Annotated in this window: 46 protein-coding genes (1 of these 46 only partly in view); 30 read left to right on the top strand and 16 right to left on the bottom strand. The window is 36.1% G+C overall.

Annotated elements, in window-relative coordinates:
- On the top strand, positions 1–527 hold the 3' portion of the coding sequence (locus AB9K26_RS13240) for a response regulator transcription factor (RefSeq protein WP_369973033.1). 88 nt of this gene lie to the left of the window's left edge; 527 of the gene's 615 nt are visible here — the last part of the coding sequence; the start codon falls outside the window, past its left edge; it ends in the stop codon at positions 525–527.
- Here AB9K26_RS13240 and AB9K26_RS13235 read toward each other — a convergent pair.
- A complete protein-coding gene (locus tag AB9K26_RS13235) occupies positions 524–2,458 on the bottom strand; it encodes a histidine kinase dimerization/phosphoacceptor domain -containing protein (RefSeq protein WP_369973032.1) in 1,935 nt (644 codons plus the stop codon). The two genes, AB9K26_RS13240 and AB9K26_RS13235, sit on opposite strands and share 4 nt — an antisense overlap.
- 124 nt (positions 2,459–2,582) lie before the next feature.
- Between AB9K26_RS13235 and AB9K26_RS13230 the strand changes: the two genes are divergently transcribed.
- A complete protein-coding gene (locus AB9K26_RS13230; protein WP_369973031.1) occupies positions 2,583–7,340 on the top strand; it encodes a tail fiber domain-containing protein in 4,758 nt (1,585 codons plus the stop codon).
- A gap of 139 nt (positions 7,341–7,479) precedes the next feature.
- On the opposite strand, the gene AB9K26_RS13225 is transcribed toward AB9K26_RS13230, so the two are convergent.
- Positions 7,480–8,892 (bottom strand): aldehyde dehydrogenase family protein, encoded by a 1,413-nt coding sequence (locus tag AB9K26_RS13225; RefSeq protein WP_369973030.1) that lies wholly within the window; start codon positions 8,890–8,892, stop codon positions 7,480–7,482.
- A 173-nt stretch (positions 8,893–9,065) separates the two neighbouring features.
- On the opposite strand from AB9K26_RS13225, the gene AB9K26_RS13220 reads away from it, so the two are divergent.
- Entirely contained in the window at positions 9,066–9,344 is a 279-nt protein-coding gene (locus tag AB9K26_RS13220) for a hypothetical protein (protein ID WP_369973029.1), read from the top strand.
- 80 nt (positions 9,345–9,424) lie between these two features.
- Here AB9K26_RS13220 and cphA read toward each other — a convergent pair whose 3' ends face one another.
- Positions 9,425–12,064 carry a cyanophycin synthetase gene (gene cphA / locus AB9K26_RS13215; RefSeq protein ID WP_369973028.1) on the bottom strand — a complete coding sequence of 880 codons (2,640 nt, stop codon included), beginning with the start codon at positions 12,062–12,064 and terminating at the stop codon, positions 9,425–9,427.
- A 105-nt stretch (positions 12,065–12,169) separates the two neighbouring features.
- Between cphA and AB9K26_RS13210 the strand changes: the two genes are divergently transcribed.
- From AB9K26_RS13210 to AB9K26_RS13200, 3 genes are read left to right on the top strand one after another with little or no spacing between them, the layout of a single operon-like run.
- On the top strand, positions 12,170–13,033 hold the full coding sequence (locus AB9K26_RS13210; RefSeq protein WP_369973027.1) for a cyanophycinase: 864 nt from the start codon (positions 12,170–12,172) through the stop codon (positions 13,031–13,033).
- Between the two features lie 41 nt (positions 13,034–13,074).
- On the top strand, positions 13,075–13,416 hold the full coding sequence (locus tag AB9K26_RS13205) for a hypothetical protein (RefSeq protein WP_369973026.1): 342 nt from the start codon (positions 13,075–13,077) through the stop codon (positions 13,414–13,416).
- Positions 13,413–14,504 carry an HTTM domain-containing protein gene (locus AB9K26_RS13200; protein WP_369973025.1) on the top strand — a complete coding sequence of 364 codons (1,092 nt, stop codon included), beginning with the start codon at positions 13,413–13,415 and terminating at the stop codon, positions 14,502–14,504. The genes AB9K26_RS13205 and AB9K26_RS13200 overlap by 4 nt, the downstream gene beginning before the upstream one ends.
- Here AB9K26_RS13200 and AB9K26_RS13195 read toward each other — a convergent pair.
- Positions 14,501–15,430, bottom strand: coding sequence for an isoaspartyl peptidase/L-asparaginase family protein (locus AB9K26_RS13195; RefSeq protein WP_369973024.1), 930 nt, complete (start codon positions 15,428–15,430; stop codon positions 14,501–14,503). The two genes, AB9K26_RS13200 and AB9K26_RS13195, sit on opposite strands and share 4 nt — an antisense overlap.
- Positions 15,431–15,532: 102 nt before the next feature.
- On the opposite strand from AB9K26_RS13195, the gene AB9K26_RS13190 reads away from it, so the two are divergent.
- The 6 genes from AB9K26_RS13190 (at position 15,533) to AB9K26_RS13165 (ending at position 29,162) form a co-directional block, all read left to right on the top strand.
- A complete protein-coding gene (locus tag AB9K26_RS13190) occupies positions 15,533–19,588 on the top strand; it encodes an ATP-binding protein (RefSeq protein WP_369973023.1) in 4,056 nt (1,351 codons plus the stop codon).
- A gap of 127 nt (positions 19,589–19,715) precedes the next feature.
- The gene (locus tag AB9K26_RS13185) at positions 19,716–23,642 is read left to right on the top strand and encodes a hypothetical protein (RefSeq protein ID WP_369973022.1); all 3,927 of its coding nucleotides are present in this window, start codon (positions 19,716–19,718) and stop codon (positions 23,640–23,642) included.
- Between the two features lie 34 nt (positions 23,643–23,676).
- On the top strand, positions 23,677–24,219 hold the full coding sequence (locus tag AB9K26_RS13180; RefSeq protein WP_369973021.1) for a cupin domain-containing protein: 543 nt from the start codon (positions 23,677–23,679) through the stop codon (positions 24,217–24,219).
- Positions 24,220–24,385: 166 nt separating this feature from the next.
- Positions 24,386–27,229, top strand: a complete 2,844-nt coding sequence (gene polA, locus AB9K26_RS13175; protein ID WP_369973020.1) for a DNA polymerase I — start codon at positions 24,386–24,388, stop codon at positions 27,227–27,229.
- Between the two features lie 78 nt (positions 27,230–27,307).
- On the top strand, positions 27,308–28,141 hold the full coding sequence (locus AB9K26_RS13170; protein WP_369973019.1) for a hypothetical protein: 834 nt from the start codon (positions 27,308–27,310) through the stop codon (positions 28,139–28,141).
- A 58-nt stretch (positions 28,142–28,199) separates the two neighbouring features.
- Positions 28,200–29,162, top strand: coding sequence for an L-threonylcarbamoyladenylate synthase (locus tag AB9K26_RS13165; protein ID WP_369973018.1), 963 nt, complete (start codon positions 28,200–28,202; stop codon positions 29,160–29,162).
- A gap of 1 nt (position 29,163) precedes the next feature.
- Here AB9K26_RS13165 and AB9K26_RS13160 read toward each other — a convergent pair whose 3' ends face one another.
- Together AB9K26_RS13160 and AB9K26_RS13155 are read right to left on the bottom strand one after the other, a co-directional pair.
- Positions 29,164–29,727, bottom strand: a complete 564-nt coding sequence (locus tag AB9K26_RS13160) for a hypothetical protein (protein ID WP_369973017.1) — start codon at positions 29,725–29,727, stop codon at positions 29,164–29,166.
- Between the two features lie 10 nt (positions 29,728–29,737).
- On the bottom strand, positions 29,738–30,217 hold the full coding sequence (locus AB9K26_RS13155; RefSeq protein WP_369973016.1) for a hypothetical protein: 480 nt from the start codon (positions 30,215–30,217) through the stop codon (positions 29,738–29,740).
- Between the two features lie 166 nt (positions 30,218–30,383).
- Between AB9K26_RS13155 and AB9K26_RS13150 the strand changes: the two genes are divergently transcribed.
- From AB9K26_RS13150 to AB9K26_RS13090, 13 genes are all read left to right on the top strand, one after another.
- Positions 30,384–32,309 carry a tetratricopeptide repeat protein gene (locus tag AB9K26_RS13150; protein ID WP_369973015.1) on the top strand — a complete coding sequence of 642 codons (1,926 nt, stop codon included), beginning with the start codon at positions 30,384–30,386 and terminating at the stop codon, positions 32,307–32,309.
- Positions 32,306–32,938 (top strand): response regulator, encoded by a 633-nt coding sequence (locus AB9K26_RS13145; protein WP_369973014.1) that lies wholly within the window; start codon positions 32,306–32,308, stop codon positions 32,936–32,938. Before AB9K26_RS13150 ends, AB9K26_RS13145 begins: the two co-directional genes overlap by 4 nt.
- A gap of 173 nt (positions 32,939–33,111) precedes the next feature.
- Positions 33,112–33,567: a 50S ribosomal protein L13 gene (rplM, locus tag AB9K26_RS13140; protein ID WP_369973013.1), complete on the top strand. Its 456-nt coding sequence runs from the start codon at positions 33,112–33,114 to the stop codon at positions 33,565–33,567.
- Positions 33,567–33,953 (top strand): 30S ribosomal protein S9, encoded by a 387-nt coding sequence (gene rpsI, locus AB9K26_RS13135; protein ID WP_369973012.1) that lies wholly within the window; start codon positions 33,567–33,569, stop codon positions 33,951–33,953. The genes rplM and rpsI overlap by 1 nt, the downstream gene beginning before the upstream one ends.
- Positions 33,954–34,198: 245 nt before the next feature.
- Positions 34,199–34,975 (top strand): 30S ribosomal protein S2, encoded by a 777-nt coding sequence (gene rpsB, locus AB9K26_RS13130; protein ID WP_369973011.1) that lies wholly within the window; start codon positions 34,199–34,201, stop codon positions 34,973–34,975.
- A gap of 89 nt (positions 34,976–35,064) precedes the next feature.
- The gene (gene tsf / locus AB9K26_RS13125) at positions 35,065–36,039 is read left to right on the top strand and encodes a translation elongation factor Ts (RefSeq protein ID WP_369973010.1); all 975 of its coding nucleotides are present in this window, start codon (positions 35,065–35,067) and stop codon (positions 36,037–36,039) included.
- A 121-nt stretch (positions 36,040–36,160) separates the two neighbouring features.
- A complete protein-coding gene (pyrH, locus tag AB9K26_RS13120) occupies positions 36,161–36,868 on the top strand; it encodes a UMP kinase (protein WP_369973009.1) in 708 nt (235 codons plus the stop codon).
- Positions 36,869–36,921: 53 nt separating this feature from the next.
- Entirely contained in the window at positions 36,922–37,476 is a 555-nt protein-coding gene (gene frr, locus AB9K26_RS13115; RefSeq protein ID WP_369973008.1) for a ribosome recycling factor, read from the top strand.
- Positions 37,477–37,558: 82 nt separating this feature from the next.
- On the top strand, positions 37,559–38,818 hold the full coding sequence (locus tag AB9K26_RS13110) for a DUF5686 family protein (protein ID WP_369973007.1): 1,260 nt from the start codon (positions 37,559–37,561) through the stop codon (positions 38,816–38,818).
- A gap of 100 nt (positions 38,819–38,918) precedes the next feature.
- A complete protein-coding gene (locus AB9K26_RS13105) occupies positions 38,919–41,324 on the top strand; it encodes an RND family transporter (protein WP_369973006.1) in 2,406 nt (801 codons plus the stop codon).
- A 28-nt stretch (positions 41,325–41,352) separates the two neighbouring features.
- Positions 41,353–42,795: an asparagine--tRNA ligase gene (gene asnS, locus AB9K26_RS13100; protein WP_369973005.1), complete on the top strand. Its 1,443-nt coding sequence runs from the start codon at positions 41,353–41,355 to the stop codon at positions 42,793–42,795.
- 95 nt (positions 42,796–42,890) lie between these two features.
- Entirely contained in the window at positions 42,891–44,357 is a 1,467-nt protein-coding gene (gene rpoN / locus AB9K26_RS13095; protein ID WP_369973004.1) for an RNA polymerase factor sigma-54, read from the top strand.
- Entirely contained in the window at positions 44,357–44,962 is a 606-nt protein-coding gene (locus AB9K26_RS13090; protein ID WP_369973003.1) for a hypothetical protein, read from the top strand. The genes rpoN and AB9K26_RS13090 overlap by 1 nt, the downstream gene beginning before the upstream one ends.
- Before the next feature lie 4 nt (positions 44,963–44,966).
- Here the strand turns inward: AB9K26_RS13090 and AB9K26_RS13085 are convergent, their stop codons facing one another.
- The 5 genes from AB9K26_RS13085 to AB9K26_RS13065 form a co-directional block, all read right to left on the bottom strand.
- Positions 44,967–45,683 (bottom strand): porin family protein, encoded by a 717-nt coding sequence (locus AB9K26_RS13085; protein ID WP_369973002.1) that lies wholly within the window; start codon positions 45,681–45,683, stop codon positions 44,967–44,969.
- Positions 45,684–45,781: 98 nt separating this feature from the next.
- The gene (locus AB9K26_RS13080; protein WP_369973001.1) at positions 45,782–46,261 is read right to left on the bottom strand and encodes an ExbD/TolR family protein; all 480 of its coding nucleotides are present in this window, start codon (positions 46,259–46,261) and stop codon (positions 45,782–45,784) included.
- A gap of 15 nt (positions 46,262–46,276) precedes the next feature.
- Positions 46,277–46,882: an ExbD/TolR family protein gene (locus AB9K26_RS13075; RefSeq protein ID WP_369973000.1), complete on the bottom strand. Its 606-nt coding sequence runs from the start codon at positions 46,880–46,882 to the stop codon at positions 46,277–46,279.
- Positions 46,883–46,900: 18 nt separating this feature from the next.
- Positions 46,901–47,344, bottom strand: coding sequence for a hypothetical protein (locus AB9K26_RS13070; RefSeq protein WP_369972999.1), 444 nt, complete (start codon positions 47,342–47,344; stop codon positions 46,901–46,903).
- Positions 47,345–47,369: 25 nt separating this feature from the next.
- Positions 47,370–48,134 (bottom strand): MotA/TolQ/ExbB proton channel family protein, encoded by a 765-nt coding sequence (locus AB9K26_RS13065; protein WP_369972998.1) that lies wholly within the window; start codon positions 48,132–48,134, stop codon positions 47,370–47,372.
- Between the two features lie 245 nt (positions 48,135–48,379).
- Here AB9K26_RS13065 and AB9K26_RS13060 point away from each other — a divergent pair, with 245 nt between their 5' ends.
- From AB9K26_RS13060 to AB9K26_RS13050, 3 genes are all read left to right on the top strand, one after another.
- Positions 48,380–48,970 carry a HupE/UreJ family protein gene (locus AB9K26_RS13060; protein WP_369972997.1) on the top strand — a complete coding sequence of 197 codons (591 nt, stop codon included), beginning with the start codon at positions 48,380–48,382 and terminating at the stop codon, positions 48,968–48,970.
- A 110-nt stretch (positions 48,971–49,080) separates the two neighbouring features.
- Positions 49,081–49,512 (top strand): cytidine/deoxycytidylate deaminase family protein, encoded by a 432-nt coding sequence (locus AB9K26_RS13055; protein WP_369972996.1) that lies wholly within the window; start codon positions 49,081–49,083, stop codon positions 49,510–49,512.
- A complete protein-coding gene (locus tag AB9K26_RS13050) occupies positions 49,512–51,119 on the top strand; it encodes a S41 family peptidase (protein ID WP_369973096.1) in 1,608 nt (535 codons plus the stop codon). The genes AB9K26_RS13055 and AB9K26_RS13050 overlap by 1 nt, the downstream gene beginning before the upstream one ends.
- On the opposite strand, the gene AB9K26_RS13045 is transcribed toward AB9K26_RS13050, so the two are convergent.
- The 3 genes from AB9K26_RS13045 to AB9K26_RS13035 are packed head-to-tail and all read right to left on the bottom strand — an operon-like array spanning position 51,116 to position 52,518.
- The gene (locus AB9K26_RS13045) at positions 51,116–51,718 is read right to left on the bottom strand and encodes an FAD-dependent oxidoreductase (protein WP_369972995.1); all 603 of its coding nucleotides are present in this window, start codon (positions 51,716–51,718) and stop codon (positions 51,116–51,118) included. The two genes, AB9K26_RS13050 and AB9K26_RS13045, sit on opposite strands and share 4 nt — an antisense overlap.
- Positions 51,718–51,921 carry a hypothetical protein gene (locus AB9K26_RS13040; RefSeq protein WP_369972994.1) on the bottom strand — a complete coding sequence of 68 codons (204 nt, stop codon included), beginning with the start codon at positions 51,919–51,921 and terminating at the stop codon, positions 51,718–51,720. The genes AB9K26_RS13045 and AB9K26_RS13040 overlap by 1 nt, the downstream gene beginning before the upstream one ends.
- 9 nt (positions 51,922–51,930) lie before the next feature.
- A complete protein-coding gene (locus AB9K26_RS13035; RefSeq protein WP_369973095.1) occupies positions 51,931–52,518 on the bottom strand; it encodes a MarC family protein in 588 nt (195 codons plus the stop codon).
- Between the two features lie 111 nt (positions 52,519–52,629).
- Between AB9K26_RS13035 and AB9K26_RS13030 the strand changes: the two genes are divergently transcribed.
- Complete coding sequence (locus AB9K26_RS13030; protein WP_369972993.1) at positions 52,630–53,196, top strand: DUF3109 family protein; 567 nt, start codon at positions 52,630–52,632, stop codon at positions 53,194–53,196.
- A gap of 8 nt (positions 53,197–53,204) precedes the next feature.
- Here the strand turns inward: AB9K26_RS13030 and AB9K26_RS13025 are convergent, their stop codons facing one another.
- Complete coding sequence (locus tag AB9K26_RS13025; protein WP_369972992.1) at positions 53,205–55,109, bottom strand: tetratricopeptide repeat protein; 1,905 nt, start codon at positions 55,107–55,109, stop codon at positions 53,205–53,207.
- Between the two features lie 79 nt (positions 55,110–55,188).
- Positions 55,189–55,923: a LytR/AlgR family response regulator transcription factor gene (locus tag AB9K26_RS13020; protein WP_369972991.1), complete on the bottom strand. Its 735-nt coding sequence runs from the start codon at positions 55,921–55,923 to the stop codon at positions 55,189–55,191.
- A gap of 684 nt (positions 55,924–56,607) precedes the next feature.
- On the opposite strand from AB9K26_RS13020, the gene AB9K26_RS13015 reads away from it, so the two are divergent.
- On the top strand, positions 56,608–57,588 hold the full coding sequence (locus tag AB9K26_RS13015; protein ID WP_369972990.1) for a ribonucleotide-diphosphate reductase subunit beta: 981 nt from the start codon (positions 56,608–56,610) through the stop codon (positions 57,586–57,588).
- Positions 57,589–57,671 lie beyond the last annotated feature (83 nt).

Here is a 57,671-nt window from a genome sequence, read left to right as displayed (position 1 = left end):
TGGTTGGAACAGCATATGATAAAGAGGAAGCCTTGGAAGTGATTGATAGTAAAAAACCCGATTTGGTGTTGCTAGACATTAATCTTGAAGGTAATTTTGAAGGTTTTGAAATTGCGGAACACATTAACAAAACACGTAAAACACCTTTTCTATATCTCACCTCATATTCGGGAAAGGAAATTGTGGATAAGGCTAAAGACACGTTTCCTATGGGTTATATCGTAAAACCCTTCAATGAACGTGAACTTTTTTCAAGCATCGAAATTGCCCTCCATAATTTTTCAAAATTCATCGTTCCTTTAGATTTAAATCGAGAAACCATAAACAATCTAATAGTCAATCCGTTGACCGAAAAGGAATTTGAAGTCTTGAAAGGTTTGTATCAAGGGAAAACCAATCAACAATTAGCGGAAGATCAATTCTTGAGCATCAATACTATAAAGACGCACATCAAGAATATTTACGAAAAATTGGATACGCATACACGTTCAGAAACGATGTCATACTTGAACGAATTGCTTCATTAAGATTTTTTAGGAACAATTACTTTAACCTGAGTGCCATCAATATTATGAGTTTCGATTTTGGCTTTCAGTTTTTGTGATAAGGAACGAATTAATCGTTGCCCGAAAGATTCATTGTCTCCCTTATTGATCACCTCATCAGCGATTCCGATGCCATTGTCTTTAACAATCAACGTGTAATCTTTATCGGTTTCAGTCATCTCCAAAGTAATTTCGGGCTGCTCTACTTTATCCTTCGGAAAGGCGTGTTTTAAAGAGTTTGTAACCAATTCATTCACGATCAAACCAATAGGAATTACTGCTTCAACATCCATTATGATGCCTTCAGCTTTAATATTAGCTATAACTTCAGTATCCGATTTGTTATAAGAACTGAAGATGCTTTTTACCAAACCTTTGAAATACTCTTGGATATTGACCATATTTAAATCTTCACCAGCATAAAGGTTTTTGTGAAGAATAGCCATAGATTGCACACGGTTTCTACCGTTTTGAAGTACCTCCATTGCTTTGGGATCTTCAACATATTTAGACTGTAGATTCAGCAAGCTTGAAATCATTTGAAGATTGTTCTTAACACGATGGTGTGTTTCATGAAGTAGCAACTCACGATCACTTAAGGCTTTGGAAATAGTATTGTTCTTACTCTTAATTTTTTTATTCATTTTCAACAACGCCAATGCGGCAATTGCCAAAAGTCCGAGACCAATTAAGGATATGATCATGATGGATCTAGAACGTGATAATTTGGTTTCAGAGATTTCTTTTTCTTTGTTCAACAATACGATTTCGGCATCTTTTTTTTGCTTTTCATATTGGGCATCCTTTTCAGCAATGATTTCCAAAGATTCTTCTGAATAGATCGAATCACTGAGTTTCGAAAATGCTTTATAATTTTCTAGAGCACGCTTATGATTGCCTTGTTTTTCATAAGCTTCAGACAATAATTGATAAGCCGCCTGTTGTTGGTACAAGGATTCGTGTTCATCGTATGTGAATACATCTTTTAAATGTGAAATAGCTTCAGGATAACGCTTCATCTTAATAAGCACTTCTCCCATATTGAGCTTAGATTCGCATAAATTGTAAGTGCTACTTAAATTCTCTCTAATCTGAAGGGCTTTCAAATGTTCTTGATAGGCTTCTTCCAAACGCCCTTGTGCTTGACGTAACAATCCGAGAAAATCATGGTGAAAGCCCATCTCCCGTAAGGTTGGAAAGACTTTATTGAGCGCTTTTTGCTTCATTAAGTGCATTTCGGCTTTGTCATATTCGCCAAGTTCAATATATAACAATCCAAGATTTGCATTCACACTGGACAAACCTGAGCTGTCCTGTAATTTTTCAAACTCTTCCAAAGCAAGGAGGTATTGCTCCTTACCTTTTTCGAGCTGATCAATATTGAGATAAAAACTAGCTAAGGTTTTATTAATTTTAGCTTTTTGCTCTGCAGTACCCAGCTTATCATAAATACTAGCCACCTCAATCAAGTAATTTTGTGACAGCACATTGTTACCTAGAAACATATTAATGGTTCCAATAAAATGTCCGCTTTTGGCCATATCAAGGGAGTCCTTTTTTCGTTTGGAATAATCGTAAATGGTTTGGTAATATTCAAGTGCTGTTTTGTAATCGCCTTGCCAACGATGACTAGCTGCAAAAATGTAATTGGTTCGCCTTAATTCACTACTGTCTTTTACATTTATAAAATTATTCAACAAATTATTAGCAATGGTTTCAGCATATTCTGGATCGCGTTGAACTAAATGTTCACCCAATAGAAACATGGCTTCCTTAATTGAAGTTTTAGGAGCGTTCTTATCTATAACACTTTGCAAACTATCTTGATAGGCATCAGGCTTAGCATCTTGTGCAAAGGAGATTCCGAAGCTGAAAAAAGCAATACTAAAGCAGTACGTTAAAAAATATCGCATTGATTTTTTTAAGTTGTTGAAACAAAAGTACAAAACCAAGTCAACCAAAAATCACCCAAAAGGATGAAATGTATCTTCTAGCAATATAGGAATTTTACACATAGCTATTAATACATCTTGTCTTATGAAAACAAAACTACTTTTATTAGGTTTATGTTGTTTAGGGGTTTTTACAACCTTACATGCCCAAGTTGGTGTTGGCACGACCAATCCACAATCGACTTTAGATATTGAAGCTAGTAATGTCACTAGCCCAACAAATTCAGATGGAATTCTTATCCCAAGGGTTAGTAATTTTCCAGCCTCAAACCCTACAGCTGCCCAAGATGGTATGCTTGTGTTTTATACTGGAACAGCAAGTTCTGGCAAGGGTTTTTACTATTGGGATCAATCAACATCCAGTTGGATATTTCTTACTGGTGCCAAAAAAATAAATGATTTATTGGATGGAAAATCTGATGATGATGGCTCCCAAGATGGATCTTCATTATACATTGGAGTTTTAGCAGGTGATGATGATGATGGAACCGATAATAGAAATGTAGGTATAGGATATTTAAGTCTTGCAGAAGGTGCCAATAGAACCAATAATACAGCCGTTGGATATTCCTCTTTAGCCACCAATGAACAAGGAAATAATAATACAGCTATCGGTTACAATACAATGTTATCAAACTATTTTGGTGATAATAATACTGCTATTGGATATGAAAGCTTATTCCTTAATCACAATGGAGAGAATAATGTTGCATTAGGGTATCAAGCGGGTTACGACAATCTATCTGGTAACAACAATACATATTTAGGCTATGGCACAGGTAACAACGGGAGTAACGGTGTCTTTGTGGGCTATCAAGCAGGTAGTACCGCAAGTGGAAATAACAAACTCTATATTGAAAACACCAATGCCAATGCTTCAAACGCCTTAATTTATGGTGAATTTGGGAGTGATAACACCACAACCGGAAACCTTTTAAGAACTAACAGTGAATTTCAAATTGGGAATCCAACAGGAACTGGATATGCATTCCCAACGGTTGATGGAACAATTAATCAAGTTTTAGCAACTGATGGTGCCGGACAACTCAGTTTTCTAGATGCCAGCAGTCTTGGTGGCAACACTTTAGATCAAGCTTACGACCAAGGTGGTGCTGGTGCTGGACGAACTATTACCGCTGATAATGGAGCTGTTGATATTCAGAATACTGGAGGCTTACGCGTTGAAGGCAATATAGTAGCCGGTGAGAGTATTATACATGATGGTGACAATGATACATTTCTAAATTTTACAACTGATAGAATTGAAATGGATGCTGGAAATTGGAACTATATTGATATACAACATGCCAATCAAGAAATTGCGATTAACGAAGATGGAAGAACTATTGATTTTAGAGTTGAAAGTGATACCAACCAAAATATACTTTTTGTTGATGGAACGAACAGTAGAATAGGCATTGGAACAAATACACCTGGAAATCCACTCCATATTGGTTTACAAACCACTTTTGACACCAATATCGGGAATACTGGCCAAGACGGAATTTTTATAAGAGGCAGCAATACTACTGGCCTTGATGAGGTTGGTGGTTCTATATCCTTTGGTGGTGCGCATCCAGCTAGAGATACCACTAGACGTACAGCTATCGCCTCTATGCAAACTGGAATTGATGAGGACAATGTTGGACTTGCCTTTTACATACATCAAGGCCCTGTCAATACTGAGCCCATGCAAGAAGCGATGCGAATTACACATCAAAAATACTTAGGCATCAATAATACCTCTCCTTCAGCCACTTTAGATGTCGTTGGAAGTATGCAATTTGTAGATGGTAATGAGGCCGCAGGTTATGTGTTGAGTTCTGATGCAGCAGGAAATGCCTCATGGACCAATCCTTCAACCATTTTTACAGATACAGACACCACTTACGACGGGACTGATTTTGCGTTAAGCAATCAAACTGTTCCTTTAGGACAATATGTTAGAGGTATTGATGCTTTTGGTAATCTTATTGCTGCAACTGACCAGGACAGCCAAACACTTAATCTTGTTGGTTCAACACTTAGCATCCTAAATGGTAATAGTGTTAACCTATCGTCATTGACAGACAACGATTGGGTAACTGTTGGCGCTGATATTGAACGACAAAATGGCGATGTGTACATAGGTAATACTGCCAATACAAATAATAATCTCTACATCAGCAACAGAATTATTGACTGGGATAACAGCACCTACGTTTTAGATCCTGGAGGTGATAACAGAATGAATGAAATTGAACTGGACAATGGAACCATTGCTGACCCTAGTCTCTATTTTGAAGGAGATCCTGACTTTGGATTCAATTATGATAACCTCAATAATGAAATATTTCTTTCTGATAATGGTAGTGTGGCTTTAACCCTTAGAAAGGATGGAGGGATTGAACCTTCAAATGGAATTAAAATTGGAGGTAATGCAGGAACTTCAAATACAGCAGCAACTAGTATTTTCCTGGGTACTCAATCTGGTTTATCTAATACCTCAGGAGCTTCAAATATTGGCATAGGCTATTTTTCCTTACGTTCAACAACAACCAATGGTTCTAATATCGCTATTGGTACGAGCGCCTTGAGGGATTATGTTGGAAACGCAGTACCAGGTAATAATCTTGCCATAGGTCATAATACCATGGGCAGCTTAACCGGTGGAACACTTAACACAGCATTAGGTATTGGAGCAATGCAAAATATAAATTTTGACACAACCACAAATGTTGCAGTAGGAACTTATAGCTTAAGAAATCTTGGAAGTGGTTCAGGAAATATAGCTTTAGGATATAGTGCTGGTAATTTAGCTAGTGGATCTTACAATTTGTTTTTAGGGACATCTTCTGGATTTAATTCCAGTGGAAATCGTAATGTGTTTATAGGACATAATGCTGGTTATAATGCGCCGGCAGGAAACGATATGTTGTACATTGAAAATACAAATTCAAATACACCCTTAATTTATGGTGAATTCCTTAGCAATTTACTTAGAATCAATGGAGAACTACAAGTAGGTATTCCAACTGGAACAGGATATGCTTTCCCTACAACAGATGGCACAGCAAACCAACTTTTGGCTACAGATGGTAGCGGACAATTAAACTTTGTAAATGCTTCAACTATTTTTACAGATACGGATGACCAAACTATTGACACCTTCAGTTTTAATAGCTCTACAAACGTTTTAACCTTAGAAATTGAAAATGATGGTGTTGCTGCTCAAACTGTTGACTTGTCCTCTTTGACGGATAATGATTGGACCGAAGTAGGCGCTGATATTGAACGACAAAGTGGCGATGTGTATATAGGTGATACCTCCGGAACCGATAACGACCTTTACATTAGTAACAGTATCATTGATTGGGATGACAATTCCTATTTAATTGATCCTGGAAGTGAGAGTTTTGTCAATGAAATCAACTTTGATGCTGGTTCGAATACAGATCCAAGTATCACTTTTGATGCCGACACCAATACCGGTTTTTATCGTTCGGAAGCTGATGCCATTGGTTTTACTAGTAATGGAACAGCCAGAATGCAATTTACAACACGTGGTCAAATTGAATTTACCAATATCGGGAATTCCACTTTTATAGGATTTGAATCAGGTCAAAATGATGATTTCTCCAATAATCAAAATGTGGGTGTTGGAGATTATACCCTTACAGATAATACTTCTGGTCAAGCTAATGTTGCTCTTGGCTACTTGGCATTAAGAAACAATGAAACAGGAAATTCTAATGTTGGTGTTGGCTATGGTACCTTGTTTAATAATATCTCTGGAGATTTTAACGTGGCATTGGGTCGAAATGCGCTTGGAAGCAACAATGATGGTTCTCAAAATATAGGTATTGGTAATCAAGCCTTGTCAAATAACACCTCTGGTGATAATAATGTTGCTATTGGACATCAAGCCTTAATCAATTCAACAGCTGATAATAATATCGGAATTGGTCAAACTGCAGGTAACGCTATTACATCAGGAACTCGAAACATTGCTATTGGTTACCGAGCCCAAGCAGCGCATTCAACAGGTAATGATAATATTGTGTTAGGAGATAGAGCTATGGACTCCTCAACCAGCTCAAGTAGCAATATTGCCCTTGGAAGAAATGCCTTAACGAACATGACCGAAGGAGATAACAATATAGCTATCGGTCAAATGGCACTAGGCATGAATGTTGGTGCAAGTCCAAATGCGGCAAATAACAATATCGCTATTGGCCATCAAGCTGGTCAATACGCTGAAGGTGATAATAATATTTATATTGGTTATCAAGCCGGAAGAAATGATGGTGTAGCAAGTAATCACTTGTATATCGAAAACTCTAGTGCCGATTCTAACAACGCACTTATTTATGGTGAATTCGATAATGACATCCTAAGGTTTAATGGCGATGTCGGTATTGGAAGAACGCCTTCAACAAATGCGCTTGAAGTTGAGGGTGAAGCCTCAAAAGCTACGGCTGGTGCTTTTATTGCCAATAGTGATCGACGTCTCAAATCCAATATCGAAACCATTTCAACTAAAACCGCTTTACAAAAATTATTGAGCCTAAGAGGTGTGAGTTATGAATGGAATGACAACCAAACCGAAACCAAGCGTCCTGAAGGGATTCAATATGGTTTTATTGCTCAAGAGTTGATGGAAGTGTTTCCTGAAAAAGTAACCAAAGACAATCTAGGGTTTTACCAAACGGCTTATGGTGATTACGATGCCTTTTTTGTGCAAGCCATAAAAGAACTGAACAACAAAGTGGAAACCCTTGAGGCCAAAAACGCGGAACTTCAGGAAAAACTTAATAAGCTGGAAGCTCTTGAAGCTAGAATTTTAGCACTGGAAGGCAATTAAACAATCTAATTGATACAATGCGAAAATTAACAAAAGTAAAGTGTTTATTTACAATACCCAGACAATTAACGTATTAATAGCCTTTAGTTAAATAGTTTTCGGGTAGAAAAGCGTCGCTGTGGGAGCGACGCTTTTTATATTAAAACCATTTCATGGTTAATTCGGCCAATTTATGTTTAAAGTTTGTGTAGGGTGGAAACAATAAGTACAATGGCGTAAATGTATGACGTTTTAAAACCGATCGTGCATTGGTAAATTCCTGAAACCCAAAAAATCCGTGGGACTTTCCTATACCACTGTTATTGGAACCTCCAAATGGCAAATTGTGATTGGAGTATTGTATAGCGTTGCTATTAATACAGGTGCTTCCTGCTCTGGTATTGTCAATAATGTGCTTTGTTATTTTTTTAGACTTGGCATAAATATATAAGGCCAGAGGCTTTTCCTTGGAATTGATATACGCTATGGCCTCATCAATAGTTGAATAAGTTTTTATCGGAAGAATAGGTCCGAAAATTTCATCATTAAGCAATGTCGTGTCTTCAGATAGATTAGATACAACCGTTGGTGCAATATAATTGGTATCACTTTCGGAATGCCCTCCAAAGTGTATTGTAGCTTGCTTCTGTTCTGCATCTTCAATGGCTTTGGTCAAACGGTCAAAGTGTTTTTCATTGACAATTCTGCTATAGGATTCTGAATGTTCAGGGCTTTCAGAATAATATTCGGTTATTTTAGATTTCAATCCGTCAATAAAAGCTGCTTTCAAATTATCTTGAATCAATACATAATCTGGTGCAATACAGGTTTGTCCGTTATTAATGAATTTTCCCCAGGCAATATTCTTAATAGCTGATTCTAAATGAGCCGAATCATGGATAATTGTTGGCGATTTTCCACCGAGCTCCAAGGTTACCGAAGTTAAATGCTTAGCTGCAGCTTGCATCACAATTTTGCCAACAGTAGGCGAACCTGTAAAAAAGATATGGTTGAATGGTAGCTTCAACAATTCCTTGGCAACCTCAACATCACCTTCAAGCAAAGCAATTTCCTCTTCAGGAAACAAAGCCTTGACAATTTTAGACATAACACCTGATGTATGAGGCGTCATTTCCGAAGGTTTAATAATTACAGTGTTTCCTCCAGCTATGGCTGACACCAATGGTCCAAAGGTAAGGTTGACAGGATAGTTCCATGGAGATATTATTAGACACACACCTTTAGGTTCATGTATAATATATGACGAGGTTCCCAATAAGGTTAGAGGTGTATCAACATATTGTTTTTTTAACCAACCTTTTAAATTAGAAATGGTATGCTTAATTTCCTTAATGACCAAATAGATCTCTGTAAGGTCTGTTTCAATGGCTGGTTTCTTAAAATCCTTATGAAGGGCTTCCTGCAACTCTTTTCTATATGTCTTTTGAATAGCAACTTGTAGAGCTTTTAGCTTTTTAATACGTTCTTTATAGGTCGTATTTCCTATTCGAAATTGATGTGCTTTTTGCTTTTCAAATAGATTCAAATACCTGTTATCTGTATAATCTGTCATTTAATCTATAACGGTTTTATTGGGCTGCGAGCCGTTTTTGTGTATTTCATCGATGTTTTTTGTATTCACTTTCATCTTATCTAAAAAACATCCGATTGGTCTAATATATTCATTATCGCTTAGAATGTTATGTTTCTTTGACCTGAGTTTAAAACAAAACGCCTCAAACAATTATGAAAAAAGTTTTAACCATATTAGTCTTCGTTTTAGTACCTGTTCTTTCTTTTGCACAGGAAAACACTTCAGATATTAAAGGTAATGATAATACTGCTGAAACTGTTATTGAAAACAGTATTGAAGTTAAAGAAACTAAAAACACTACTAACAACGCTACTTCTGCGGTTAAGGCTCAGGTTATTAAACTTAATCGTAAAAAAAGTACTGAGATCATCAGCATTAAGGCTTATAGAAAGAGTTTACACATTAAGGTTAAAGAAGTTGTTGTGTGTTAATCAACAATTCAAATCATATAGAAAAATCCGAAACGTAATAGTTTCGGATTTTTTATTTTAAACATGTTTTTATTTATCCCTTAAGCTAAATGTAATTCGCCTCGTGCTTCTTGATCTTTGAAATGTTTCACCAATTCCAAAGCATCTGGAATAACATCACTACACAAAATAATCAAAGAACCTTTTGTTGCATTTTTGACAGCATAGGTAATAGCTTCCTTTTCCGATGGTATGATGGTCGTTTTCTTTTTAGGATCTTTCATTTTGATGCCGTCATCGAGCATCTTAATGAGTTCTTCTTCCGTTTTTCCTCTTAAGCGCTTATCCTGACGAATAATAATTTCATCAAACATTTCTGCGGCAATAGACCCCATTTCATTGTTATCTTCAACACGTCGATCGCCTATACCAGCAATGATTCCAACCTTTACTGTTGCTTCGAGTTCATCTGTGAATTTCTGAAGCGCACGCATACCAGCTGGATTATGCGCATAATCCAACAAAATGGTAAAATCATTAAACTTGAACAAATTGAGTCGACCAGGTGTTTGTGTTGCTGAAGGAATAAAAGTTTCAAGACCTGCTTTCATATCTTCAATACTGATGCCTTGAACATGAACTGCAAGAATAGCTGCCAAGACATTTTGAATCATGAATTTTGCCTTTCCACCGTAAGTCAAAGGAATTTGCTCAGCTTTCATAATACGCATTTTCCATTCGCCTCTACAAATAGTGACATATCCATTTTCATAAATGGCTGTGATTCCGTTAAGGCGTTGCAATGCCTTTATTCTCGGATTGTTTTCGTCCATGGAAAACAAGGCAACATTGCAATTAACAGTTCGTCTCATATCGTAAACCAGATCATCATCGGCATTTAAAATGGCATATCCATCTGGCAATACCGTTTCTGGAATAACCCCTTTTACTTTGGCCAATTGTTCTACAGTATGGATCCCTTTTAATCCTAAGTGATCAGCAGCCACATTAGTTACTACACCAACATCGCATTTTTTAAACCCTAATCCAGCTCTTAATAATCCGCCTCTAGCACATTCGAGAACAGCAAAATTTACTGTTGGATCCTTTAAAACAAACTCTGCACTTGCAGGACCTGTACAATCGCCAGTCATCAATAATCGGTTTTGGATATAAACACCATCACTAGTGGTATAACCTACGCGATAACCATTCATTTTAGCGATATGGGAAATCAATCGAGAAGTTGTGGTCTTTCCATTGGTTCCAGTAATGGCTATGATAGGAATGCGTCCTGTATCGCCTTTTTTAGGGAATAATTTATCAATTACTGGAGCCGCAACGTTTCTAGGCAAACCTGTAGTTGGTGCTAAATGCATTCTAAATCCAGGACCAGCATTAACTTCTAAAACAGCACCTCCTGTTTCACTTAAAGGTTTTGAAATATCAGTGGTCATGACATCAATACCACAAATATCCAAATCTATGATTTTCGAAATTCGTTCAGCCATAGACACGTTTGCAGGATGGACAATATCTGTGACATCTTCTGCAGTTCCACCAGTACTTAGATTTGCTGTATCTTTTAAAATAAGTCGCTCACCTTCAGGAATTACAGACTCCAAAGTGTAGCCTGCATCTTTAATGATAGTTTGTGTCAGTTCATTTACTGAAATTTGTGTCAACACATTCTCATGACCGTAACCACGTCTCGGATCTGTATTGACTTCATCAATCAATTCTTGAACCGTTGATTTACCATCACCTATCACATGTGCAGGCGATCTTAGCGCAGCAGCTACAAGCTTGTTATTGATAACCAATAACCTATAGTCTTGTCCTGTAATGAACTTTTCGACAATAATTGCTCCACTACGTGAACTTTCCTTGGCATGTCTAAAAGCCGTTAAAGCCTCATCATAGTTCTGAATGTCAACAGTAATTCCTCTACCATGATTTCCATCGATAGGTTTTATCACCAAAGGAAATCCCACATAATCACAGGCGTCTTCCAAACTGCGCTCCCGACGAATAATATCACCTCTTGGCACTTCAACTTCAGCTTGCTCCAACAAGTATTTGGTATCTTCTTTATCACAAGCCAACTCCACTCCTATACTACTGGTTTCACTGGTAACCGTAGCTTGAATGCGTTTTTGGTTGGCACCATAACCCAATTGACATAATGAATATTTATTCAGTCGAATCCAAGGAATTCCTCTTGCTTCAGCTTCAGCAACAATAGAACCTGTACTTGGTCCTAAGCGATCGGCTTCTCGTAATTCTCTCATGGTTTGGATGTCTTCGGTCATATCGTAATCTTCACCAGCAATCAAAGCTTCACAAATTCGTACAGAAGCCTTTGCAGCATAGCGTCCAACCGATTCTTCCATATAGGCGAAAACCACATTATAGACTCCCGTTTCACCATAGCCTCTTGTTCTTCCGAAGCCAACATCCATACCTGCAAGGGTTTGAATTTCTAGGGCGATATGCTCAATAATATGACCCATCCAAGTCCCTTCTTCAACACGCTGGAAAAATCCTCCAGGAGTCCCAACTGAACAACGGTGTTCATACATCGTAGGAAACATTGCCTTAAGTCGCTCGTAAAATCCGTCAATCGTGTTCGATGGACGTTCCTCCATCTCTTCCAAGTCCAAAACCATCACAATTAATTTGTGGCGTCTTACAGACCAATAATTTGGTCCTCTCATGGCGTTTATTTCCCGTATTTTCATGCTTTTGAGTTTCAGTTAGTTTGTGTGAAAGATTATAAATATATACATTTTTCAATTAAAAAATTAGTTTATTTTTGTCTTCTATTCTAACCTAGAATTGATACTATGCAGACGATTAAAGGAACTTTAATTCCTATTGGAGGGAACGAAGACAAAGGTATTGAAGCCGATGAGATTTATACTTTGGAGTTTATTGAAGAAGGTATTTTATCTCATGTGGTCAAGGAAGCTGGAGGCACAAAAGCAAAAATAGTTGTGATTCCAACTGCTTCAAGTATACCTGATGAAGTTGGCGAAAACTATATTACTGCCTTTTCTACTCTAGGATGCAAGGATGTTGAAGTCTTGGATATCAGATCAAAAAAAGATTCTGAAACTGATCGTGCAATCAACTTAGTAAAACAAGCCAATTGCATCATGTTTTCTGGTGGTGACCAATCTAAAATCACTGATAAAATTGGCGGCTCTACAATTCATGATATCATGATGGAGCGATACAAAAACGAAGAAGGCTTTGTCATTGCGGGCACTAGTGCTGGAGCTATGGCTATGGCTAATGAGATGATTGCTGGTGGAAGTGCTACAGAGTCATTTGTAAAAGGTGCTGTTCGCATGTATAAAGGATTAGGTCTCATTCCTGAGTTGGTTATTGATACGCATTTTATCCGTAGAGGCCGATTTGGACGACAATCCGAAGCAGTAGCTAAATTTCCTCATTTATTAGGTATAGGTTTGGCTGAAGATACTGGAATGATTATTAAAAACGGAAACGACTGTACGGTTATTGGCTCTGGAATGGCCATTGTATTTGATGGTAGCAAACTCACACATAACAATGAACGCGTTTTAGCCGAAGGCACACCAATGACTATTGCAAATTTAACAGTTCATGTCCTTTCTAATGGAGACCAATATGACATTAAGAATCGGAAAGTAACCGTTCTCCCAATTGAGGCACCGTTTATCTAATTTATTTTTTCATCATTAGACTTTAAAATACTTTTATTCTTATGAAAGTTAGGGGTTTCATAGGTGTAGTTTTTTTAGTGCTTCAATTAATTTCAATTGGCTATGCACGTTTTATTCCTGAGCGTTTTTTTTGTTGGGGTCCTTACGATGAACACACGCAATTTGAAGTAACTGTTACCATTGATGGCAAAACTTTATCTTCAGAAGAAACCGAAAATCGCTATAGATATAAAATGAATGGTTGGGAACAACGCTCAATCTATAACATCAAATCCTTAATTTCCCAATATGAACGTACTTATGGAAAAGATGATGATGCAGATGTCCTCATGATTTATTCAAAAAATGGTCATCCAGAAGAAAAATGGAGGTTCAAACCATGAAACAAGTTTGGTCATTCATATTGCGATTGTTTCAGTTTGAAGGGACAAAGTTACATCCCAATGTTTTATTGATGTGTAAATTATTAGTTATTCTTATGACTGCACATCACATGTTTGCCAAAATAGATGATCCTCATATCCCTTTCATTTCTGCTTTAGATTGGTTTAATAATTATCCAGGGGTTTTTAAGTACAGCTTAAGAATCCTTTATGGATGTAGTGCTTTTGCAGTGTTATTTAATATAAAGGTGAGAACCGCTAGTATTGTTACTGGATTGGTTGTACTATTGGCTATTTTGGCGTCTAAACCTATATTTTACAACCATCTTTTTATTTGTGCATGTGCTTTATTTTTAGCCGGACTAACTAATGATAAAGAGCCACCATATTTATTGATATATCAATTGAGCATTGTATACTTTGGAGCTTCTTTGAATAAATTTTTACAAGCCGATTGGTGGTCTGGAGCATTTATGGATACTTGGCTAGGAACAGCAAGAGAAAATCCCGTTTATCTGTATGTTGCTGATTTCTTTCCTGAGATGGTATTGGCTCAAATTCTATCATGCATTGCTATGTTTACCGAGTTTGCCATTGCCATCTTAATCTTATTCAAAAGAACACGTACCTTGACCCTTTGGTTTATTATTATTTTTCATTTGACATTGTATTCCTTGACCGCTTTCAGGTTTGGGCACTTTATAGAATCGTTGGCTATTGTGCTTTTGGCATTCGTAAACATCCCAAAAAGTGAGTTAACAATTCATTATAGAAAAAAGAGCCTTAGTGGTATCAAACGTCTATTTAATTTCTTAGATGTTGATAAAAAGCAAAAGTGGATTCCTACAGAAGATAATAATTGGCTTCGTTTAGAAGCACACGGAAAAACCTTATACAATCACAAAGCATTAAAGGACCTTCTTCTATACACACCTAACTTCTTTATGTGCTTGCTTTTTGTAGATATGGCTTCTTACGTCATTTTATACAATCATAGAACCCTTTTATTTATCCTAAACATGATGGTAATTTGGTCGGTTGTTGTTTATTTCTTGCCTATTTGGTCAAAAAAAAGTTCAGCTAACTAACTATAAATAGCTATAAGCTCTTCTCCTAATGAAGTTTTACTGGCACGATACATCCCTTCCGTATTGAATGGCATGGCAATATTGCCTTCTGAATCAACAGCAATTAAGCCACCATCTCCACCGATTTCAAGTATACGCTTATGGATGACCTCTTCTGAAGCCTCTAGTAGGGACATTCCTTTATGCTCAATCAAACAAGCGACATCATATGCTACTACACCGCGAATAAAAAACTCACCACTACCAGTACAAGATATAGCACATGTCTTATTATTCGCATAATTGCCTGCACCAATCATCGGACTATCACCAACGCGTCCCCATTTTTTATTGGTCATTCCTCCTGTAGAAGTCGCAGCAGCTATATCACCATATTGATCACAGGCCACTGCACCAACAGTTCCAAATTTCGAATCTTTTTTAACGCTATGATCTAATTGAAATTGATTCGTGTCCTTAATTTCCAACCATTGTTTATGGCGAAATTCATCATAAAAATAAGACGGTTCCTCTAATGCAAAATCCATTTCCCTTGCAAATTGCATCGCGCCTTCTCCTGCCAAAAATACGTGTTCACTTTTATCCATAACATCCCTAGCCAAAGCAACTGGATTTTTAATTCCTGAAACCAAACTAACGGCTCCAGCATTCAATGTGTTTCCATCCATAATACTAGCATCCATTTCATGGGATTCATTAGCTGTAAATACAGATCCTTTTCCTGCATTGAACAATGGCGAGTCCTCAAGAGATTTGACTGCAATTTCTACAGCATCAATAGCTGTTTTACCAACTTTAAGTGCATTGTAACCTAAATCGAGCGCTTTCTTTAAATCTTCCCTGTACCTTGATTCTAATTCTGGCGTCATCATGCCTTTTACCAAAGTTCCTGCACCACCATGAATGGCAATTGAAAATATCTTCATATTCAAAATTTATAGGTTGAAAATTACGAATTGTAACTTAAATAATTCCGAATAGGATTCAAGTTTTTAAAATTTCTTATTTTAGAATCAGCATCGTAGTTTATGATTGTAAACCAACCAACCTTTAACCATCATTTTAAGCGTTTAGGCGCAACCCTATTAACGCTTATTTTTACTTACATCACGTATGGTCAAGACATCTTATTTTATCATTATGGCTTAGAAGATGGCCTCTCTCAGGAAACGGTTAGAACTATTTTGAAGGATTCCAATGGGTTTTTATGGTTGGGAACTCAAGATGGTCTAAACCGATTCGACGGCACTTCATTTACAGTATATAAAAATCAAAAAAAGGATAGTTTATCCATTTCAGGTAATTTCATCAATACCTTATTAGAAGACAATCATGGAAACATTTGGATAGGAACCAATGATAATGGTATTTCTATTTACGATTCACAAGTTAATAGCTTCAAGAAAAGTCAGATCAAAACTGGAAATTGTAGCAGTTTATCAATGACTTCAGAAGGTAGTATTATTGCAACCCATTTAACTGAAGGTTTGTTTATATTTGATAACAAAGAAACCTTTACACTTCGCAAAATAACCGAAATTAATGGTGAAGAAAAACTCACACTCAACACCTCTTACGTTCAAGATCAAACCCTGTATTTAGGAACTCAGGATGGACGTCTTTTTGTTACCAATAATATTCAAGATCCATCGCCTCGTTTCACTGAGTTTTTGTTCACAAGCCCTTTGGGAAGTATCAATACTCTGCATGCTTTAAATAACAAACTTTGGATTGGTAGTTCCAATGGGTTATTTGTTTTAGATACCTCAACAAAACAACATCATCAAGTTTCAATTACTAATACTCAAAAAAATGAGGAGATTAATATTTCTTCTTTAGATATTAAAGAAAATACTTTCTACATTGGTAGTTTTAACGGACTTTACATTGCTAAAAACTTTAATGAAAGTACGCTTAGTTTTGACACTATTTCATCCTACCAAGGAGAACAAAACGCCAAGAATTCAATTACCTCTAACCGTGTTTACGATACTTATACTGATGGTAATTTATTGTGGATAGGCACTAACAATCTTGATGTTGCGTCGTTGGATGAACCCGTTTTCAAAAACATCAATACCGAATCACATATTTCACTTAACAACGCTTTTATTTTATCCTTTGCAAAAAACAATGACTATCTGTTCGTAGGAACACGAAAAGGGATCAACTGTATTGACACCACTGGTTTTGTTACATATATAACCCAAGAAAACACCAATAATGCATTGGCTTTTGATGTGGTAAGGGCCATGGCAATTGATCATAATAATTATTTGTGGATTGCCACGATTAGAGGTGTATCTGTTATGGACTTAAATAATTTTGATCCGAATATACCGAAAATCATACCCATCTTCCATGACGACAACAACCCTAATTCTTTAAGTTCCGATGCCACAAGAGGTGTCTTTATAGATCACCATGGCTCTGTTTGGATTATGACTTATGGTGGTGGTGTCAATAGATTTATTGGTAACCTAAAAACGAACGATATTAAATTTCAACATTATAAGGTTAACGCAAGTGGTAATTCCTTGAGTTCCAATTTCACTTACAACATGTCTCAAGACCATGATTTGTCGTATTGGATCACTTCCGAAGATGGTCTCAACAAATTACAATTTGAGGACTTAAGTTACCAAAACCCAAAATTTACCAATTACTTTCACGACCCTGAAAATCCTCACACTGTAAGCAGCAATACAACATTGCATACTTGGCATGATAAGGACAGAATTTTGTGGGTAGCAACACAGGATGGATTCAATAAACACAATGCTGAAGACGAAAGTTTTATAAGATATGGCAAAGAAGAAGGCTTGACCAACACCTTTGTTTACAGTATTACTGAAGATCGAGACAATGACCTCTGGTTAACTACAAACGGAGGAGTTTTTAGATTTAATAAACTGACAGAACAATTTACTAATTACAATCAAAGTGATGGTGTACAAAGCTCTGAATTCAATCTTGGCGCTCATTTTTACAATCCAGAAACAAACCAAATCTATGTTGGTGGGATAAATGGTTATAATATTTTTAATCCGAGAAAAGTATCGCAACTCGATGTTCCTGGCAATCTCACATTAACATCCTTAAAAGTAAAAGGCAAGGAAATAAATCCGGTTAAAGACAGTAAAATCTTATCCAAAAGCATCACAAAAACCAATGAGATCATCCTAAAACATACCGATTTCCCTTGTTATTTATCGTTTTCCGATTTAGACTTAAGACCCAACAAAAACAATCAGTTTATTTATGCATTAAATGATTCTGACTGGAATGACCTTTCAAATGCAAGGGAAATTCCCTTATTAGATTTACCTAAAGGGTCACATGTTCTAAAATTACAAGGAAAATCCAGAAATGTGTTGTGGCAAAAACCTCCTTTACAACTGAGCATCAAAGTCCTTCCTCCTTGGTATAAAAGTAATTTAGCATATGCAGTCTACTTACTGATGTTCTTAGGAATTGTTTATGCGTTTTACAACATAAGTCTACAAAGACAAATTGCTGGACAGGAATCAAAACGATTAAAGGAATTAGATGATTTAAAGTCGCGATTCATAACCAATATTACCCATGAATTCAGAACTCCTTTGACCATTATTTTAGGATATCTGAATACCCTTAAGCAAAAGAGTTCCGGCAAAATGGAAAGCCAAGCCATACGAACCATAGAAAACAATGGCAACAACCTTCTCAACTTAGTGAATCAAATGTTAGACTTGGCGAAATTGGAACAAGGTCAACTAAGTCTTAACATGGTTCAAAATGACTTGGTGGTATATTTAAAATATCTGGTTGATGGCTTTTCAAATGTTGCAGAGGAGAAGTCCATTGCTCTCCATCTTAAAACAGATTTAGACTCCTTAATAATGGACTTTGATGCTGAAAAAATGCGTCAGATTGTGTCCAATTTAATCTCAAATGCACTTAAGTTTTCTTCTGAAGGGTCTACTATTGAGATATCGTTACAGCAACAAAACCAAGAAGCTATTATTAAAGTTTCGGATGAGGGTATTGGCATTCCTGAAGACCAATTACCTTTTATTTTTGATCGCTTTTTTCAAGTGGAATCAGAGCACCATAAAGTATATCAAGGCACAGGAATAGGATTATCGCTAACAAAAGAAATGGTAACCCTAATGAATGGACGCATTGAAGTGAACTCCCAACCCAACATAGGTACAACCTTTACAGTGCAAATTCCAATTCGTAATTCAGCTCTAAAAAAGCCAATAGATTTTAAAAAAACAAAACGTACTGCTGTCAAAACCTTTATACCAGATGTGAGTGAAGTTGGCGTTTCAGACAGTATTAATAGAGTTTTGATTGTAGAAGACAATCCCGACATGTCTAGGTATATAGCTTCCTGCTTAGAAAAATTTTATAAACTGGACTTTGCAAAAAATGGTAAAGAAGGATTTGAAAAAGCCAAAGACACCATTCCAGATGTTGTTATTTCTGATGTAATGATGCCTGTTATGGATGGATTGGAACTTGCTGTAAAGTTACAGTCGCATGTGAATACCAACCATATTCCAATTATTATGCTCACCTCAAAAGCCTTACAGGAAGATAAATTGGTTGGACTGTCAAGTGGTGCAGATGCATATTTAACGAAACCCTTTGAAAGAGACGAACTTTTGGTGCGCATCAAAATGCTTATTGCCAAACGGAAAAAATTGCAAGTGCATTATTCTGAGCATTCGTTAATATCTCACACTGATGAAATCTTACAATCTAAGGATAGAAATATAGTCTTTTTAAATTCTGTGACGGAAAAAATCCAGCAACATTTAGACGATTCTAATTTTGGGCCAACCGAATTGGCAAAATCATTAACGATGAGCGACTCACAACTTTACAGAAAACTAAAGGCCATTTCAAATTTGAGCACTGCTATTTTTATTCGAAAAGTACGTCTTGAACAGGGTAAAAAATTACTCCTAACAACCGAATTGACAGTTTCTGAAATCGCTTTTGCAACTGGGTTCAACGATCCCAATTGGTTTAGTAAAGCCTTTCGGGAAACTTATAATGTGAGTCCGACACTATTCAGGAACAACAATAGCTAAACTTCCTTAAACCCTTTGTTTTAATGGGCTCGACAAAATACTCCTAGGTTTTGACAAAATAGTCTAGATAAGTTTTACAGGTCAATGATAGCTTTGAAAAGCTATTAATCTGTAATACCCTACTATTATGAAAACAATTGCTACGACCCTTTTGTTGTTCTTATCATTCTATGCCTATGCACAAGTAGGCGTAGGCACTACAAATCCAGATGCTACGCTCGACATTGAAGCCAGTAATGTAGCAAATCCTGCATCTAACGATGGGATTCTAATTCCTAGAATAGATAACTTCCCATCTGTAAATCCAACTGCAAATCAAGATGGCATGATGGTGTTTGTTACTGGAAACGGTACACCAACCAAAGGCTTTTACTATTGGGATCATGGATCATTAAGTTGGCTAGCAGTTAGTGGTGCCAAAAACATCAATGATTTATTAGATGGTAGATCTGATACCAATGGTTCTTCAGTTTTTTTAGGTGTCGGTTCTGGAATTAATGATGACCAAACCGATAACTATAATGTAGGAGTAGGTTCTAATGCCTTAAGGAATAACCTATCAGGATATTACAATGTGGCTCTAGGTTTTCAGTCTTTGTATTTTAACTCAACAGGATTACTCAACACAGCTGTAGGGACACAAGCTTTATTAGATAATTTAGGCGATTTTAATAGTGGTTTTGGCACTTATAGCCTTAGCAACAATTCTACTGGTGATAATAACACAGCTCTAGGCTACTCCTCATTAACTGGAATTACTGATGGCAATAGTAATATTAGTATTGGAAGTGATTCTGGTTTTGGCGTCAATGGTAATAGTTCAAATAACATATTTATAGGAAGACTGTCTGGTTATAGTTTATCCCCAAGGTCTGTTTCAGGTTCAATTTGGATTGGCTATACAGCAGGAGCAAATGAAACCAAGAACAACACACTTTATATTGAAAATTCTGCTGCCAATGAGGACAATGCTCTTATTTATGGCGAATTTAATACTAACATACTAAGAACAAATAGTGAGTTTCAAATTGGGAATCCATCGTTAACAGGATATGCATTTCCTACTTCTGATGGAACCGCAGGACAGGTCTTGACCACAGATGGCGCAGGAAACATCAGTTTTCAAAATTCAAGTCAAGATGCAGATTGGTATGAAGCAGGTACAACAAACTCACCTACCAATAACTCCGACAATATTTTTACAGAAGGCTATGTTGGCATTGGTGATCCTACACCAGATGCGAGGTTGGATATTGAGTATTCTGGAACAGACAGTGCTGGAACTATGCTAGATTATGAGTTTACAGCAGCTAGTGGTATCGGAAGAGGGCTTTACATTACCACTGATCATACAGGTGCTAGTGAATTATATGGCTCTCAAATTGATATGGGCAACTCTGGTGCATCCACAAGAGTAGCAGGAATGCTAATAAACAACCTAGGTGGAGCAAATGCTGGTGAACATATAGGTATTGTTAGTGAAGTAACTGGCATTGGAGCAAACTATGGGTATCAAAGTATCATGTCAGGATTTGGAACAAATTTTGGATTTCAGACAACAATTGACAACAACGCAAATCAGAATTATGGATTTGATGCCTACATCACCGCAAATTCGAATGCATCGTCCAACTATGGTGTTAGATCAAGGTTAACTGGAGGAAGATATAATTACGCCATTCATGGTGCAGCTTCGGGAGGAAGCTTAGGAAACTATGCTGGTTTTTTTGGTGACAGTAGCATTTCTGGAAGTGGTAATGTCTACATTCAGGATAATCTTGAAGTAGATGGCAGTTTCACTTTTACTGATGGAAATGAAGCATTAGGACAAGTATTGGCATCGGATGCCCTAGGGAATGCCTCTTGGATCAACCCAAACAGTGTTTTTACTGACACCCAAAATACGTTAGACCAAGCCTATGATGAAGGAGGTGCTGGAGCTGGACGTGTTATAGAAGCCACGCATGGTGCCTTAAGAATCAATGGTACTGATGGTTTTTTGGTTACAGGTACATTTGGATCAGGAAACACAATAAATAGTGAAATAACAGGAGCCGGTACTCGTATGTTTTTTAATCCCTTAAAATCTGCCTTGAGAGCAGGCACTGTTACTGGAAACGAATGGAACAACACAAACATTGGGAATTATTCTACGGCTTTCGGTTATAACACGATAGCGTCCTCTATTTACTCCTTTGCGTTAGGAGATGGGACAACTGCATCAGGAACAGGTTCCATCGCTACAGGATTAAACAGCACAGCTTCTGGAGCTTATGCAACGACATTTGGATATTTGACAATTTCAAATGGATCATATTCTACAACTTTTGGCGAACGAAGTACCGCTTCAGGAATTCGTTCATTTGCTATGGGATTTGATACTACAGCTTCTGGAGATAATTCCAATGTATCAGGTATAGGGAATATAGCGCCTTCTTTCGCAGAAATGACTATTGGCTCCTACTCCAGAATATACACACCTTCTTCGTCCAACTCTTTTAATCCCAATGATAGAATTTTTTCCATTGGTAATGGTATGAATGCAGCTGGAAGAAGCAATGCTTTGACGATTTTTAAGAATGGTACAATGAACATTAATGATGCCTATAACATGCCAACAACAGATGGCTCAGTTGGACAGGTTATGACCACAGATGGCTCGGGAAATCTTACGTTTCAAGATATTGTTGGCGATGGAGACACACAAAACACCTTAGATCAAGCCTATGATGAAGGTGGCTCAGGATCTGGAAGGATTGTTACTGTAGATAGCGGACCTATAGAATTTACTGGAACCTCTGGCACTTCATATACTCAAGTTTTAAGTAACGATGATGCTGGTGATATATTGAACATCATATCAACAGGGATTGTTCCTGAGTACACAAGCACTATAGCAATTGAGCTCGAAAACGATATTACAACCAATAACAACAATGGAAATAATTATGGAATTTTCAATAAAATGGCTGTTAATGGAACACGATCCAACGCTAATCATATAGGTTTTAGAAACTGGTTTTTACCAGCTGGAAGTACAAATTCACAAATGTATGGTTTCTATAACAACAGTCAAAATGGCGGTACTGGTGATCATTATGGTTTTTACAACAGGTTTAGCACTGATGCTGGATCAGGAACTATGTATGGTTTTTACAATAGCATCAACTCTGCTCACAATAACACAAAATACGGATTATATTCAGCCGTTGTAGGGGCTTTAGGAACAAATTATGCGGTTTATGCCGAAGCAAGCGATAACGCAAACTCATGGGCTGGTTATTTTATAGGAAGAATGTCTCTCGGTAATAGTACTTCTACAGGTCGATATTTGATGCCTCTTTCTGATGGTACTTCTGGACAAGTCATGACCACTGATGGTGCTGGAAATGTGACCTTTCAAAATCCAACAATAAATACAGACGACCAACAAATTGATACCATCGGATTAGCAGGAACGGTTTTAGGGATTTCACTTGAAGATGATGGCGTTGCACCTATTACCGTTGATTTAGCGTCTATCAACACCGATGATCAACGTATTCAGAATTTTAATTTCAACGCATCTACAAATATTTTAACTCTTGAGATGGAAGATGATGGGCAAGCACCTCAAACCGTAGATTTATCAAGTCTTAACCCTTCAAGATCATTGGCTCGAATTACCATGTCTGCTGACCAATCATTTACTGCAAGTACTTGGCAAAAACTGAATTTCGATACGGTAGATTTTGATCTTAATTCTGAATTCAACACAGTAACCGATGAATTCGAAGTGACTACAACAGGATACTATCGTATTAATGCCTCTTGGCGAAGTACACTCACTTCAACATCTGTTGATGCCTTTGGTATTGCGATTGTTGTTAATGGTGTTTTTGAAGGTGCCGTAAATTTCAATAACTCTGGAAGCGGTTATGTGTTTCGATCCATTAACAGAATATTGGATTTAAATGCTGGAGATAGCATAGAAATACAGATCCTAAACACAGGACCAATTGATGTCTTTTCGAATGATATTGTAACCTCTTTTGAAATAGAACAAATACGATAAGTCTCAATCTAAAGTCTTTAAAAAACTAAATATTATGCATAGAAATCATTTTATTAAATCCTTAGGAGGATTAAGTCTCTTGACGCTTATTCCAAAAAGCGCCTTTTCCAAAACCATTGCTTCTGCTACCGAATATCTGAAATCCAAAATTGTTCGAGATGATGAGGGTAAAACATTAAATGTCATTGGTGATATACAAACCCATAAGTTAGTAGGCAGTGAAACCAACAATCAAATTGTGGAATGGGTCGATAATGTCGAACCTGGCACTGGAATTCCACCACACGTCCACACTAAAGAGGATGAAATTTTTAGAGTGATCAAAGGTATAGTCGAAATCATGGTCGATGGTAAAACGACCATTTTAAATCCAGGAGATGTGGCCTTTGCTCCAAAAAACTTACCCCATTCCTGGAAAGTTGTTGGGACAGAAAAAGCCAAAATGATAACCAGTGCCTTTCCTGCTGGCATTGAATTAATGTTTAAAGAATTAGCCGATTTACCTCCTGGACCTCCAAACTTCGATGTTGTTACTGAAATTTGTGGCAGATATGGCATCTCATTTATAACTAGTTGAATTGTCTTCAATTATGTTTTTGATTCTGACAAGAGTAATACGATGTCAGACATAACCGAGAAAGCTGCAGTAGGGTGCAGCTTTCTTTTTGTTTATTATTTGAACTTGCAATACTTCATTTCGACGCATAAGTTTTGTAGTTTTATAGACTTCAAATTTATTTCAAATGTCAGATCAAAAACGTCTTTTCTTAGTAGATGCCTATGCCTTGATTTTTCGTGGGTATTACGCTTTCATAAAAAACCCAAGAATCAATTCCAAAGGTCAAGATACCTCAGCCATCATGGGCTTTATGAATTCCCTTCTAGATGTCATTAAACGAGAACGTCCAGACCATTTAGCGGTTTGTTTTGATAAAGGTGGTAGTACAGATCGTGTCGAAATGTATGAGGACTACAAAGCCAATCGAGACGAAACTCCTGAAGGCATTACAACAGCCATTCCTCACATTTATAAAATCTTGAAAGCCATGCACATTCCTATTATGGTTAAGGAAGGTTATGAAGCCGATGATGTTATTGGAACCTTATCACGTCAAGCTGAAAAAGAAGGTTATAAAACATACATGGTAACTCCTGATAAGGATTTTGCGCAATTAGTAACTGAAAATATTTTCATGTATCGCCCCAAATCCTTTGGTGGTGGTTACGAAACTTGGGGCATCCCAGAAGTTCAAAAAAAGTTTGAAGTGGAAACGCCTGATCAAGTCATTGATTTCCTCGGAATGATGGGAGATTCCAGTGATAACATTCCTGGCTTACCTGGTGTTGGTGAAAAAACAGCTAAAAAATTCATTAAGGAATTTGGAAGCATGGAAGGCTTGTTGGCCAATACAGATCAGCTCAAAGGTAAAATGAAGGAAAAAGTTGAAGCCAATGCCGAATTGGGAAGACTGTCAAAAGAATTGGCTAGAATCATGCTTGATGTGCCTGTGACTTTCGATGCAACCGATTTTGAGCTCAACCATCCTGATGTGGATAAAGTGAAGGAGATTTTTCAAGAATTAGAATTTAGACGTCTTACTGAAAACTTTTTGAAAACTTTTAATGTTGAAGGTGAAACTGAGAAAACTAAAACCACAGAAACCAAAGAGCAACCTAAGCCAACGCCTAAGAAAAGTACTTCTGCTGGTGCTGGACAATTTTCCTTGTTTGGTGGAAATGAAGAGGAAACGGAATCAACTTCAGAATACACAAGAAAAACGGCTCAAAACACCTCACATTTTTACCAAAGTGTGGCTTCTGGTATGGCAACAAAACTATTTGTCAAAAATTTATTGAGCCAAAATACTGTTTGCTTTGATACTGAAACCACAAGTCTCAACCCCTTACAAGCCGAATTGGTAGGAATTGCTTTCTCATGGGAAGCTGGCAAAGGATTTTATTTGCCATTTCCTGAAGACCGAAATGAAGCCCAGAAACTTATTGAAATCCTGCGCCCTTTTTTCGAAAATGAAAACATCGAAAAAATAGGACAAAATCTGAAGTACGACATCAAGGTTTTAGCCAAGTACAATATTGAAGTTAAAGGCAAACTCTTTGATACCATGTTGGCGCACTACCTCATCAATCCTGACATGCGTCACAACATGGATGTGCTTTCAGAAACCTACTTGAACTATACACCTATTTCAATCACAGAACTCATTGGTAAAAAAGGAAAAAACCAATTATCGATGCGAGACGTGCCTTTAGACAAGCAAACCGAATATGCTGTTGAAGATGCCGATATTACATTGCAATTGAAAGAACATTTTGAAAAGGAATTAGGGGAAGCCAATACTCAAAAGTTATTTGATGACATTGAAATTCCACTATTGCGTGTCTTAGCCGCCATGGAATTGGAAGGTATCAATTTGGATATCAACTTCTTGAATTCCCTTTCTGAACAATTGAATATCGATATTGCCAATCTGGAAAAAAGTATTTATGAGATTGCTGGTGAAGAGTTCAATATTGCCTCACCAAAACAGTTAGGCGTTATTCTCTTTGAAAAGCTGAAGTTGGTTGACAAACCCAAAAAAACCAAAACCGGACAGTATTCTACTGCTGAAGACGTGCTTAGTTATTTAGCTAAAGACCATAAGATTGTTCAGGATATTCTAGATTTTAGAGGCCTTTCAAAGCTGAAAAGCACCTACGTGGATGCACTCCCACAACAAGTTGAGGAATCTACTGGACGCGTGCATACCGATTATATGCAAACCGTTGCAGCTACTGGCCGATTGAGTAGTAACAATCCGAATTTGCAGAACATTCCTATTCGAACCGAACGTGGCCGTCAAGTGCGGAAAGCGTTTATTCCTAGAAATGATGATTATACCTTATTGGCTGCCGATTATTCTCAAATTGAATTGCGAATCATTGCGGCTTTAAGTAAGGAAGAAACCATGATTGAAGCGTTTAAGAACGGTGAGGATATTCATGCCTCTACCGCTTCAAAAGTCTTTGATGTGCCTATTACTGAAGTCACTCGTGAGCAACGTAGCAATGCGAAAACGGTTAACTTCGGAATTATTTATGGTGTTTCAGCTTTCGGACTCAGTAACCAAACTAATTTATCACGATCTGAAGCCAAAGAATTGATTGACACCTATTATGCCACCTATCCGAAGCTCAGAAGCTACATACACGAACAAGTAGATTTTGCAAGAGATAATGGTTATGTACAAACAGTTTTAGGTCGTCGTCGCTATTTAAAGGACATCAATTCCAGAAACGCTGTGGTTCGAGGTGCTGCTGAACGTAACGCGGTGAATGCGCCTATTCAAGGCAGTGCTGCAGATATTATCAAGATTGCCATGATCAAGATTCACAATAAACTGAAAGCAGGTCAGTACAAATCCAAGATGTTGCTCCAAGTGCATGATGAGTTGGTCTTTGATGTTTTCAAACCCGAATTGGAAGATTTAAAAACACTGATCAAGTCTGAAATGGAAAACGCTTACAAACTCGAGGTGCCTTTGGATGTCGATCTCGATATTGGCGATAATTGGCTGGAAGCGCATTAACGACAAAAAAATAAATACCTAACGCTAGGTATATGATATTGTTAAATGACATGGTAGCTTTGAGAAAATCTCATGGTCATGAAAACGATATTATATATAATGTGTTTTGCTTTTTCGCAGCACATGTTAGCACAAACAATAATCTTTGATAGAACACTAGAAACTTCAACTTCTGAGGTAAGACCAGAGATAAAAGCTGATACATCAGGTGGTACTGCGACTTTTAAAAGAGTATATAACGACAGGTGTATTGGTCATTATAATATAAGATGGTCTTTTAGTAAAGATCTCAACGTATTAAGGGATGGCGAACAATTTCAAGTCACAATAAATTGTACTAATTGTGATACGCCTTGCGGATTTAAGTGGAAGATAGCTAATGCACATGCTGCTGGATTATCAGAAACTTTAATTCCTGGATACATCTACAACAAGAACATAGACTTATTGAGTACTACTGCTGGCGCATCAGGTGTGCACGATTGGTCTCCAGGACATACCACACATACATATACATTCATATACAAAAAGAAAAAAACAGCACCTATAGCCTCATTTATGTTAGATTTTGCAGGTTATCAATTACATTATGTGTTTCGTTCTGGAGGAGATACTTTTTCAGAAAATCCAAATACCACAAGTCCTAATTTAAATTGTAATTGGTCATCTACTTTTGGAAACATAAACTGGCAAGACGGTTGGTATGGCAATACTAGCAAAACCTTAAGCGGAACAATTAGTTTTGAAAACGGTCGCTATGTATACAAGGGTGTTTGGGGAAGAACAAACTCTAGTAGTAGTGGTCAAGTGGTGTTTTTATTTTCTCAAGACAACAGGTCTTTTACAGGCTATTACACTAGAGGAAATGCTACAAGACAATACCAATGGTCTGGACAGTTGAACTGTCAATAAATATGTAGAGTTAAATTCTTCAGTAATTTTCAGTAATATTGCGAATCAAACAGAATTGATGAGCATTATTTCTAAAGACATCTCAAAAGCTGTTCAGTTATTGAACGCTGAAGAATTGGTCGCCATTCCTACGGAAACGGTTTATGGCTTGGCAGGAAATATCTATTCTGAAAAAGCCATCAAACGTATATTTGAAACCAAGAAACGTCCATTTTTCAATCCGTTGATTGTTCACATTCCCTCTTTCGGTATGATATCTGATATTGTTAGTGATCTTCCTGAAAAAGCAAAACTATTGGCTGATGCCTTTTGGCCAGGACCTCTAACCTTGGTGCTTAAAAAAAATCAAAATATTCCAGATTTGATTACTGCAGGAAAAGATACTGTTGCTGTGCGTATTCCTAATCACCCAACAACCTTAATGTTGTTGGAACAATTAGATTTCCCTTTGGCTGCCCCAAGTGCCAATCCGTTTGGAAGTATCAGTCCGACCACTGCTGAACACGTCAACAATTATTTTAAAAACGATATCAAGATGGTGTTGGATGGCGGTCCATGCCAACGTGGTATTGAATCTACGATCATCGGATTTGAAAATGGAGAACCCATCATTTACAGACTTGGTTCTACTTCTAAAGAAGCAATTGAAAATGTAGTTGGACCTATTCAAATAAAAAACAAAAAAGAGATTGCTCCTGATGCACCTGGAATGCTCGATCGTCATTATGCACCAGTTACAAAAACCATTTTAACCGATAACCTTTCTGAAGCCCTTCAACAACATCAAGGAAAACAAATAGGCCTTTTACTTTTCAACTCTAAAATTGAAAATGACGCTGTAGCCTATACCATTGAACTTTCAACATCTAATAATTTAGAAGAAGCCGCTTCAAAACTCTACGACGCCTTACACGAACTTGACAAACAAAACCTAGATCTCATCATTGCGGAACGTTTGCCAGATTACGGCTTAGGCACTTCAATTAACGACCGATTACAACGCGCAACCGTAAGGGCTTAGCTTATAAATTATCTATATCTGGCTTTATAGTCACTTTTGCAGTAATGGATACGTCTGTAATAAAACTTACAGGATTATCAGACACCGAACCCTCATAATAGAATCCAATAGCATTCAATTCGGTCAAGGCTTGATTGGTATTTGAAAAATCACCACTTAAGAAAAACAAGGTATTGTTGTTATCTGCTTGTGAAAGATTAGTTTGTACGGTATCATATGAATCAAATCCTTGTCCGACTACAATAACTATCTGACCCACAACATTAGCATCATTGTTTCCAACAACATTTTTATAGAAATAACGCACTTCTGTGATTTCAATTTTGGTGATTTCATCTGGACTTCCTAAATATTCTACTACGTTAGGATCATTTCTGAAATCCCAAAAACCTAAATTAGATTGAAAATCGACTGCATCTTGGGACGCATCATTTGGAACATTAATTTCCAACTCTGTTATAAAAGTGGTTTCAACATCAAATTCCTCTTCAAAAAGCTCTTCGGCTTCCTCACAACTAAAGCAAATGCATACTATAAAGACCCAAATATATTTTAATGTTTTCATCGCATTTCATTTATAAAGGACATTTGACATAGCCTGATATGCTTTCTGTTACTCCTGTATCCAAACTAATCACAGTACCATCAAAACTGGCACTAGAGCTCACACCAGAATCTACTAAATCTACAGTACCTGATGACCCTACAAACGTTTCAACTGGAACACCATCTGAGGTGATTTGTAACACAAAGAATGCATCACTAGATTGGTCAATGCCATCGCTGAGATTAAATGTTCCTGATCGGCAAACACCATCATGGCTGATAGCAATTCCGTAAGACAATCCGTCCAATTGATAGAACACCGAATACACACAAGAAATATCTAGACCAGTATCAGACTGCACATTACAACCTCCATTCCCATCATTGGTAACGCCTTGAAAGGTGATGTAATTATTGTTGGTGCCATCAGAGCCACCATCGTCATCATCACTGCAGCCACCTTGAAGAAATATGGCTAAAGGTATAAGTACTAAAAGTTTGATTTTCATGACTGATTGTTTTAAGGTTTTAAACAAATCTATGACAGACCTCAGACTCTTCATATACCTAATGTTAGGTATATAGGTATTTAGAATTGGAACTTACATTTGAATGCACTGTCATAATCTCAATAAATTTATTTAGTAACTTTAAGCAACGCTTTTAACCAACCTCATGAAAGTTTATTACCATCTAGTTATATTCTTTTTCACTTTCGCTCTTTCAGCTCAAGAGATATCGGTTGACAGCCTAAAACGTATTACAACATCTTCAAATGATGCCTTTGTGGTTGCCAAGGCGCATCTGGAATTAGCAAAACGTTATGAGCGTATTGATTTAAAAGAAGGAAAAGATTATGCGTTAAAAGCATTTGAATATAAAAGCAACGATTCATTATTGGCAGAAACAAATAATCAATTGGGTCGCTTTCAGTTTTTCGCATCTCATTTAGATTCTGCTGCCTATTATTTTGAAAACACCAAACAACTGCTTCAAAAACTCAAGGATGACAAACGAGTAGCTATTGTTAACATAAGCCTAGGAGCCATTCAGTTACGGCAAGGCGATTATAATAAAACCATTTCTACACTAACAGAAAGTGCTCAATTTTTTGAAAAAACAAACGATTCAATAAATGCCGCAAAATGCTACAGCAACATTGCCAGTGCTTTTGCCGAGTTGGAATTATTTCCAAAAGCTATTGAATACAGTGAAAAGGCCTTAGAAATTTTTGAAAAACTTGACCAAACACAATTTCGGCTCATTACCTTACCCAATTTAGCAACGCAACATTATAAAAATGGCGACACACTTAAGGCCATTGATTACAATGCAAAGGCTGAAGCCTTAGCAACCAAGCTTAATGATAAACGGTCTTTATCAATGATATATAACAATCTTGGTGATTTATATCTGAATAAGGATTCGGATTTGGCAAAACAGTATCTCGAGAAAACCATTCAATTAAAAAATGAGCTTAATTTAAAATCTGGAATCGAAATCGCGCAAAGTAATTTAGGGTATGTTCACCTTAAAAAAGGAAATTACAGAACAGCAGTATCCTATTTTTCTAAAGCTGCTGAAAAAGTGAAAGGCAAGCAATTGGTTTTTGTCTATAATAACTTAAGTGATGCCTATAAAGGTTTAGGGAATTTAGACCAAGCGCTATTTTTTTCTGAAAAATCGAGCCGATTAAATGATAGCATCCTGAATTCGGAAAACCAAAAGAACTTTATGGAAGTTCAAACCAAGTATGAAACCGAGAAAAAGGAAAAAGAGATCCTTCAATTAAAAACCGAAAACCTTCAAGCCAATTATAAGCGGAAGCAAAATAGAAATCTATTGATTGCTGCCTTATCAGCATTAGTATTTACTGTTGTTCTGATTTATGTATTGCAAAAAAATGCCAAACGCAAACGTATCATTATGGAACAAAATTTAACCATTCAAGAACAAGATTTTAATCAGCTCTTAAAATCAAAAGAACTTGAAGGAATAGATGCCATTTTAGATGCCCAAGAACAAGAACGCTCAAAAATGGCAGCAGACTTACATGACAATCTAGGCAGTAAGGTTGCCACTTTGAAACTATATCTCGAAAGTTATGAGGACAAGGATGATTTTTCTAGTTACTACAACAAATTGAAAACTCTGATGAATGATACTTATAATGAAATCAGAAGCATTTCAAAAAACAAAAATTTCGGTGCCGAAATCAATAAAGGGCTTATTCCTTCCACAAAAGCAATTGCTAAGCAAATATCAGATACCAAAAAATTGAATATCAAGGTCCATAATATTGATGTCAATAAACGCATAGAAAACACTTTGGAAATTCAAATTTTTAGAATCATACAAGAACTATTGACCAATATCATTAAACATGCCAATGCAACTGAAGCCATCATTCAGTTTTCAGAGCAAAACAATATCTTGACTATTATGGTTGAAGATAATGGTAAAGGATTCAATATGCAGTCTTCTAAAACAGGTATTGGGCTCATTAACATCGAACAACGCATTGAAAAAATGGATGGTGAGTTTGTGATTGACTCATCGGCAGGAAACGGAACCACAGTAATCTTGAATATTCCATTATGACCATAAAAATTATCATAGCAGACGACCACCAACTGTTCATTGATGGCATAAAATCAATATTATCAAAAGCTTTGGATATTGAAACTATTGGTGAGGCCAATAATGGACTTGAAGTGATTAAACTATTGGAAAACAATATTATTCCAGATGTTATTCTAACAGATATTAGAATGCCTCTCATGGATGGCATAACCCTTACTAAAACCTTGAATAAAACATATCCAAATCTCAAGATTTTGGTTTTGAGCATGTTTGACCAAACTGTTGATGTGATTGAAATGCTTAATGCTGGTGCCAAAGGCTATGTGACCAAGAATGTCGATAAATCGGAGCTTATAAGTGCTTTGCATACACTCGTTAAAGGTGATTATTATTTTAGTAAAAACTTACCTCAAGATATTCAAGATTGGTTTGACAAAGAGCGTTTCCAGCCAGAAAGCACAACACTTACTAAACGAGAAACTGAAATACTTAAGCTCATAGCCAAAGGAAGAACCTCTATTCAAATTGCAAAACATTTGAAGTTGAGTAAGTACACTGTGGACACCCATCGAAAAAACATCCATAAAAAACTTGGTATCAAGAGCAATACAGGATTGGTGAATTACACTTTGAAACACTTTCAGTAAACATCATTTGATTCATTTTTACAATGCAAATAAAGGTCTGGTTTGCAAATGCATAATACTGTTAAGAAAACAGTCGTAAAATATATTCGTACACTATTTGGTAATCAAATATTTAATCGTAAATTTGCAAACTCTTTTGGAGAGAGAAATGTTTAACAACAAAATCAATAAGTGTGGACACATTAAGCTACAAAACGGTTTCTGCAAACAAAGCCACTGTAAATAAGGAGTGGGTTTTGGTTGACGCTGAAAACCAAACACTAGGTCGTTTAGCTTCAAAAGTAGCAATACTTTTAAGAGGTAAACACAAGCCTAACTTCACACCACATGTTGATTGCGGAGATAATGTTATTGTTATCAATGCAGAAAAAATCAATTTAACTGGAAACAAGTGGAATGACAAAACGTACATTCGTCACACAGGTTATCCAGGTGGTCAGAGAAGTTTATCTGCGACTGAATTGTTTGGAAAAGATCCAGCGAGAATCGTAGAAAAATCAATTAAAGGAATGCTGCCTAAAAACAAATTAGGTGCAGATTTATTCCGTAACCTAACTGTTGTTGTAGGTGGAGAGCACAAACATGAAGCTCAAAAACCTAAAACAATTAACTTAAACGAATTCAATTAATGGAAGTAATTCACAAAATCGGCCGTAGAAAGACGGCTGTTGCCCGTGTGTACGTTGCCAAAGGAAAAGGGAACATCACGGTGAACAAAAAAGACATGGCAGTCTATTTTCCTACTGCAACTTTGCAGTATAAGGTTAATCAGCCTATAGCTATGACTAACAATGACGGCAACTTTGATATTACTGTTAACGTTTACGGTGGAGGCATCACAGGCCAAGCCGAAGCGATCCGTTTAGCTATATCTCGTGCAATGTGCGAGGTTGATGCTGAAAACAGAGGAATATTAAAGCCAGAAGGATTATTGACTAGAGACCCAAGAATGGTTGAGCGTAAGAAATTCGGTCAGAAGAAAGCGCGTAAGAAATTCCAGTTCTCTAAACGTTAATATCTTTTTGTCTCTCTATTTGAGAGCATCAACAATCACATTGGGCACAGCCGGAATAAAAATAAATTTTCCGTCTGTGCTTAATCAAAACAAAAAATCGCTGAATCGTTCAGCAAATTTAATTTAAACCAGTTTTTGTTGTCCATGACAATCGTCAGGATTTAGTTTAGCATCTAAATGATTGAGGCGCACGAAAGTAACCACTTAATCATTGCTAATTCAACAGAACGTAAACTAATTACAAAATGGAAAAAGTAGAAGTAAAAGATTTACTTGAAGCAGGTGTACACTTTGGTCACCTTACTAGAAAATGGGATCCAAACATGGCTCCTTACATCTATATGGAGCGTAATGGCATCCATATTATCAACCTTTACAAAACAGCTGCTAAAATTAACGAAACCTCTGCTGCTCTTCATAAAATTGCAGCTTCAGGAAAGAAGATTTTATTTGTTGCTACAAAAAAGCAAGCAAAAGACATCGTTGCTGAAAAAGCAGGTAATGTAAACATGCCTTACATCACTGAAAGATGGCCAGGTGGAATGTTGACCAACTTTGTTACGATTAGAAAAGCGGTTAAGAAAATGGCTGCCATCGATCGTATGAAAAAAGACGGAACATTCAACTCGCTTTCTAAGAAAGAGCGTTTACAGGTTGATCGTCAACGTGCTAAATTGGAAAAAAACTTAGGTTCAATTGCTGACATGACACGTTTACCAGGTGCTTTATTTGTTGTAGACATCAAGCGTGAGCATATCGCAATTAAAGAGGCTCAAAAATTGAACATTCCAATTTTTGCTATGGTTGATACAAACTCAGACCCAAGAGAAGTGGATTATTTGATTCCTTCAAATGACGATGCTTCTAAATCAATCAACAAAATCTTATCGTTGGTAACTTCAGCAATTGCTGATGGATTAGCGGAAAGAAAATCTGATAAAGCTGAAAAAACTGCTAAAGGTGAGAAAGCACCTAAAGCTAAAAAAGCAGAAAAAGTAGTTGCAGCAAAAGAAGAAGAATAAAAGTTAACAATTACACAATATAATTAAGTCGTTTAATTGTTTTCTTCGTGAAATAGAATTGAACGACTTTTTTAAATTTTATAAACACTATGGAAAATACGGTAAAAATTACAGCCGCAGAAGTTAATAAACTAAGACAAGCTACTGGCGCTGGTATGATGGATTGTAAAAAAGCCTTGGTTGAAGCTGGAGGTGATTTCGATAAAGCTATTGAAGTGCTTCGTAAGAAAGGTCAGAAAGTTGCTGAAAAAAGAGCAGACAGAGACTCATCTGAAGGTGCTGCTGTTGCTAAAATCAATGCAGATAACACTGCTGGTGTTGCTATCGTTTTAGGTTGTGAAACTGATTTCGTTGGTAAAAACGAAACGTTTGTAGCCTTAGCTAACGATTTAGCTGATATCGCTTTAAACTGCAATTCTAAAGAAGAATTTTTAGAAGCAGATTTCGGTGGTATCTCCGTTGCTGAAAAATTAACGGAGCAAACAGGTGTTATTGGTGAAAAGTTAGACATCACTGCTTTTGAAAAATTAGAAGCGCCTTATGTTGGTTCTTATGTACACATCAATAAAATTGCTGCTTTAGTTGGTTTAACAGCTAAGGTTGACAATGCTGGTGAATTAGTAAAAGATGTGGCGATGCAAGTTGCTTCAATGGGTGCTACATCATTATCTTACAAAGGTTTTGATCCTGCATACATTGCTTCCGAAACCGAAGCAAGAATTGCTGCTATTGAAAAAGACAATGAAGAGTTGGCTCGTTTAGGAAAAACTTTAAAAAACGTTCCTAAATACATCTCTATGGCACAATTAACTCCAGAAGTTATGGCTGAAGCTGAAGAAGCTATGAAAGCTGAACTTAAAGCTGAAGGCAAACCAGAACAAATCTGGGACAGAATCCTTCCAGGTAAAATGGAGCGTTTCATTTCAGATAACACAACTTTAGACCAAGAACAATGCTTATTGGATCAAAAGTTTATTAAAGATGAAAAGAAAACAGTTGCTCAATACGTTGAAACTTATGGTGATGTTGCCATTTCAGGTTTCAAACGTGTAACTGTAGGATAATAAAAAGTAAAGTCGCAAAACTTTAAGAAAGCTTCTCATTTTGGGAAGCTTTTTTTATTCTTTTATTTCTACTTTATCAAAAAAAGATATTGATTATATTTGCTAAACTTTCAAACACAACATGAAATACAAAAGAATTCTCTTAAAGTTATCTGGTGAGGCCTTAATGGGTTCACGCCAATATGGTATCGACCCTCAACGCTTGTCAGAATACGCTAAAGAAATCAAGGAAATCACAGATTTAGGTGTTGAAGTCGCTATTGTGATTGGTGGTGGCAATATTTTTAGAGGTGTGGCTGGTGCCATGAATGGTATGGATCGTGTTCAAGGTGATCATATGGGCATGTTGGCTACTGTTATCAACGGACTCGCCTTACAAAATGCACTTGAGGATGCTGGTGTGAAAACTCGTTTGCAAACTGCTATCAAAATCAATGAAGTCGCAGAACCTTTCATAAGACGTAAAGCTATGAGTCATCTAAGCAAAGGTCGTGTCGTGATTTTTGGAGGAGGAACTGGAAATCCGTATTTCACAACAGATTCTGCAGCTGTTTTGAGGGCTATTGAAATTGAAGCAGATGTCATTTTAAAAGGGACTCGCGTTGATGGTATTTACACAGCAGATCCAGAAAAAGACTTGAATGCCGTGAAATTTGACCATATCACTTTTGACGATGTTTTAAGAAAAGGATTGAAAGTTATGGATACCACTGCTTTTACCTTAAGTCAGGAAAACAAATTACCTATTATTGTTTTTGATATGAACAAAAAAGGCAACTTATTAAAAGTGGTTTCAGGAGAAAACATAGGAACTAAAGTTAATTTATAAAGTTTGGCTTATTATTTGGTAAGCTATTAAACAACTCAAAAGTTGATAACATTATGAATGAAGAGATAAAATTTATACTAGACACTGCGAAAGAATCCATGGATGCGGCAATGAAGCATCTTGAAAAAGAACTAGTCAATATTAGAGCTGGCAAAGCTAGCCCATCGATGCTTGGGAGCGTTATGGTAGATTACTATGGCACGCAAACACCATTAAATCAAGTATCAAACGTTAACACACCTGATGGACGAACAATTTCTGTGCAACCATGGGAGAAAAGTATGCTTCAAGAAATTGAGCGTGCCATTATGAATGCTAATTTAGGCTTCAACCCAATGAACAATGGAGAGAGTATCATTATTAATGTACCACCTTTAACCGAAGAACGCAGACTTCAGCTTTCTAAGCAAGCTAAGGCAGAAGCTGAAGATGCTAAAATTGGGGTTCGAAATGCTCGTAAAGAAGCCAATAATGATCTCAAAGACTTGGATATTTCTGAAGATTTGCAAAAAAATGCAGAAATCGATATACAAGAAATGACCGATACATACGTTAAGAAAATTGACCATGTATTTGAAGTCAAGGAAAAAGAAATCATGACCGTATAATTTCCATAAGCGACTTTTTGCAAGTCGCTTAATTTTTTTTAAAAATTTAATCCTTTAACCCTGAATGCATAAGCGTTTAATTTTGTGTCTAATAACATTATGCGCTGTAGCGTTGCATGCTCAGGATACGTCTATTTCTCAGGATTCACTTCAGACTAAAAAAGACAGCATTAGCAAAACCAAGTACCTAAAGCAATTAGGGAATGGCTATTTCCCTACCAAATTTTTAAATCTTGATTTAAGATACTTGGTAAAATATAATCAATATGAAGGGTTAAGAACTGGAATTGGAGGCATTACCAATGACAACTTCTCTGAAAAATACCGAATTAATAGCTATGTGGTTTACGGATTTAAAGACCATCGCTTCAAATATAAAATTGGTGGTGCTTTTAGAGTAAATGAAGCGCATAATACTTGGGTGAATCTCTCCTATACAGACGATCTTCAAGAAACTGGAAGTTCTTCTTTTTTAACAGATAATAGGTTTTTTCAATTTTTTGAACCTCGATTATTGAATATTGATTTATTCCACAAGCACATCACCAAAGCTGTTTCCTTAGAGCACAACTTATCTGACCAACTTTTTAGTGAAACTGAAGTGTCTCTAAGCAAAATCGATCCAACTTATAACTACTTGTTTGCAACACAAGATGAGATTTATAAAAATTTTGATTTGACCTTAGCTCGAATTTCCTTACAATGGAATCCTTTCAGTACTTATGAAGAAACAGAAGGAAAAATGGTTGAGACCAAAGAAGGTTTTCCAAAGTTTTCGCTTCAATTTACCAAAAGCTTTAAAAATCTTATCAAAGGTGATTTCGATTTTTTCAAAATTGATTTTAGGACTAAATATCAGCTGCATTACAATGACGAGGTTTATACTCAGGCAACATTTAGAAGTGGTTTGGCCACAGGACGCACACCGTTGACCCATTTGTATCATGCCTATCCTAATAACATTACTAAGGAAACTGTTTTTCAGCGTTTCTCAGTTGCTGGTGTCAATAGTTTTGAAACCATATATTTTAATGAATTTTTTTCCAATCGATTTGCAACACTTCAATTAAAGCATTTCGTAAAGCCGTTTAAAATTAGTGAGCGATACAGACCTCAATTGGTTTTGATTTCAAGGTTTGCCATTGGTGATATGAATAATACCGAACGTCACCAAAACATCTCCTTTGGAACACTAGACAAAGGCTATTCTGAAGCCGGTTTTGAACTCAACAAATTGCTATTCGGATTTGGATTGAGTTTTGCATATCGCTATGGTGGTTATCACCTACCGGAATTCACAGATAATCTCGCTGTAAAATTCACTTTTAACGTAAGCTTGTAAAGCTTAGATTACTAATACTAACTAAGCGTTAATTAAGCTTTATTTTAATAAAGAATCCCTAGGTTTTTTCTACCTTTGTCGCTCCTTTTTTTACAGGTACATGTTTAAACTATTTTCAACAGGATTTTGGGAAGTCATTGCGCGATTGATTCTTCGCAATAAAATCGGCATTCTTATCGCTATTATTTTAGCTACGATTTTCTTTAGCTACCAGTGGAAATACATGCGATTTACCTATACTGAAGCGAACCTTTTACCCGACGAACATGAAGTAAATAAGGAATACAATGAATTCCTCGATATTTTTGGTGAAGAAGGCAATCTAATTATTCTTGGTGTCAAGGATTCTACTTTATTTACTGTTGATAAACTAAACGCTTGGAACCAGTTATCTGAAGATCTCAAAGCGTATGACGAAGTTGAAACGGTTTTGTCCATTAAAGACCTTCAAAAATTAGTTAAGAATACGGAAGAGGAGAAATTTGATCTTGAGCCTTTTATAAGGGATTCTATTCACTCGATGGAAGAAATCGAGACGCTTCAAGAAAACCTATTTAAAAAATATCCTTTTTACGATAATTTTTTATTCAATAAGGATTCCAAAACCATTCGTACAGCCATTTATCTCAAAAAAGATATTGTTAATACCTCTGCCAGAAAGGACTTTATTCTATTAACTTTAGAAGATAAAATCAGTCAGTTTGAAAACAACTATGATCTCGATGTTCGCATTTCCGGAATGCCTTATATAAGAACACTGAACTCTAAAAACATCGTTGATGAAATCGGACTGTTCATTGGGCTTGCTCTTGGCGTAACTTCCTTGATATTTTTCTTTTTCTTCAGATCGTTCAGAGCTACGTTTATCTCTTTGATTGTGGTTTGCATTGGAGTGATGTGGACTTTCGGAATCCTCGGTTTGCTTAAGTATGAAATTACGGTTTTAACGGCATTGATTCCACCACTTATCATTGTCATAGGAATCCCTAACTGTATATTCTTAATCAACAAATACCAACATGAGGTTAAACTTCATGGCAATAAGGTTAAATCATTACAACGTGTTATTACCAAGATTGGAAACGCTACGTTAATGACCAATGTGACAACCGCTTCTGGTTTTGCAACCTTCATTTTAACAGAAAGTCAATTACTTAAGGAATTTGGTATTGTAGCTTCATTGAGCATCTTGGCCATCTTCATGCTGTGTTTATTTGTTATTCCTATTATTTACACCTTTTTGCCATATCCAAAAGATCGACATTTAGAACACTTAAACAAACGTTGGATTGGTGGTTTTGTCGATTGGATAGAACGTATGGTAAAGCACCGAAAAATTACCATTTACATCACTGCTTTAATTCTTTTGGTAGGTAGCATTATTGGAATTTATCAAATTAAGATTTCTGGAAGCTTGATTGAAGATATGCCGAAAAAGACACAGTTCTTCAATGATATTAAATTTTTTGAGCAAGAATTCAACGGCATCATGCCATTGGAAATCTTAATCGATACCAAACGCAAAAAAGGGGTTATGAAATTGAGCACCTTAAAGCGCATGAATGAACTGGAGGAACTCATTACTGAAATCCCAGAATTATCACGACCTATTTCTGCTGTGAGTTTGGTAAAGTATAGTAAGCAAGCCTATTATAATGGTAATTCAAAATACTATCAACTTCCTACAAGCCAAGAAAACAGTTTTATTTTGTCTTATGCTAAAAATTCATCCTCAGATGTTGATATGCTAAAAGATTTTGTAGATAGTACAGGTCAGTATGCTCGTATTACGACCTTCATGAAAGATATTGAAACGGACAAAATGGAGCGTATTGAAGAACGGCTTCAAGACAAAATCAATAAAGTATTTCCAAAAGACCGTTATGATGTTATAATGACTGGTAAAGCTTTGGTATTCCAAAAAGGAACAAAGTATTTGGTTCGAAACCTAGTCATTTCACTTAGTTTGGCTATTTTCCTTATTTCTCTTTTCATGGCCTATATGTTTAGGTCGTTTAGAATGATTATGGTCTCACTGGTTCCAAACTTATTGCCATTATTGATTACTGCTGGATTAATGGGCTTTATAGGTGTTCCTATAAAACCTTCCACGATATTGGTGTTTAGTATTGCTTTTGGTATTTCGGTAGATGACACCATTCACTTTTTGGCAAAATACCGACAAGAGTTACAGTCGAACCACTGGAAAATCAGAAAGTCTGTATATGCGGCACTTCGCGAAACAGGTATTAGTATGTTTTATACGTCGATAGTTCTGTTTTTCGGATTTATTGTCTTTACAACATCAAGCTTTGGAGGTACTGTAGCGCTTGGAGCACTAGTTTCAGCAACTTTACTTTTTGCCATGTTGTCCAACTTACTTTTGTTGCCATCGTTATTGTTATCGCTTGAACGCAACATTGCCAATAAGGAAGTTCTACGTGAACCAGCCATCAATATTATTCCAGAAGAAGACACTGATTCCGAAGAAGGGCTCAGCTCATAAAAAATTATATTTGCAAAAACTTTAAAAAATGAGATATTCAGTTTCACAATTATTAACACAGGACATTAGTTTACAGCCTGTAGAAGTCAAAGGATGGGTACGAACCTTTAGAGCAAACCGTTTTATTGCTTTAAATGATGGCTCTACTTTGAACAACATCCAATGTGTTGTTGATTTTGAAAATACTGATGAAGCAACATTAAAGCGCATCACTACTGGTGCTGCTGTGCATATCAAAGGGGAATTGGTGGAAAGTCAAGGAAAAGGACAAAACGTAGAAATTCAGGTTAATGCTATTGAAATTCTAGGGGATTCCCATGCAGAGGACTACCCAATCCAACCTAAAAAACATTCCTTTGAATTTTTACGTGAAAATGCCCATTTGCGTACGCGTACCAACACATTTAGCGCAGTAATGCGTATGCGTTCGGCATTGTCTTTTGCTATTCACAAGTATTTTACTGAGAATGGCTTCTATAATATGCACACGCCAATTATTACTGGAAGTGATGCCGAAGGCGCTGGTGAAATGTTCCGTGTTAGTGTTTTAGATGCTAAAAACCCACCATTGACGGACGATGGTGAAGTTGATTATAAAAAAGATTTCTTCGGAAAGGAAACCAATTTAACCGTATCTGGGCAATTGGAAGCCGAGACCTATGCTATGTCCTTAGGTAAAGTGTACACTTTCGGCCCTACATTTAGAGCTGAAAACTCAAACACCTCACGTCACTTAGCTGAATTCTGGATGATCGAACCTGAAGTAGCTTTTATGGATTTGGATGGTAATATGGATTTGGCAGAAGATTTTCTTAAGTCGGTTTTGAATTATGTTCTAGAGCATAATAGAGAAGATTTAGAGTTCTTGGAAAAACGCTTGTTAGACGAAGAAAAAACCAAGCCACAAGCTGAACGTTCAAGTATGGGCTTGATTGAGAAAATCAAGTTTGTAGTCGATAATAATTTCAAGCGCGTGAGTTATACTGAGGCTATAGATATCTTACGAAACAGTAAACCAAATAAGAAAAAGAAATTCAATTATATCATTGAAGAATGGGGAGCAGACTTGCAAAGTGAACATGAACGCTTTCTAGTTGAAAAGCATTTTAAATGTCCTGTTATCTTATTTGATTATCCTGCTAATATCAAGGCATTTTACATGCGATTAAATGAGCCTGACAAAGAAGGTCGTCAAACCGTTAGAGCCATGGATATCTTATTCCCAGGTATTGGAGAAATGGTTGGTGGCTCTCAACGTGAAGAGCGATTGGATGTTTTAAAGGAAAAAATGAAAGCCTTGAATATTCCAGAAGAGGAATTATGGTGGTACTTAGACTTACGCAAGTACGGAACTGCTGTACATTCTGGTTTTGGATTAGGTTTTGAGCGTTTGGTTATGTTCGCCACTGGAATGGGTAACATTAGAGATGTCATTCCTTACCCAAGAACACCTCAAAATGCAGAATTTTAAGGGTTTTTATACTTATAAATCTCAAAAAACAATCTATGTTTACTCAATAATATAGATTGTTTTTTTTTAACTTTACTTCTATCCAAATTTAAAATATGCTCAAGCAATATCTACAGTTTAAATTATCTCAAAAGTTGTCGCCACAACAGATTCAGCTCATGAAGTTGATTCAGTTACCGACGCAAGCTTTTGAACAACGTTTAAAGCAAGAACTTGAAGAAAATCCTGCGCTCGAAAGTGGAAAGGAAGAACTTAAAGATGAGTTTGATGCTTTGGACGAGTTTGATAATTCAAATGATGACCTTAATGATAATGACACAATTGATGCTGAAGACATCAATGTAGATGATTATTTAAGTGATGACGAAATTCCAGATTACCGCACACAAACCAACAACTATAGTAGTGACGATGAAGAAAAAAATGTGCCCTATGCTGCTGGAACGTCTTTCACACAACATCTAACCAATCAGTTGAATACGTTTCGTCTTAGCGACAACGAGCACGAAATTGCAGAATTTTTGGTAGGCAGTGTTGACGAAAGTGGTTATATAAGACGTTCGTTAACTGATATTGTTGATGATTTGGCATTTACACAAGGGGTTTATACAGATGAAGAGACGGTTGAAAAAATCCTTCATAAAGTCCACCAATTAGATCCAGCAGGTGTTGGTGCTCGTGATCTTCAAGAATGTTTGAGTATTCAGTTACATCGAAAAGAGAAAACACCAGATGTTGAATTGGCATGTGATATCATTGATAAGGCTTTTGACCAATTCACTAAAAAGCACTATAAAAAATTATTGCAAAAGTTTGATATCACTGAAGCTCAGTTAAGGGATGCTATTGATGAAATTGAACATTTAAATCCGAAACCTGGTGGCTCCTATTCAGGTAGCAACAAACCTATTGAACATATCGTTCCTGATTTTATGATTAAGATCGTTGATGGAGAATTGGAATTGACCCTTAATGGACGAAATGCTCCAGAGCTTCATGTCTCAAGGGAATACAGTGACATGATGAAAGGTTATAAAGCATCCAAAGACAAGAGTAAATCGCAAAAAGATGCCGTACTGTTTATCAAACAGAAATTAGATGCTGCTAAATGGTTTATTGAAGCAATCAAGCAACGTCAACAAACCTTATTTGTGACGATGAGTGCCATTATGCACTACCAAAAGGAGTATTTTTTAACAGGTGATGAACGTAAGTTGAAGCCAATGATCTTGAAAGATATCGCAGATGAAATAGACATGGACGTTTCGACAGTATCTCGAGTCGCTAACAGTAAGTATGTCGATACACCTTATGGGACAAAACTCATTAAGGAATTCTTTTCAGAATCGATGACTAATGATCAAGGTGAAGAAGTTTCTACACGAGAGATTAAAAAAATATTGGAAACCGTCATTGAAGAAGAAAATAAGAGAAAGCCATTAACCGATGAAAAATTGGCTTCCATACTAAAAGAAAAAGGCTATCCTATAGCGAGACGTACCGTTGCAAAGTATCGTGAACAATTAGATATACCAGTGGCACGGTTACGAAAAAAGATATGATGGATTCCATTTTAAAAAGCATCTCTTTTATTTTTCATCCATTGTTAATGCCATTACTGGGTGTTATTTTTTACTTTTCAAAAACGCCAAGATTCATTCCAGACCCTATTATTAAGGCAAAGTTATTTTCAATAACGATTCTTACCATTATTCTTCCAATGTTACTGTATTACCTTTTAAAAACGCTTAACAAGGTTCATTCGGTTTATTTGGAATCTACCAATGAGCGTAAGCTTCCCTTGCTATTAAATTGTTTTATAATCTTATTGGTTTTGTTTCGTGTATTACCTCAGAATGAAATCCCAGAGCTATATTTTTTCTTCATAGGCATCCTTATTTCAACGATAACTTGTTTCATTCTAGCGGTCGTTAAATTTAAAGCCAGTATACACATGATTGCAGCCTCTGGATTCTTTATGTTTGCAGTAGCACTAGCCATCCATTTTAAGATTAACATAAATGGCACAATAGCTTTAATGTGCATTATTCTTGGTGCAATTGGCACTTCAAGACTCCATGTTAAGGCACATACAGTATTGGAATTGATAATTGGTTTTTTTGTGGGATTGATGCCTCAAATTATCTTATTGAACTATTGGATGTAGTGGTTTACAAAATGTAAAACATTAAGCCTATTCTAATGGAATTCATTTCAAAAGAGTTCCCATCTATTTTTGCATCTTCATTGAAAATCGTATTCAATCCGTAATAAAAATGAAAATTAATATTAGAGTAGCCTGCACTAAAGGTTAGTCCATACTGAAGTGCATTGAAATCATTAACATTAGATAACTTAATATCACCATCAGGACTTTTAAACTTTGTAGAATTCAATAATACATAACCTAATTTGAGTCCAGCATAAATTCGCCAAAATTGGTATTCGGTTGCTGTAGAGGTTCGCCATCTGAATTCAATAGGAAATTCTACTAAATAGGTCGTAAACTTATTCTTGGTATAGTTAACCTCGTTATCATCTAGAACCGTATAATTAAAGCCATCGTTAGCTTCAGAAATTAAAAGGGTTTGGTTATAAGAGTTTGTTGAGAGTCCTAGACCAATTCCAATGGCGACATTGCGACGTTTATTGATTGGCATATCCCGAATAAAACCTAAGTGATAACCCGTTGAAAAACCACTTTGCGATACACCATTGGGTTTATTTCCCAGCAAGTTATAAGTCACTGAAAAATAAAATTGATCTTCTCTATAGTTATTGTCTACCACAGCTGTTGTATCTGTAACAGAAGATGGTTTTATTTGGCTTTGCCCTTGAGCGGTAAGGATCGTGAAAGCAAAACACAGTAAGAAATAGAGAGTTCTCATAGTACAAATATAACGGAATAAACACTATAAAATTTGGAGGATAGAAATAAAAAAAGCACTCATAAAGAGTGCTTATGATATAATTTAATAATAGGATCTTAATCAAGATTTTTCTTGGCATCACCAGCTGCAGTCGTATAGTTGATTCTAAACGCACTTGCTTTTCTCAACTCCTTTTTAATGTCTCCAACGATACCCATATTAGCTTCCCTATCCACTTTAAGTGAAACGGTTAACTTAGGCACAAGCTCTTCACGTAGTGCAGAACGTTCGGCATTAATAAAAGCCTGAACTTCGCTAATATCTGCCAACTTATCATTCAATTGCATTCTAGCTTCACTTCCATACTTTTCATAACCTTTAGCTGGCTTACCTACATAAATATAACTGATAGGATATTTCTTATCCAGCTTTTCAATTTGGTCTGCTTGAGGTAGTCTGTTAAGAATTTTCAATTCATCTTCTCTCATAACGGTAACTACCATGAAGAAAAATAGAAGCATAAATACAATATCAGGCAATGATGCTGTATTCACTGCTGGTAAACTATTATCCTTTTTACTTTTAAATTTAGACATGTTCTATCTTTTATGTTATTCTACTTCAGAAAGCTTCTGAGGAATCTCAATTTTAATTTGCTCGATAACCTCCTTTAGCTTGTCTTTATTCCCAATAAACTTAGGATCGTCGTAAGCTTTTTCCATTTCAATGAAGGTCATATCAGAAAAACCTTTTTTAGGACCTATTTCCAAAGCTCTTCTGTTACGCAACTCATTATAAGCTGCTACTAATTCATTTTGAACCGTAATGTAAGCCTTATAAGAGGTCATTCTATTGTTCTTAAGCGATATGATAGCTTTGTCTGGATTATCAGAAGACTTAGGGTCTTTTGCACCTTGACAGTAACTACAAGTACCATCGCCTCCATTATCTAAAAACTTAACAGCAGCGGCTCTTAAATTTTTGATTTCCATTAATTCATCTTCAACCAATAATTGGTCTTTATCATTAATAAGAACCGTAAAGATGTTTTTCTCTTTAATAATAACATCCTCATCATTTTCTTCAATAGGTGGTAACTTACGCGTAATCCCAGAATCTTTTGGGATGGTCGTAGTAACTAGGAAGAATATGAGTAGCAAGAATGCTATATCAGCCATTGATCCTGCATTAACTTCTGGTGCTGATCGTTTTGCCATAATAATATTCTGTGTTTCTTATTTACTTAACATCTTTTTAACCCCAAAGAACAGCATCAATCCTGCTGCTAATAGAATTAAAATGTAAAATGATTTGATCGCTCCTTCAATCATTTGTGATTGCGTAGCAGTTAGCGTAGAACCATCACTTAAAATTCTCTCCTCTCCTGAGGAAAGGAAATAGCCTACGAGTAAAATCACTGCAAACACACCAACAGATAGCAGTGCTTTTTTCAGTTTATCAGGATTGCTGACCAAGTTTACTAGACTGAATACCACAGCCGAAATAGCTGCAATTGCCAGAACGATTAGTGCAAGCGTAATGAACGATGATAAAATACCTTGGTTTGCAACATCTGTTTCAATAGCTTCATCGCCAATCATAATTATTCTTACTAAGAAGAATACCGCAATCAGACCAATTACTAAAGCAACAATTTTGATTATTTTTTGAATATTCATATGATGTATGATTTAATAATTTGGTTTATTTCTTGTGTCTTACCAATAAATCCATAAGAGTTATTGAAGCATCTTCCATATCATTTACGATACTATCAATTTTAGCAATAATGTAGTTGTAAAAGATTTGTAATATGATGGCAACGATAAGACCAAATACTGTAGTTAATAAGGCAATTTTAATACCTCCAGCAACTAACGATGGGTTCATATCACCTGCAGCTTCAATTTTATCAAATGCTTCAATCATACCAAGTACTGTACCCATGAAACCAAGCATTGGAGCCAAGGCGATAAATAATGAAATCCAAGAAACATTCTTCTCTAATTGACCCATTTGAACACCTCCATAGGCAACAACTGCTTTTTCTGCTGCATCAATGTCTTCATCGGCTCTATCTAAACCTTGGTAGAAAATAGAAGCAACAGGTCCTTTTGTATTTCTACAAACTTCTTTAGCTGCTTCAACACCACCAGATTGTAGTGCATCCTCAACATTTTGAGTTAATTTCTTAGTGTTTGTAGTGGCAAGATTCAAGTAAATAATTCTTTCAATAGCGATTGCTAAACCTAGAATTAAACAAAGCAATACAATTCCCATAAAGAATGGACCACCTTCAATGAAACGCTCTTTTACAACTTGTGTAAATGAAGCTTCTTCTGCTTCTGGTTCTTCAGCGTTTTGAAAGGTAGTTGCAACTGCCGTAGTTGCTGTGTTTACTGCATAAGCATTAACAGTACCGAATGCCATGAATCCTACTATGGCTAAGATAGAAAATAGTCTTTTCATCGTTCTAGTTCTTAATTTTATTAGTTAAAGTGTTAAAGATATAAAAAAAATGTAATTAAAAAATAAAATTCACGAGAGAGTACAAAGGTTTAACATACTATTGTACCTATGTTAATTCTACTTTGGCACGAAAATAAATAAAATGTTTAGCATTCCTAATTTGAACTTAATTTTTATTGAAAAAATAATATTGAGAATCTCATTATATAATGTAAATTTGGATTGACCCAAATAAAAACCATGACATGATAGATAATTTTTTAGCGCATCTTCAAAATGGAATCTACCATATTTTTAACGCTAATGCCTACGACCATATTTTATTTTTAATTGTTTTATCGGTTCCCTATCTGTTTAAAGATTGGAAACGAATCCTTTTTCTTGTGAGCGTATTCACTTTAGCTCACTGCCTATCACTTATGCTGGTAGTTTACAAGATCATAAGTATTAGCCAAACACTGATTGATTTTCTCATTCCCGTGATTATTTTTATCGTCGGACTTTTCAATGTTTTTACAGCAGGTAAAAAGTCGCATACCAACACGTTTGGCCTTTTGTTTTTTGCGACACTCTTTTTTGGTTTGGTTCACGGATTAGGGTTCACTGATGACTTGAATCGCTTGGTTGCAACTTCTGAATCGAAATGGATTGCCATATTAGAGATCGGGTTAGGCATTGAAATTGGTCAGCTGATTTTATGTTTTGTTGTACTTTTCATTAGCTTTCTATCGCAAACTTTATTTCGGTTTTCCAAACGTGATTGGGTTATGGTCTCCTCATCAATTGTTGTAGGCATCGTACTGCCTATGCTCATTCGAAGTGAACTGTGGTCTTAAAAATTTAAGAAAGCCCTTGTTTTTTTGGTAAAACTTTAACGTAAACCGCTACTTTTGTTGTTCATACCTTTTTCAATAATTGTTACATTTGAAATGTGATATAACATACAATGTCAAAAGAAAAACAACGTCGATACGATAAAGCTTATTTAAGGATTGCCCAAGAATGGGGTAAACTTTCACACTGTAAACGCAAACAAGTGGGTGCACTCATTGTAAAAGATAGAATGATTATTTCTGATGGATACAATGGCACGCCTACAGGCTTTGAAAATTATTGTGAAGACGATGAAGGTTATACTAAATGGTATGTTTTGCACGCTGAAGCAAATGCCATTTTGAAAGTGGCCTCTTCTACGCAATCTTGTAAAGGTGCCACCTTGTACATTACACTTTCACCTTGTAAAGAATGTAGTAAGCTCATTCATCAAGCTGGCATAATTCGTGTGGTATACCAACAAGGCTATAAAGATGATTCAGGGCTTCAGTTCCTTAAAAAAGCTGGTATTGCTCTTGAACATATTGAAGATTTAACTGCATGATGAAATTCCAAAAAAAATACACACCATTATTGTTAGGATTAGCAATCGCTATGGGTGTATTTATTGGCGGAAAATTAAATTTTACCGATACTTCTGACCGTTTGTTTACCACTAATAGTAAAAAGGACAAACTCAATCGTCTTATTGATTACATAGATTATGAATATGTCGATGAAATCAACACTGATAGTATTGTTGATGTTACTGTTAATGGTATTTTAGACAATCTCGATCCGCATTCTATTTACATTCCTAAAAGTGAATTGCAACGGGTTACCGATAACATGAAAGGTGATTTTGTAGGCATTGGTGTGAGTTTTTATACTTACAAAGACACGATTACGGTTATTAGACCTATTGAAGGTGGTCCAAGCGAAAAGGCAGGAATTAAAGGTGGTGATCGAATTATCATGGCAGATGGAGATTCCATTTTTGGTAGAGATTGGAGTAATGAAGAGATTATTGAAAAACTAAAAGGCGAAAGAAACAGTAAAATCAATCTTAAAGTCTATCGCCCAAGTGAAGACAAGTTCATAGATTTTAAAGTAAAATATGCTGACGTCCCTATTAAAAGTGTTGATGCCCATTATATGTTGACTGAAAATTTGGGCTACATAAAAATTAATCGTTTTGCAGAATCTACGTACAAGGAATTCAAAAAAGCACTAGACGCTTTACAAGATCAAGGTGCCACAAAATTAGCCTTAGACCTTCGTGATAATCCAGGAGGTTTTCTAGGGATTGCCGAGCAAATTGTAGATGAATTTTTGGAAGATGACAAACTTATTCTCTTTACAAAGAACAAAGCTGGAAAAATTGAAAAGAGTTATGCCACTCGTCGTGGTGATTTTGAGGAAGGTGATATCTATATCCTAATCAATGAAAACTCTGCATCAGCCAGTGAAATTGTGGCAGGTGCACTACAAGATAATGACAAAGGTACAATTGTAGGAAGACGAAGCTATGGCAAAGGACTTGTACAACGTGAAATGGCTTTAGGAGATGGCAGTGCAGTACGCCTTACTGTATCTAGATATTATACTCCAACTGGACGCTCCATTCAACGCCCTTATCACAACGGAAACAGTAATGATTATCACAACGATTACTACAAACGCTTAAGTAATGGAGAACTTGAGAATTCTGACAATATACAAATTGCCGACTCATTAAAGTTCACCACACCACAAGGCAAGATTGTTTATGGTGGTGGTGGCATTATTCCAGATGTGTTTGTCCCACTAAATACAAGTGCCCAAAATGAAACTCTGAATTACATCAACAGGAAAGGATATATCAGTAATTTTGTGTTTGAGGAACTGGATAAAGATCGATATTTTTATGATGGTGTCGATAGTAATGATTTTATTTCGAATTTTGAGGTTAGTGATGCGGTTGTAAAAAGGTTTGAAGACTATATCAATCTGAAGGAGCGCACCACCATCTCTTTTGTCAATTATCGAAATCGCATGAAACAACTTATTAAGGCAGAACTCGCTAGTCAATTATTTGGTAGTAATACAGCAGAGCAAGTCTTAAACCAAACTGATGATATGATTGAGGAGGTTATTTTGTTGAGTCAAAATAATTACGACTTCAGCCATTAAATCTTATCATGCACCTTAGTGTGCTTGCCACCATTCCAAAGTGTAAGAATATCTGTAGCCACTTGTGCGCCACTTCCAGAAGCAATTGCAAATTGACTTCTCCATCCTGCCATTGTACCAGCAACATAGAAATTTTCATCCACTAAATGGTCCTTGTTTTTTAACCATATTCGCTCTTTTTCAACTACAGCTCTTGGATGCGGTTCTATATAAGGTTGAAGTCCAACAATATCAACCAAATTGGTATAACCTACAGCAACAACAACAATTTTAGTCGAGTATTTGTTTTTATTCGTGGTGACTATATAACCTTCCGCAGACTTAAATATGGATGTGACCTTTTCTTTTTCGATTTGCTCCACGTGTGGATAGAGCTCTTTTAATTGAGCTTTCCCATTTTCCAAAATGGACGCTCCAGTCGTTCCAGGTGCTAAGCCCAAGACATTATTAAATAAAGCACTTTGTAAATGGGATGATCTTTGGTGCATAATAATCCCAATATGTTTATCTGCTACAAATGGTTTTGATTTTGCCGAGCCCAAAACTAAAGCACAGGACATACCTGCTGCACCACCTCCAACAATTAAGACATCAAACATTAACGCTTCTCTTTTAGTTTTTCATCAACACGTTTCGACAACCTTAAGACCTGCAATAATATGATGGCGCATAAAGCTGCTAAAATGGTAATAAGAGCAATAACACTTTGACCTTCAAAAGGGGCATTCCAATCAATTTGGGAAATATTAAATCCTATTAATCCTAAAGCTACTATGGTTACGATGATTGTAAATACTTTCATAAGGTGTTTTTAAGCTAATTCAAACAATGCTTTGATATTGTGAGCAAATAATTTTACGGCAATGGCCAATAAAACCACACCAAAAACCTTTCTAATGATGTTAATGCCATTTTTGCCCAAAACATGTTCCAACTTCGCCGATGTTTTAAGAACTATAAAGATAACAATAACGTTACAAATAACCGCTACGATAATATTTTCAATGGAAAACTCAGCTCTTAAAGACAGTAATGTCGTTAAACTTCCTGGTCCAGCAATCAAGGGAAAAGCTAATGGAAAGACTGAAGCTGTCATCGCACTAGAACCATCGTCTTTGTATAGTGTAATGCCTAAAATCATTTCCAAAGCTATAAAGAATATCACGAAAGCACCAGCAACCGCAAACGAATTCACATCAACACCAATTAATGACAAAATGGTTTTCCCCAAAAACAAAAATAAGATCATGATCACACCAGCAATAATAGAGGCCTTTTCACTTTGGATATGACCAACCTTCTTACGTAAATCGATAATAATAGGAATGTTCCCAACAATATCGATTACAGCAAAAAGCACCATAAATGCCGTAAATATCTCCTTAAAATTGAATTGAATATCCATGGTTTTCAAATTTTCGGCAAAAGTAGGCTTTTAAAGGTGATTTTTAGTATTAAATAACGGTTAAGTTTGATTATTTTTGCTCACTGAAAAACAATTCGTTTTGACATGTTTCAATTAGGCAAAACCATCGTTTCTGAAGACATCATTGAAAAAGACTTTATTTGCAATCTTTCGGCGTGTAAAGGGGCTTGTTGTGTTGATGGTGACGCTGGTGCTCCTCTGGAAGCCAAAGAAGCAAAAATTCTTGAAGACATTTATCCAAAGGTAAAACCCTTTCTGAGAGAAAAAGGCATTAAAGCTATTGAAGAACAAGGCACTTATATTAAAACAACTTATGGTGAGCTGGAAACACCTTTAATTGATGGGGCAGAATGTGCCTATGTCATTTTTGATGAGCACAACACAGCGCTTTGTGGTATTGAAGAAGCCTACAATCAAGGAGAGGTCACTTGGAAAAAACCCTTATCATGCCACTTATATCCTATTCGCATCAAGGGTTATTCTGAGTTCTCGGCTGTCAACTATGAAAAATGGGAAATATGTGATGATGCCTGTACTTTGGGCAAAGAACTTCAAGTACCTGTTTATAAATTTGTAAAAGAAGCCTTGATTCGAAAGTTTGGTGAAGATTGGTATGCGCAACTTGAGAAAATCGCAGAAAATTACAGATAAAAGAACGTTTAGGCAGATTTCAATGTCGAACGAATAGGAATATCAATTACCACTCGAGTACCTTTAGGCTTATCATTATCGTAAAGGTCTTCAATATGAATCTTGTAGTCTTTATCATACCCTTTAGAGAAATTAGCCAGTCGTGCTTTGGTTAATGAAATCCCAACCGATTTACGTTTCAGAAGCTTGTTTTGATTTATTTTTTCAGACTGTTCGCGTCCGATACCATTATCTTCAATAGCCAAGGTCACAAAATCATCACTGGTTTTATAAACACTTAGGCTTATGGTCTTATCATCCTCTTTTTTAGAGGACAAACCATGCCAGAGCGCATTTTCCAAAAAGGGCTGTAAAATCATAGAAGGCACCTTTACACTTGAAGTATTGAAACCTTCCTCAACATCAACCTCAAAATGAATCTGGTTTGAGAACCTGATGTTTTCAATATTCATATACAGTTTCATGGTTTCGATTTCATCCGCTAATGAGATTTCTTTTTCAGTGGAAGCGACCAGTATCTTTCGTATCAGCTTAGAAAACTTATTCAAATAATAAACCGCATTTTCTTTCTCATTATTAATGATGTATAGCTTTATGGAATTTAAAGAGTTAAAAATAAAATGTGGATTCATCTGGCTTCTCAACATATCCTGTTCCAACGTAAGAATTTGTTTCTCCTGTTGTAATTGACGCGTTCTATATATAGCAACCAGCACAGCACCTATAACAAATAACGCTAACATTGAGTACCAAAAGATTTTCTTATTGCGCTCCAGACGTGAACGCACTAGTTCATTTTCATCAGCAAGAGCTTGAATTTGTTTGTTCTTAGCCTCATTCTCATATTGAATGATGACATCGTTGACATATCTTAAATTACGTTCATTAGAAATGGTCTTTTCCAGCTCTATAGCACCTTTATAAAACTCAAGAGCCAGTTGCGACCGATTGGTTTTTTCATATAAGTCTGATAATTGTTTTTTAGCTTCAACAATAGATAAATTCAAACTATATTCTTCTGCCACTTTCAAACCTTTATTCAGATTACGTTCTGCGTTGGTATATTTTTTCAATCCTTTTTCAGCCCAACCCAAGTTGATATAAGATGACGCAACATAAAACTGATCGCCAATCACCAAAGCTTTTTGAAGTGCTTTTTCAATAATTACTTGTGCTTCTTGAAAGAGCTCTTGTTTAATATAAACCTTACCTATACTATTGTAGCAAATTACTCTACCAATCTCAGAATCTATTTGGTTGTTATAGTCTAAAGAACGTTTATAGTTACGTAACGCATTATCAAATTCACCTTGAGCCTCGTAAGCAAATCCTATATTTTGATAATTGATAGCAAGTCCTAATCTATTTCCTGCTTCTTTTTCAATCACCAATGATTTTTGAAATTGCCGCATGGCAAGTTCATATTGCTCCAAAACCAAATAGATATTACCGATACTATTTTGAGACACTGCAATATTGTACTTGATTTCTTCGGAAGGATTATTAACAGATCTGGCGATATCCAAGGCTTTGGTATGAAAATCTAATGCAGGCTTAACCAAGTCCATTCGCCTATAAGCTACACCTATATTATTAAGGCTGATGACTTGCAATAAATTATTGTTGACCTCATCTGCCAACGCCTTTGCCTTTTGGTGCAAGTTTATCGCCTTCTCATATTGCGATGTATCTCTGTAAATCACACCTAAAGCGTTCAAGGCATAGCTTTCACCTTCTGGATATAATATCGCTTTCGATTTATTCGCCAACTGGCGCATTTTTAAACTGTCTCTTGAAACGTTTGAAAATAAGGAATCAAGGGTTTTAAAACTGGTTGGCTTCTTTGTTTCTATTACAGACAGACTAGAATCAAATACTGAAATCTCAGTGTTTTGAGATTGTAATAATAACACGGAACAAAAGACTAATAAAACCAAACATAGTTTGGTTTTAACACGTAAAACGTTGTCTGTTTGAAACCTTTTGTACATATTATAATTTCTCTAAAAAGTCTGATTTTCGCTGCCGAGCTACTGGGATTTTGTGATTGGAAAGCATGACCACATAGCCTTCACTTTTGATAAACTCCTTAATCTTTGTCAAGTTGATGATGTAGGAATTATGTATTCTGAAAAAATAATGCTCTGGTAAAGTAGCATCAACTTCCTTAAGTTTCTTAGTAATAACCAATTGTTGTCCATCCTCCATATGAATTGTACTGTAGTTGCCATCTGATTCTACATATAGGATATCATCAATATTTAAAAAAATCAATTTCCCATCGGCACTTATGGTAACGCGTTTCGTATCGAACTTGCCATTGAAATTGGTTAGTACTTCTTCAATTTTAGAAACGTTTAGAGCTCTGTAATTATGTTTTTTGATTTTTTTCAAGGTGTCCTCAAGATCATCCGAATCTATTGGTTTCAGAAGATAGTCTATGGCCTCATGCTTTAAGGCTTTAATGGCATATTCATTGTAAGCAGTTGTAATCACCACTGCAAAATCCTTGTTGGGTAAGCGTTCTAAAAATTGGAATCCATCCATCGTTGGCATTTGGATATCTAAGAACAAACAATCTGGCGGATTTTCATTGAGGTACACAATAGCGTCTTCAGGATTTGAAAACGTCTCAACAACCTCAATGTCAGAACTAAAATTTGACAACTCCCAAGTCAGGCTTTGAATAGCTTTTGGCTCGTCATCAACTATAACTGCATGTATCATAAATCAAATATAGGATTTTATACAATTCCCATATTCAGATTATGTGTGGTTAGTATTTTTTTGTGTGTAATGTGCAAAAAAATAGTTTTTAAGGGCGTTTTTATTCCTCTTATACCAACTATACATTTTTTATGACCAATTATACAAATTCATCATAAGCGAGGTCTAAATTTATACATATTTGTACCAACGATTTATTGACCAAATATTATTAGTACATAGAAAAAGTGATCGTGGGGATTCACTATTTTGATTAAATGCTATTAATCATAAAAGTCAGGGTCAAACCTGACTTTTTTTTCTTTTAATCTTTTCATATGGCTATAAATAGTTTTAGTTAGTTACGTTAATTATTAGGGTGAAAAAGAGCACTGAATTCAGTGCTCTTTTTTATTTGAAGCGACAATCAAAAACCTATTGAAAACACTGGTTATTTCAACTCATTTAATAAGACTTTACCTACTTTTAGCGTTCAATTTTTTTGTTTTTAACAAATTGATTATTAGTGTTTTAAAAAAATTTTTAACAAATCTTTAGTTTTTTTGTCAATTCATCAATTGTTAAAAACTTGTTGAAAAGCTTTCGTTAAAAACAACAAAAAATCTTCTACATTTTTGAATCTTTGTTAGTCCCAAATCACACGAAATTTTTCATTCAATTTTTAACGTTTAAAACCCTATCATCATGTCTCAAGCAGAAGAACCAATTTTAAAGGAAAACAAAGACAGATTTGTAATTTTCCCAATTCAACATCACGATATTTGGGAATGGTATAAAAAATCTGAAGCTTCTTTTTGGACTGCTGAGGAAATTGACTTGCACCAAGACCTTACAGATTGGTCTTCAAAATTAAATGATGACGAACGTTACTTCATTAAGCATATTTTAGCCTTTTTTGCGGCAAGTGATGGTATTGTAAATGAGAATTTAGCAGAAAATTTCGTGAATGAAGTGCAATACAGCGAAGCTAAGTTCTTCTATGGGTTCCAAATCATGATGGAGAACATCCACAGCGAAACCTACTCTTTACTTATTGACACCTATGTTAAAGATGAAAAGGAAAAAGATGTGTTATTTAAGGCTATTGAGAATTTCCCTGCTATCAAGAAAAAAGCAGATTGGGCTTTAAAATGGATTGAATCCCCAAGCTTTGCTGAGCGTCTTATCGCTTTTGCTGCTGTGGAAGGCATCTTTTTCTCTGGTGCTTTCTGTTCTATATTTTGGTTGAAAAAGAGAGGGCTAATGCCAGGACTTACATTTTCCAATGAATTGATTTCTAGAGATGAAGGTGTACACTGTGATTTTGCAGTACACTTGCACAACAATCACTTAATTAACAAAGTTCCAAAAGAACGTATCAGAGGAATTATTGTTGATGCCCTAAATATTGAAAGAGAATTTATCACAGAATCACTTCCTGTAAGCTTAATTGGAATGAACGCTAAGTTAATGACACAATACCTAGAGTTCGTTACAGACAGGCTACTTACTGAATTAGGGTGTGAAAAAGAGTATAACTCAAGTAATCCATTTGATTTTATGGATATGATTTCCCTTCAAGGGAAAACAAACTTCTTCGAAAAACGTGTGTCTGAATATCAAAAAGCAGGTGTCCTGAATAAAGAAGAAGAAAAAGACAAGTTCAGTTTTGATGCTGACTTTTAAACAGTAAAATTAATTAATCCTTATAGTTTTAAGTGCTACGCCTTCCGTTGCTAACCGGAAGCAAACGATGTAACTTAAAACCT

The organism is Psychroserpens sp. XS_ASV72, assembly GCF_041224425.1.
In the GTDB taxonomy this organism is placed as follows: domain Bacteria; phylum Bacteroidota; class Bacteroidia; order Flavobacteriales; family Flavobacteriaceae; genus Psychroserpens.
The sequence above is the reverse complement of the archived record's forward strand: the minus strand, read 5'-3'. Positions and strand labels throughout refer to the sequence as shown.

Coding starts and splice junctions, on each gene's coding strand:
- AB9K26_RS13235 (WP_369973032.1), bottom strand. CDS start 2,458: ATGCGATATTTTTTAACGTACTGCTTTAGTATTGCTTTTTTCAGCTTC.
- AB9K26_RS13230 (WP_369973031.1), top strand. CDS start 2,583: ATGAAAACAAAACTACTTTTATTAGGTTTATGTTGTTTAGGGGTTTTT.
- AB9K26_RS13225 (WP_369973030.1), bottom strand. CDS start 8,892: ATGACAGATTATACAGATAACAGGTATTTGAATCTATTTGAAAAGCAA.
- AB9K26_RS13220 (WP_369973029.1), top strand. CDS start 9,066: ATGAAAAAAGTTTTAACCATATTAGTCTTCGTTTTAGTACCTGTTCTT.
- cphA (WP_369973028.1), bottom strand. CDS start 12,064: ATGAAAATACGGGAAATAAACGCCATGAGAGGACCAAATTATTGGTCT.
- AB9K26_RS13210 (WP_369973027.1), top strand. CDS start 12,170: ATGCAGACGATTAAAGGAACTTTAATTCCTATTGGAGGGAACGAAGAC.
- AB9K26_RS13205 (WP_369973026.1), top strand. CDS start 13,075: ATGAAAGTTAGGGGTTTCATAGGTGTAGTTTTTTTAGTGCTTCAATTA.
- AB9K26_RS13200 (WP_369973025.1), top strand. CDS start 13,413: ATGAAACAAGTTTGGTCATTCATATTGCGATTGTTTCAGTTTGAAGGG.
- AB9K26_RS13195 (WP_369973024.1), bottom strand. CDS start 15,430: ATGAAGATATTTTCAATTGCCATTCATGGTGGTGCAGGAACTTTGGTA.
- AB9K26_RS13190 (WP_369973023.1), top strand. CDS start 15,533: ATGATTGTAAACCAACCAACCTTTAACCATCATTTTAAGCGTTTAGGC.
- AB9K26_RS13185 (WP_369973022.1), top strand. CDS start 19,716: ATGAAAACAATTGCTACGACCCTTTTGTTGTTCTTATCATTCTATGCC.
- AB9K26_RS13180 (WP_369973021.1), top strand. CDS start 23,677: ATGCATAGAAATCATTTTATTAAATCCTTAGGAGGATTAAGTCTCTTG.
- polA (WP_369973020.1), top strand. CDS start 24,386: ATGTCAGATCAAAAACGTCTTTTCTTAGTAGATGCCTATGCCTTGATT.
- AB9K26_RS13170 (WP_369973019.1), top strand. CDS start 27,308: ATGAAAACGATATTATATATAATGTGTTTTGCTTTTTCGCAGCACATG.
- AB9K26_RS13165 (WP_369973018.1), top strand. CDS start 28,200: ATGAGCATTATTTCTAAAGACATCTCAAAAGCTGTTCAGTTATTGAAC.
- AB9K26_RS13160 (WP_369973017.1), bottom strand. CDS start 29,727: ATGAAAACATTAAAATATATTTGGGTCTTTATAGTATGCATTTGCTTT.
- AB9K26_RS13155 (WP_369973016.1), bottom strand. CDS start 30,217: ATGAAAATCAAACTTTTAGTACTTATACCTTTAGCCATATTTCTTCAA.
- AB9K26_RS13150 (WP_369973015.1), top strand. CDS start 30,384: ATGAAAGTTTATTACCATCTAGTTATATTCTTTTTCACTTTCGCTCTT.
- AB9K26_RS13145 (WP_369973014.1), top strand. CDS start 32,306: ATGACCATAAAAATTATCATAGCAGACGACCACCAACTGTTCATTGAT.
- rpsI (WP_369973012.1), top strand. CDS start 33,567: ATGGAAGTAATTCACAAAATCGGCCGTAGAAAGACGGCTGTTGCCCGT.
- rpsB (WP_369973011.1), top strand. CDS start 34,199: ATGGAAAAAGTAGAAGTAAAAGATTTACTTGAAGCAGGTGTACACTTT.
- tsf (WP_369973010.1), top strand. CDS start 35,065: ATGGAAAATACGGTAAAAATTACAGCCGCAGAAGTTAATAAACTAAGA.
- pyrH (WP_369973009.1), top strand. CDS start 36,161: ATGAAATACAAAAGAATTCTCTTAAAGTTATCTGGTGAGGCCTTAATG.
- frr (WP_369973008.1), top strand. CDS start 36,922: ATGAATGAAGAGATAAAATTTATACTAGACACTGCGAAAGAATCCATG.
- AB9K26_RS13105 (WP_369973006.1), top strand. CDS start 38,919: ATGTTTAAACTATTTTCAACAGGATTTTGGGAAGTCATTGCGCGATTG.
- asnS (WP_369973005.1), top strand. CDS start 41,353: ATGAGATATTCAGTTTCACAATTATTAACACAGGACATTAGTTTACAG.
- rpoN (WP_369973004.1), top strand. CDS start 42,891: ATGCTCAAGCAATATCTACAGTTTAAATTATCTCAAAAGTTGTCGCCA.
- AB9K26_RS13090 (WP_369973003.1), top strand. CDS start 44,357: ATGGATTCCATTTTAAAAAGCATCTCTTTTATTTTTCATCCATTGTTA.
- AB9K26_RS13085 (WP_369973002.1), bottom strand. CDS start 45,683: ATGAGAACTCTCTATTTCTTACTGTGTTTTGCTTTCACGATCCTTACC.
- AB9K26_RS13080 (WP_369973001.1), bottom strand. CDS start 46,261: ATGTCTAAATTTAAAAGTAAAAAGGATAATAGTTTACCAGCAGTGAAT.
- AB9K26_RS13075 (WP_369973000.1), bottom strand. CDS start 46,882: ATGGCAAAACGATCAGCACCAGAAGTTAATGCAGGATCAATGGCTGAT.
- AB9K26_RS13070 (WP_369972999.1), bottom strand. CDS start 47,344: ATGAATATTCAAAAAATAATCAAAATTGTTGCTTTAGTAATTGGTCTG.
- AB9K26_RS13065 (WP_369972998.1), bottom strand. CDS start 48,134: ATGAAAAGACTATTTTCTATCTTAGCCATAGTAGGATTCATGGCATTC.
- AB9K26_RS13060 (WP_369972997.1), top strand. CDS start 48,380: ATGATAGATAATTTTTTAGCGCATCTTCAAAATGGAATCTACCATATT.
- AB9K26_RS13055 (WP_369972996.1), top strand. CDS start 49,081: ATGTCAAAAGAAAAACAACGTCGATACGATAAAGCTTATTTAAGGATT.
- AB9K26_RS13050 (WP_369973096.1), top strand. CDS start 49,512: ATGAAATTCCAAAAAAAATACACACCATTATTGTTAGGATTAGCAATC.
- AB9K26_RS13045 (WP_369972995.1), bottom strand. CDS start 51,718: ATGTTTGATGTCTTAATTGTTGGAGGTGGTGCAGCAGGTATGTCCTGT.
- AB9K26_RS13040 (WP_369972994.1), bottom strand. CDS start 51,921: ATGAAAGTATTTACAATCATCGTAACCATAGTAGCTTTAGGATTAATA.
- AB9K26_RS13030 (WP_369972993.1), top strand. CDS start 52,630: ATGTTTCAATTAGGCAAAACCATCGTTTCTGAAGACATCATTGAAAAA.
- AB9K26_RS13020 (WP_369972991.1), bottom strand. CDS start 55,923: ATGATACATGCAGTTATAGTTGATGACGAGCCAAAAGCTATTCAAAGC.
- AB9K26_RS13015 (WP_369972990.1), top strand. CDS start 56,608: ATGTCTCAAGCAGAAGAACCAATTTTAAAGGAAAACAAAGACAGATTT.